The 57475-nt window shown below is 73.3% G+C and carries 47 protein-coding genes and 4 pseudogenes (2 of these 51 only partly in view); 27 read left to right on the top strand and 24 right to left on the bottom strand.

Annotation, left to right across the window (positions count from 1 at the left end):
- The 3 genes from R4Z62_RS07605 to R4Z62_RS07595 form a co-directional block, all read right to left on the bottom strand.
- A protein-coding gene (locus R4Z62_RS07605; protein ID WP_491521847.1) for a branched-chain amino acid ABC transporter substrate-binding protein crosses the window boundary here: on the bottom strand, positions 1–197 show its beginning. The gene continues 1018 nt to the left of window position 1, outside the view; 197 of the gene's 1215 nt are visible here — the first part of the coding sequence; it begins with the start codon at positions 195–197; the stop codon falls past the left edge of the window.
- A gap of 609 nt (positions 198–806) precedes the next feature.
- The gene (locus R4Z62_RS07600; RefSeq protein ID WP_064532401.1) at positions 807–1301 is read right to left on the bottom strand and encodes a PaaI family thioesterase; all 495 of its coding nucleotides are present in this window, start codon (positions 1299–1301) and stop codon (positions 807–809) included.
- Between the two features lie 73 nt (positions 1302–1374).
- Positions 1375–3654 carry an FdhF/YdeP family oxidoreductase gene (locus tag R4Z62_RS07595; protein ID WP_491519393.1) on the bottom strand — a complete coding sequence of 760 codons (2280 nt, stop codon included), beginning with the start codon at positions 3652–3654 and terminating at the stop codon, positions 1375–1377.
- Between the two features lie 275 nt (positions 3655–3929).
- Here R4Z62_RS07595 and polA point away from each other — a divergent pair, with 275 nt between their 5' ends.
- Positions 3930–6656, top strand: a complete 2727-nt coding sequence (gene polA / locus R4Z62_RS07590) for a DNA polymerase I (RefSeq protein WP_491519392.1) — start codon at positions 3930–3932, stop codon at positions 6654–6656.
- 199 nt (positions 6657–6855) lie between these two features.
- Positions 6856–7407, top strand: coding sequence for a hypothetical protein (locus R4Z62_RS07585; RefSeq protein ID WP_491519391.1), 552 nt, complete (start codon positions 6856–6858; stop codon positions 7405–7407).
- 219 nt (positions 7408–7626) lie between these two features.
- On the opposite strand, the pseudogene R4Z62_RS07580 reads toward R4Z62_RS07585, so the two are convergent.
- Positions 7627–8581 (bottom strand): annotated as a pseudogene (locus tag R4Z62_RS07580) (DUF4184 family protein).
- A gap of 297 nt (positions 8582–8878) precedes the next feature.
- Here R4Z62_RS07580 and R4Z62_RS07575 point away from each other — a divergent pair.
- Complete coding sequence (locus R4Z62_RS07575; protein ID WP_491519390.1) at positions 8879–10723, top strand: lytic transglycosylase domain-containing protein; 1845 nt, start codon at positions 8879–8881, stop codon at positions 10721–10723.
- Between the two features lie 99 nt (positions 10724–10822).
- On the opposite strand, the gene hrpB is transcribed toward R4Z62_RS07575, so the two are convergent.
- Positions 10823–13351 carry an ATP-dependent helicase HrpB gene (gene hrpB, locus R4Z62_RS07570; protein WP_491519389.1) on the bottom strand — a complete coding sequence of 843 codons (2529 nt, stop codon included), beginning with the start codon at positions 13349–13351 and terminating at the stop codon, positions 10823–10825.
- 85 nt (positions 13352–13436) lie between these two features.
- Positions 13437–14393 (bottom strand): class I SAM-dependent methyltransferase, encoded by a 957-nt coding sequence (locus tag R4Z62_RS07565; protein ID WP_491519388.1) that lies wholly within the window; start codon positions 14391–14393, stop codon positions 13437–13439.
- Between the two features lie 226 nt (positions 14394–14619).
- Here R4Z62_RS07565 and rpsA point away from each other — a divergent pair, with 226 nt between their 5' ends.
- Positions 14620–16122 carry a 30S ribosomal protein S1 gene (gene rpsA, locus R4Z62_RS07560; RefSeq protein WP_018567566.1) on the top strand — a complete coding sequence of 501 codons (1503 nt, stop codon included), beginning with the start codon at positions 14620–14622 and terminating at the stop codon, positions 16120–16122.
- 119 nt (positions 16123–16241) lie between these two features.
- Here rpsA and R4Z62_RS07555 read toward each other — a convergent pair whose 3' ends face one another.
- Positions 16242–17216 carry a right-handed parallel beta-helix repeat-containing protein gene (locus tag R4Z62_RS07555; RefSeq protein ID WP_491519387.1) on the bottom strand — a complete coding sequence of 325 codons (975 nt, stop codon included), beginning with the start codon at positions 17214–17216 and terminating at the stop codon, positions 16242–16244.
- A 238-nt stretch (positions 17217–17454) separates the two neighbouring features.
- Between R4Z62_RS07555 and R4Z62_RS07550 the strand changes: the two genes are divergently transcribed.
- The 3 genes from R4Z62_RS07550 to R4Z62_RS07540 all read left to right on the top strand — a co-directional run bounded on the left by R4Z62_RS07550 (position 17455) and on the right by R4Z62_RS07540 (position 19539).
- Entirely contained in the window at positions 17455–18393 is a 939-nt protein-coding gene (locus tag R4Z62_RS07550; protein ID WP_026252497.1) for a PAC2 family protein, read from the top strand.
- A gap of 56 nt (positions 18394–18449) precedes the next feature.
- Positions 18450–19070: a dephospho-CoA kinase gene (gene coaE, locus R4Z62_RS07545; RefSeq protein WP_491519386.1), complete on the top strand. Its 621-nt coding sequence runs from the start codon at positions 18450–18452 to the stop codon at positions 19068–19070.
- Positions 19071–19158: 88 nt separating this feature from the next.
- A complete protein-coding gene (locus R4Z62_RS07540) occupies positions 19159–19539 on the top strand; it encodes a tetratricopeptide repeat protein (RefSeq protein ID WP_064532384.1) in 381 nt (126 codons plus the stop codon).
- 32 nt (positions 19540–19571) lie between these two features.
- Here the strand turns inward: R4Z62_RS07540 and R4Z62_RS07535 are convergent, their stop codons facing one another.
- Positions 19572–19826, bottom strand: a complete 255-nt coding sequence (locus R4Z62_RS07535) for a DUF6343 family protein (RefSeq protein ID WP_385498475.1) — start codon at positions 19824–19826, stop codon at positions 19572–19574.
- A gap of 164 nt (positions 19827–19990) precedes the next feature.
- The gene (locus R4Z62_RS07530) at positions 19991–20581 is read right to left on the bottom strand and encodes an RNA-binding S4 domain-containing protein (RefSeq protein WP_355480841.1); all 591 of its coding nucleotides are present in this window, start codon (positions 20579–20581) and stop codon (positions 19991–19993) included.
- A 56-nt stretch (positions 20582–20637) separates the two neighbouring features.
- Here R4Z62_RS07530 and R4Z62_RS07525 point away from each other — a divergent pair, with 56 nt between their 5' ends.
- Positions 20638–21345, top strand: a complete 708-nt coding sequence (locus tag R4Z62_RS07525; RefSeq protein WP_064532378.1) for a uracil-DNA glycosylase — start codon at positions 20638–20640, stop codon at positions 21343–21345.
- A gap of 97 nt (positions 21346–21442) precedes the next feature.
- Positions 21443–22411 carry a prolyl aminopeptidase gene (gene pip, locus R4Z62_RS07520; RefSeq protein WP_382846051.1) on the top strand — a complete coding sequence of 323 codons (969 nt, stop codon included), beginning with the start codon at positions 21443–21445 and terminating at the stop codon, positions 22409–22411.
- A 63-nt stretch (positions 22412–22474) separates the two neighbouring features.
- On the opposite strand, the gene R4Z62_RS07515 is transcribed toward pip, so the two are convergent.
- Together R4Z62_RS07515 and R4Z62_RS07510 are read right to left on the bottom strand one after the other, a co-directional pair.
- Positions 22475–22978, bottom strand: coding sequence for a GNAT family N-acetyltransferase (locus R4Z62_RS07515; protein WP_064537300.1), 504 nt, complete (start codon positions 22976–22978; stop codon positions 22475–22477).
- 90 nt (positions 22979–23068) lie between these two features.
- Positions 23069–23557: pseudogene (locus R4Z62_RS07510) on the bottom strand (RidA family protein); the annotation flags it as partial.
- On the opposite strand from R4Z62_RS07510, the gene R4Z62_RS07505 reads away from it, so the two are divergent.
- A complete protein-coding gene (locus tag R4Z62_RS07505) occupies positions 23556–24377 on the top strand; it encodes a nucleotidyltransferase domain-containing protein (RefSeq protein WP_491519385.1) in 822 nt (273 codons plus the stop codon). The pseudogene R4Z62_RS07510 and the gene R4Z62_RS07505 sit on opposite strands and share 2 nt — an antisense overlap.
- Positions 24378–24554: 177 nt before the next feature.
- Positions 24555–24740 carry a DUF8839 family protein gene (locus R4Z62_RS07500; protein WP_491519384.1) on the top strand — a complete coding sequence of 62 codons (186 nt, stop codon included), beginning with the start codon at positions 24555–24557 and terminating at the stop codon, positions 24738–24740.
- A gap of 56 nt (positions 24741–24796) precedes the next feature.
- Here the strand turns inward: R4Z62_RS07500 and R4Z62_RS07495 are convergent, their stop codons facing one another.
- Both R4Z62_RS07495 and R4Z62_RS07490 read right to left on the bottom strand, forming a co-directional pair.
- Positions 24797–25285: a hypothetical protein gene (locus R4Z62_RS07495; protein WP_355480833.1), complete on the bottom strand. Its 489-nt coding sequence runs from the start codon at positions 25283–25285 to the stop codon at positions 24797–24799.
- Complete coding sequence (locus R4Z62_RS07490; protein ID WP_491519383.1) at positions 25276–26289, bottom strand: ATP-binding protein; 1014 nt, start codon at positions 26287–26289, stop codon at positions 25276–25278. Before R4Z62_RS07490 ends, R4Z62_RS07495 begins: the two co-directional genes overlap by 10 nt.
- Positions 26290–26498: 209 nt before the next feature.
- Here R4Z62_RS07490 and R4Z62_RS07485 point away from each other — a divergent pair, with 209 nt between their 5' ends.
- Together R4Z62_RS07485 and R4Z62_RS07480 are read left to right on the top strand one after the other, a co-directional pair.
- Entirely contained in the window at positions 26499–27359 is an 861-nt protein-coding gene (locus tag R4Z62_RS07485) for a Sco1979 family transcriptional regulator (protein ID WP_064532371.1), read from the top strand.
- Positions 27360–27650, top strand: coding sequence for a DUF397 domain-containing protein (locus tag R4Z62_RS07480; protein ID WP_018567581.1), 291 nt, complete (start codon positions 27360–27362; stop codon positions 27648–27650).
- Between the two features lie 302 nt (positions 27651–27952).
- Here R4Z62_RS07480 and R4Z62_RS07475 read toward each other — a convergent pair whose 3' ends face one another.
- Together R4Z62_RS07475 and R4Z62_RS07470 are read right to left on the bottom strand one after the other, a co-directional pair.
- Positions 27953–29440 (bottom strand): glutamate synthase subunit beta, encoded by a 1488-nt coding sequence (locus tag R4Z62_RS07475; RefSeq protein ID WP_355480830.1) that lies wholly within the window; start codon positions 29438–29440, stop codon positions 27953–27955.
- A gap of 319 nt (positions 29441–29759) precedes the next feature.
- A pseudogene (locus R4Z62_RS07470) lies at positions 29760–30431 on the bottom strand (DUF2293 domain-containing protein); the annotation flags it as partial.
- 67 nt (positions 30432–30498) lie between these two features.
- On the opposite strand from R4Z62_RS07470, the gene R4Z62_RS07465 reads away from it, so the two are divergent.
- Complete coding sequence (locus tag R4Z62_RS07465; protein WP_491519382.1) at positions 30499–31131, top strand: nucleoside/nucleotide kinase family protein; 633 nt, start codon at positions 30499–30501, stop codon at positions 31129–31131.
- Positions 31132–31713: 582 nt separating this feature from the next.
- Positions 31714–32508 (top strand): methyltransferase domain-containing protein, encoded by a 795-nt coding sequence (locus tag R4Z62_RS07460; protein ID WP_491519381.1) that lies wholly within the window; start codon positions 31714–31716, stop codon positions 32506–32508.
- A 35-nt stretch (positions 32509–32543) separates the two neighbouring features.
- Here the strand turns inward: R4Z62_RS07460 and R4Z62_RS07455 are convergent, their stop codons facing one another.
- Together R4Z62_RS07455 and R4Z62_RS07450 are read right to left on the bottom strand one after the other, a co-directional pair.
- Positions 32544–33524, bottom strand: coding sequence for a carbohydrate kinase family protein (locus R4Z62_RS07455; RefSeq protein WP_382846039.1), 981 nt, complete (start codon positions 33522–33524; stop codon positions 32544–32546).
- Positions 33521–34426, bottom strand: coding sequence for a pseudouridine-5'-phosphate glycosidase (locus tag R4Z62_RS07450; RefSeq protein ID WP_382846036.1), 906 nt, complete (start codon positions 34424–34426; stop codon positions 33521–33523). The genes R4Z62_RS07455 and R4Z62_RS07450 overlap by 4 nt, the downstream gene beginning before the upstream one ends.
- Positions 34427–34533: 107 nt before the next feature.
- Here R4Z62_RS07450 and R4Z62_RS07445 point away from each other — a divergent pair, with 107 nt between their 5' ends.
- Positions 34534–34962: a VOC family protein gene (locus R4Z62_RS07445; RefSeq protein ID WP_491519380.1), complete on the top strand. Its 429-nt coding sequence runs from the start codon at positions 34534–34536 to the stop codon at positions 34960–34962.
- A gap of 82 nt (positions 34963–35044) precedes the next feature.
- Here R4Z62_RS07445 and R4Z62_RS07440 read toward each other — a convergent pair whose 3' ends face one another.
- Together R4Z62_RS07440 and R4Z62_RS07435 are read right to left on the bottom strand one after the other, a co-directional pair.
- Positions 35045–35617 carry a methylated-DNA--[protein]-cysteine S-methyltransferase gene (locus R4Z62_RS07440; protein WP_355480822.1) on the bottom strand — a complete coding sequence of 191 codons (573 nt, stop codon included), beginning with the start codon at positions 35615–35617 and terminating at the stop codon, positions 35045–35047.
- 99 nt (positions 35618–35716) lie between these two features.
- The gene (locus tag R4Z62_RS07435) at positions 35717–36598 is read right to left on the bottom strand and encodes a glycerophosphodiester phosphodiesterase (RefSeq protein ID WP_064532354.1); all 882 of its coding nucleotides are present in this window, start codon (positions 36596–36598) and stop codon (positions 35717–35719) included.
- 281 nt (positions 36599–36879) lie between these two features.
- Between R4Z62_RS07435 and R4Z62_RS07430 the strand changes: the two genes are divergently transcribed.
- The 7 genes from R4Z62_RS07430 (at position 36880) to aroQ (ending at position 45983) form a co-directional block, all read left to right on the top strand.
- Complete coding sequence (locus R4Z62_RS07430; protein ID WP_064532352.1) at positions 36880–37773, top strand: MHYT domain-containing protein; 894 nt, start codon at positions 36880–36882, stop codon at positions 37771–37773.
- Positions 37774–37813: 40 nt separating this feature from the next.
- Positions 37814–39961, top strand: coding sequence for an excinuclease ABC subunit UvrB (gene uvrB, locus R4Z62_RS07425; RefSeq protein ID WP_064532350.1), 2148 nt, complete (start codon positions 37814–37816; stop codon positions 39959–39961).
- Positions 39962–40138: 177 nt separating this feature from the next.
- Complete coding sequence (locus tag R4Z62_RS07420; protein ID WP_018567593.1) at positions 40139–40717, top strand: TerD family protein; 579 nt, start codon at positions 40139–40141, stop codon at positions 40715–40717.
- Positions 40718–40775: 58 nt separating this feature from the next.
- Complete coding sequence (locus tag R4Z62_RS07415) at positions 40776–42884, top strand: TerD family protein (protein WP_491519379.1); 2109 nt, start codon at positions 40776–40778, stop codon at positions 42882–42884.
- A gap of 278 nt (positions 42885–43162) precedes the next feature.
- On the top strand, positions 43163–44170 hold the full coding sequence (locus R4Z62_RS07410; RefSeq protein ID WP_491519378.1) for a TerC family protein: 1008 nt from the start codon (positions 43163–43165) through the stop codon (positions 44168–44170).
- A gap of 127 nt (positions 44171–44297) precedes the next feature.
- Positions 44298–45398: a calcium:cation antiporter gene (locus tag R4Z62_RS07405; RefSeq protein ID WP_064532344.1), complete on the top strand. Its 1101-nt coding sequence runs from the start codon at positions 44298–44300 to the stop codon at positions 45396–45398.
- A gap of 123 nt (positions 45399–45521) precedes the next feature.
- On the top strand, positions 45522–45983 hold the full coding sequence (gene aroQ, locus R4Z62_RS07400) for a type II 3-dehydroquinate dehydratase (protein WP_491519377.1): 462 nt from the start codon (positions 45522–45524) through the stop codon (positions 45981–45983).
- Between the two features lie 40 nt (positions 45984–46023).
- Here the strand turns inward: aroQ and R4Z62_RS07395 are convergent, their stop codons facing one another.
- On the bottom strand, positions 46024–46680 hold the full coding sequence (locus tag R4Z62_RS07395; protein WP_491519376.1) for an MBL fold metallo-hydrolase: 657 nt from the start codon (positions 46678–46680) through the stop codon (positions 46024–46026).
- A gap of 63 nt (positions 46681–46743) precedes the next feature.
- Entirely contained in the window at positions 46744–47430 is a 687-nt protein-coding gene (locus R4Z62_RS07390) for a maleylpyruvate isomerase family mycothiol-dependent enzyme (protein WP_491519375.1), read from the bottom strand.
- Positions 47431–47666: 236 nt separating this feature from the next.
- Here R4Z62_RS07390 and uvrA point away from each other — a divergent pair, with 236 nt between their 5' ends.
- A complete protein-coding gene (gene uvrA, locus R4Z62_RS07385) occupies positions 47667–50675 on the top strand; it encodes an excinuclease ABC subunit UvrA (RefSeq protein WP_355480809.1) in 3009 nt (1002 codons plus the stop codon).
- Positions 50676–50765: 90 nt separating this feature from the next.
- On the opposite strand, the gene R4Z62_RS07380 is transcribed toward uvrA, so the two are convergent.
- Positions 50766–51677, bottom strand: a complete 912-nt coding sequence (locus tag R4Z62_RS07380; protein WP_382846021.1) for a carbohydrate kinase family protein — start codon at positions 51675–51677, stop codon at positions 50766–50768.
- Positions 51674–52726: a LacI family DNA-binding transcriptional regulator gene (locus tag R4Z62_RS07375; protein ID WP_491519374.1), complete on the bottom strand. Its 1053-nt coding sequence runs from the start codon at positions 52724–52726 to the stop codon at positions 51674–51676. Before R4Z62_RS07375 ends, R4Z62_RS07380 begins: the two co-directional genes overlap by 4 nt.
- Positions 52727–53023: 297 nt before the next feature.
- On the opposite strand from R4Z62_RS07375, the gene R4Z62_RS07370 reads away from it, so the two are divergent.
- Entirely contained in the window at positions 53024–53446 is a 423-nt protein-coding gene (locus tag R4Z62_RS07370; protein ID WP_382846019.1) for a Rieske (2Fe-2S) protein, read from the top strand.
- 28 nt (positions 53447–53474) lie between these two features.
- Here the strand turns inward: R4Z62_RS07370 and R4Z62_RS07365 are convergent, their stop codons facing one another.
- Positions 53475–54422 (bottom strand): hypothetical protein, encoded by a 948-nt coding sequence (locus R4Z62_RS07365; protein WP_064537298.1) that lies wholly within the window; start codon positions 54420–54422, stop codon positions 53475–53477.
- A gap of 384 nt (positions 54423–54806) precedes the next feature.
- Between R4Z62_RS07365 and uvrC the strand changes: the two are divergent.
- A pseudogene (gene uvrC / locus R4Z62_RS07360) lies at positions 54807–57012 on the top strand (excinuclease ABC subunit UvrC).
- Positions 57009–57475 carry the 5' portion of an RNase adapter RapZ gene (rapZ, locus tag R4Z62_RS07355; protein WP_064532322.1) on the top strand. 628 nt of this gene lie beyond the right edge of the window, so 467 of the gene's 1095 nt are visible here — the first part of the coding sequence; the start codon lies at positions 57009–57011; its stop codon lies off the right edge, out of view. Before uvrC ends, rapZ begins: the two are co-directional and overlap by 4 nt.

Below are 57475 nucleotides of genomic sequence, written 5' to 3'. Positions count from 1 at the left end.
GCGTCCTTGACCGCGATCTCGACGCCGGACTGGATGCCGAGGCCGGTGGCGGAGTTCTGTCCCGTCAGCGGGGCGTCGACACCGATGACGACCGTGGTGCCGCCCTTGTCGTCGCCGCCCTTGTCGTCGCCTCCGCGGGAGCCGCACGCGGTGAGGGCCAGAGCTCCGGTCGTGAGGACGGAGGTGAGTATCACCAGGGAACGCTGTCGCACAATCAGTCCTTTCCGCAGGCTTGTCCGCCCGGTGTGGGGGCGGCACAGGCCGCGCTGGTACCGAACTCCCGGTGGAGCGGTGACTGGCCGTGACTCTAAGCCTGGGTTGTGGCCATGGGCATGGTGGTGGACTGGCTTGTGACTTTCTTGTTATGCCGTTCCGGTTCAGGGGCTTCTCGGAAGGTCGCTCTCGGCCGGTTTGGTGGAATTCCGCTCCGGTCCGCATTCTGAGAATGCGCACTTCCGGTTGGCCGTCGGCGGGGCGGCGGCGGAGCGGGCCGCGAGCGCGCCGCGAGGCCCCGGAAAGATCACGCCGGGGGGTGTCCGAGAAGAGGAATCAGAGCCTTCGTATTGCTTCCGTGTTACGCAGTGTTACGCGAAAAAATGGAAGATCGCATTCAGCGACGGCCGGGAAGGCATGAATACGGATATCTGGAGTGGCGATACGCCGGGATGTCCCGCCCTGCGCGGTAAACGGCGCGTTGGGGCTGATGGGACCGGTGGTGTTCGTGATGCACGCGGTGCGTCATGGTGTCCAGGAACGCCGAAGGGGGCGGCCCGGCACGCGACCGGACCACCCCCTGCCCGCGCGGGTCAGTCCGTGGCTGCGGTCCGCGCGCCGTCCGCGTCCGCCGGCCGCGCCTCGCGCAGCAGACAGGTGAGCCGCGCGCTGCACACCCGCCGCCCCTGCTCGTCACTGATCACGATCTCGTACGTGGCCGTCGAGCGCCCCCGGTGCAGCGGCGTGGCCACACCGGTGACCGCGCCCGAACGCGCCCCGCGGTGATGCGTGCAGTTCAGGTCGACACCGACGGCGATCCTGGAACTGCCGCCGTGCAGCATGGCGCCCACCGAGCCCAGGGTCTCGGCGAGGACGGCGGAGGCGCCGCCGTGCAGCAGCCCGTACGGCTGGGTGTTGCCCTCCACCGGCATGGTGCCGACGACACGCTCGGCGGACGCCTCGGTGATCCGCACGCCCATACGGGTCCCGAGGTCGCCGGCGGAGAACAGGGCGGGCAGGTCGATGCCGAGGGCGGCGTACTCGTCGATGACCTCCTGAGGGAACTTCACATGCTGCTGCTCGCCCATGGGCCCGGCTCCGTTCGTCGTCGGTCGGCACTGCGCCTCGTCGTCGGTCGGCACCGCGCCGCTGAGCGGACGCTCAGTCGGTCGCCGATTGTTCCAGACGCACCACGACGGACTTGCTGGCCGGGGTGTTGCTGGTGTCCGCGGTGGCATCCAGGGGCACCAGGACGTTCGTCTCCGGGTAGTACGAGGCCGCGCAGCCGCGCGCGGTCGGGTAGTGCACCACCCGGAAGCCGCTCGCCCGCCGTTCCACACCGTCCTTCCACTCGCCGACCAGATCGACGTACGAGCCGTCGGCCACCCCGAGCCGCCGCGCGTCCTCGGGGTGGACGAGCACCACCCGCCGGCCGTTCCGGACGCCCCGGTAGCGGTCGTCCAGGCCGTAGATCGTGGTGTTGTACTGGTCGTGCGAGCGCAGCGTCTGGAGCAGCAGCCGCCCCTCGGGCAGCTCGGGGAACTCCACCGGGGCTGCTGTGAAGTTGGCCTTGCCGGTCGCGGTCGGGAAGCGGCGCTCGTCGCGCGGGGCGTGCGGCAGCGCGAAGCCGCCGGGGCGGGCCACGCGCGCGTTGAAGTCCTCGAAGCCGGGGACCACCCGTGCGATCCGGTCGCGGATCGCGCCGTAGTCCCGCTCGAACTCCTCCCACGGCACCACGCTGTCCTCGCCCAGCACCCGGCGGGCCAGCCGGGACACGATGGCCGGCTCCGACAGCAGCAGCGGGCTCGCGGGCGCCAGCCGGCCCCGGGAGGCGTGCACCATGCCCATCGAGTCCTCGACCGTGACGAACTGCTCGCCACCGCCCTGCACATCGCGCTCGGTGCGGCCGAGCGTGGGCAGGATCAGGGCGCGCGCGCCCGTGACGACGTGCGAGCGGTTGAGCTTGGTCGACACGTGCACGGTCAGCCGGGCCCGGCGCATGGCCGCCTCGGTGACCTCGGTGTCGGGCGAGGCGGAGACGAAGTTGCCGCCCATGGCGAAGAACACCTTCGCCTCGCCGTCGCGCAGGGCGCGGATCGCCCGGACGACGTCGTAGCCGTGCTCGCGCGGCGGGGCGAAGCCGAACTCCTTCTCCAGGGCGTCGAGGAAGGCCGGGGCGGGACGCTCGAAGATGCCCATCGTGCGGTCGCCCTGCACATTGGAGTGGCCGCGCACCGGGCACACGCCCGCGCCCGTGCGCCCGATGTTGCCGCGCAGCAGCAGGAAGTTGACCACCTCGCGGATGGTCGGCACCGAGTGCTTGTGCTGGGTCAGGCCCATCGCCCAGCACACGATGACGCGCCGGGAGGCGAGCACCATGTCCAGGGCGCGCTCGATCTCCGCGCGGGTGAGGCCGGTCGCGGCGAGCGTCCGGTCCCAGTCGGCGGCGCGGGCGGCGGCCGCGAACTCCTCGTAGCCGTGTGTGTGCTCGCGGACGAACAGCTCGTCCACGGCGCCCGGGGTCTGAAGGATCAGCCGGTTGAGGAGGCGGAAGAGGGCCTGGTCGCCGCCGATGCGGATCTGGAGGAACAGATCGGTGAGCGCGGCACCGGTGGCCAGGCCCTTCGGCGTCTGCGGGTTCTTGAAGCGCTCCAGGCCGGCCTCGGGCAGCGGATTGACGCTGATGATCTTCGCGCCGTTCGCCTTGGCCTTCTCCAGCGCGGAGAGCATCCGCGGGTGGTTCGTCCCCGGGTTCTGGCCGGCCACGATGATCAGATCGGCCTGGTGGAGGTCCTCCAGCAGGACGCTGCCCTTGCCGACGCCGATCGTCTCCGACAGGGCCGAACCGGACGACTCGTGGCACATGTTCGAGCAGTCGGGGAGATTGTTGGTGCCCAGCTCCCGCGCGAACAGCTGGTAGAGGAACGCGGCTTCGTTGCTGGTGCGGCCGGAGGTGTAGAAGACGGCCTCGTCGGGGGAGGAGAGCGCGGCGATCTCCTCGGCGACGATGCCGAAGGCGCGCTCCCAGGTGACCGGCTCGTAGTGGTCGGCGCCCTCCGGCAGATACATGGGGTGGGTCAGCCGCCCCTGCTGCCCCAGCCAGTAGCCGCTGCGGCCGGCCAGGTCCGACACGGGGTGCGCGGCGAAGAACTCCGGGGTGACCCGGCGCAGGGTCGCCTCCTCGGCGACCGCCTTCGCGCCGTTCTCGCAGAACTCCGCCGTGTGCCGGTGCTCCGGCTCGGGCCAGGCGCAGCCCGGACAGTCGAAGCCGTCCTTCTGGTTGACCCGCAGCAGGGTCAGCGCGGTGCGCTTGACCCCCATCTGCTGCCGGGCCATGCGCAGCGAGTGCCGGACGGCGGGCAGTCCCGCCGCCGCGTGCTCGGGCCCGTCCACCTGCGGCGCGTCCTGGACCGGATCACCCTTGGGCGGCTTGGTGGCCATCGGACGCTCTCCTTCGACTGGCGACTGCGTGGGTGCTGCCTGTGCTGCCTGTGCTGCCTTGCCCGGCCGGTACCGCGAGATGCGTATCCCGGGCCCCGCACCGGACCGTCTCCGATCCTCGCACGAGGCGGTGACAATGCCGCCTGCCGGGGAGGAGCGCGGACCGAGGGCCGGGGGCAGGCGCCCGGGGACGGTCCGGGGACGCCGGGGGCCTGGCGGCCGGGCACAGCGCGGGTGGCGTCCGGCTGTCAGTGGCACGTGGCAGGATCGGGGACGTGGCAGAGACAGCATCGAAGAAGACCGAGACCGACTCCGGCGGCACCCGTCCGCGGCTGATGCTCATGGACGGGCACTCGCTGGCCTACCGCGCGTTCTTCGCGCTGCCCGCGGAGAACTTCACCACCGCGACGGGCCAGCCGACGAACGCGATCTACGGCTTCGCGTCGATGCTGGCCAACACCCTGCGTGACGAGGCGCCCACGCACTTCGCGGTGGCGTTCGACGTCTCCCGCAAGACCTGGCGCTCCGAGGAGTTCACGGAGTACAAGGCGAACCGCTCCAAGACCCCCGACGAGTTCAAGGGGCAGGTGGAGCTGATCGGCGAGCTGCTCGACGCGATGCACGCCTCCCGCTTCGCCGTCGAGGGGTTCGAAGCGGACGACATCATCGCCACCCTCGCCACCCAGGCCGAGGCCGAGGGCTTCGACGTGCTGATCGTCACCGGCGACCGCGACTCCTTCCAACTGGTCTCCGAGCACACCACCGTGCTCTACCCCACCAAGGGCGTCTCCGAGCTGACCCGGTTCACCCCGGAGAAGGTCTTCGAGAAGTACGGGTTGACGCCCGCCCAGTACCCCGACTTCGCGGCGCTGCGCGGCGACCCGTCGGACAACCTGCCGGGCATCCCGGGCGTGGGCGAGAAGACGGCCGCGAAGTGGATCAACCAGTTCGGTTCGTTCGCCGAGCTGGTCGAGCGCGTCGAGGAGGTCAAGGGCAAGGCCGGGCAGAATCTGCGCGACCACCTGGAGGCCGTCAAGCTCAACCGCCGCCTCACCGAGCTGGAGCGCGGCGTCGAGCTGCCGAAGCGCGTCGCCGAGCTGGCCAGGGCCGCGTACGACCGCAAGGCCGTCGCGATGGTCCTGGACACCCTGGAGATCCGCAACCCGTCGCTGCGCGAGCGGCTCTTCGCCGTCGACCCCGGCGCCGAGGAGGCCGAGACCACGCCGGTCGCGACGGAGGGCGTGGAGCTGGACGGCGCGGTGCTGGGCACCGGCGAGCTGGCCGGCTGGCTCGCCGAGCACGGCGGCCGGACCCTGGGCGTCGCCACGGTCGACACCTGGGCGCTGGGCACCGGCTCGGTGGCCGAGGTCGCGCTGGCCGCCGGCGGCGGGGCCGCCGCCTGGTTCGACCCGACGCAGCTCGACGAGGCCGACGAGCAGGCGTTCGCCGGCTGGCTGGCCGACGCCGGCCGGACCAAGGTGTTCCACAACGCCAAGGGCGCCATGCGGGTCTTCGCCGAGCACGGCTGGAGCGTCGCGGGCGTCGCCATGGACACCGCGCTCGCCGCCTATCTGGTGAAGCCGGGACGCCGCTCCTTCGACCTGGACGCGCTGTCCCTGGAGTACCTGCACCGCGAGCTGGCACCGGCCGCGGCGGCCGACGGCCAGCTCGCCTTCGGCGCGGACGACGCCGCCGAGGCCGAGGCCCTGATGATCCAGGCGCGCGCCGTCCTCGACCTCGGCACCGCCTTCGGGGACCGCCTCCAGGAGGTCGGCGCCGCGGACCTGCTGCGCGACATGGAGCTGCCCACCTCCGCGCTGCTCGCCCGCATGGAGCGGCACGGCATCGCCGCCGACCGCACCCATCTGGAGGCGATGGAGCAGACCTTCGCCGGGGCGGTGCAGCAGGCCGTGAAGGAGGCGCACGCGGCGGCCGGGCACGAGTTCAACCTCGGCTCGCCCAAGCAGCTCCAGGAGGTCCTCTTCGGCGAGCTGGCCCTGCCGAAGACCAAGAAGACCAAGACGGGCTACACCACCGACGCCGACGCCCTGGCCTGGCTGGCCGGCCAGACGGACAACGAGCTGCCGGTGATCATGCTCCGCCACCGCGAGCAGGCCAAGCTCCGGGTGACCGTCGAGGGCCTGATCAAGACCATCGCCGCCGACGGCCGCATCCACACCACCTTCAACCAGACGGTCGCCGCGACCGGCCGCCTCTCCTCGACCGACCCGAACCTCCAGAACATCCCGGTGCGCACCGACGAGGGCCGGGCCATCCGCCGCGGCTTCGTGGTCGGCGAGGGCTTCGAGTCGCTGATGACCGCCGACTACAGCCAGATCGAGCTGCGCGTCATGGCCCATCTGTCCGAGGACGCGGGCCTGATCGAGGCGTTCACCTCCGGTGAGGACCTGCACACCACCGCGGCCTCGCAGGTCTTCGCCGTCGAGCGCTCGGCGGTGGACGCGGAGATGCGCCGCAAGATCAAGGCCATGTCCTACGGCCTGGCGTACGGCCTGTCGGCCTTCGGCCTCTCCCAGCAGCTGAACATCGAGGCGGGCGAGGCCCGCGCCCTGATGGACGCCTACTTCGAGCGGTTCGGCGGCGTGCGGGACTATCTGCACCGGGTGGTGGACGAGGCCCGCGCGACCGGCTACACCGAGACCCTGTTCGGCCGCCGCCGCTACCTCCCCGACCTCAACAGCGACAACCGCCAGCGCCGCGAGATGGCCGAGCGGATGGCCCTCAACGCGCCGATCCAGGGCACGGCGGCCGACATCGTCAAGATCGCCATGCTCAACGTGGACCGGGCGCTGGCCGAGGCCGAGCTGAGGTCCCGGATGCTTCTCCAGGTCCACGACGAGATCGTGCTGGAGATCGCCCCCGGCGAGCGCGCGGCCGTGGAGGAGATCGTCCGCCGCGAGATGGCCGGCGCGGTCCGGCTCAGGGCGCCCCTGGACGTCTCGGTGGGCGTGGGACCGGACTGGGAGTCGGCGGCGCACTGACGGCCGCCGGGCGCCGCGCACGGCCCGGCCGGGACGGGTCCGGCGCCCGGCTTCCTGTGCCGTCCGCCGGACCCGTCCGTGTGCACCACCGGGCCGCCGGCTCGACCGGAGGGGCCCGGACCTGCGGCGACTGCGTGTACATCACTCACGTGGCCCCCGCGAAGACGCAGCGGCACGCCCCGCCCGACAGGATCTGGGCATGGGTATACGCATGCTCAACCACCGGCCGGCGGTATCCCAGACAGCCGTCGGCGCGGCCCCGGCCGCGTCGCCCCCGCCGGTTCCGGCCCTCGCGTCGACCGCGAGCACCGCCCGCGTCCCGACCGACCTCGCGGTCACCCTCCGTCGGGCCGCGCGGGACGCGCGCCGCCGGTTCACCCCCGGCGCGCGGCTTCCCTGGCGGCTGTGGGCCGATCTGACGCGCGGCTACGCGGCGCTCCTGCTCGCCCGGGTGCCGCGCCCGGTCCCCACCCGCACCGTGACCGTCTTCGTCGCGGCCTCCCCGGCCGTGCCCCGCCGCCCGAGCGGCCCGGCACCACGCGAGACCCACCCGGAGCGTCCGGAGCGTCCGGAGCGCCCGGAGCGTCCGGAGCGTCCGGAACGATCCGACCGCCCCGACCGCCGGGACCGGAAGAACCGCAGGGACCGCCCGGACCGCCCGGCTCGCACGGACCGGCCCGATCGGACGGGCCACCCGTCCCCTCAGGATCACCAGGGCCGCCGCAACGGTCCGGGCCGCCGCGACCGGTAGTCCGCCCAGCGCGACCGGTGGTCCGGCCACCGCGACCGATAGCCGAACCGAACGGAACCGAACGGAACGGAACGGAACGGAACCGAACCGAACTGGTCCGGACCGGTCCGGGCCGGTCGTCGGTGGGCCGCGAGCGGCGGAGACCGCCGGGGACGGGACCCGGACCGGGACCGGAACCAGGGAGGGCCCGGCCCCCCCGGAGGCCGGAGGCCCGCCGCCTCACCGAACCCGTAGGCCGCCGTCCCGCCGACGCCCGTCGTCGCCTCCCGCACCCGGATCCGGCCGACCGGCGTCCCCACCCTCCTTGCTTCCGACGCCCCCGCTCCCGACGCCCCCGCTCCCGACACGCTCGCCCCCCGCGCCACCCCTGTGCCGGTGGCGCACCCGCACCACCACCGCGTACGCCGTCACCCCCACCACCAGCCCGGCGCCCGCGCCGAAGCACACGGTGGGGATCAGGTCGAACAGGCCCCCGCCCCCGCCCCTCCCGTCCGCGGCCCACGAGCGGGCGACCCGTTGCACCGTCCCGGCCGCCGCGCAGCCGCCGATCAGGGCCGGGCCCCACCACCGGTCCCGGGCCGGCAGCACCGGAACCCCGGCCCCGGCCGGCTCGACGGCCACCGCCCGCCGCAGCGCGTGGACGACGAAACCGGTGATCGCGACCGCCGCCACCACCGAGCCGCCGTACTGGAGGCAGCGGTAGCCCGGCGCGCCCCCGATCCGGTGGTCCAGCACCGGGAGCACCCGTACACCCCACCGGTCATGGTGGGTGAAGGCGTCCCAGACCACATGGGTCAGCGCGCCCGCGGCCGCGGAGAGGTACCAGCGCGCCACCGAGGAGGGCTCCACGCGCGCGCGTGGAGCACCGCACCGCAGCAGTGCCGCGGGCCGCCCCTGGACGCTCCGGGGGAGCAGCGCCACCAGGGGTTCGCGGGCCATGAGCCACAGCCAGGCCAGGAGCCAGGCCGTCGGCACGTCCACCGTCACGACGCCGGGCAGGGAGTGGGTGAAGGTGCCGAATCCCATCGCCGGGCAGCGCGTTCGCCGCGTAGAAGGTCGCGTCCGGTGCGAAGGAACCCGCGAAGAGCACCACCGGCACCAGCCGCCACCGGCCCGTGCCGTCCCCGCGCACGGCGGGCAGCACGGCGGCCGCGTGGCTCAGAGTGAACGGCAACGGAACCCCCCACAAGGCGTGTTGACCGGGCCGGACGACCCGGACGACCGATACGCCCAGTATGCGGGAGAGAGAACCGGACACCTCGGTTCCGCGTCCTCGTGCGGCCGAAGGTGGCCAACCGGAGCAAACCGGGCACGAACCGCTCCCGACACAAAGGAAGTTGTCGTAGGGTCACCTGGGTCGTGCATTCGGAAGGCTCCACAAGGGCAACCAGTACCGCGGGTCAACCGTCACAACAGGGCGAACACACAGGAACAGAGGGACGCTCGGGCGTTCACGGGAGGGGTTCACTCCATGGCGGCGCATTTCGGCAGGAGGCTGTACAAAGGGGCGGCGACCACGGCTGTGGCCGCGGTCGCGGTCGCGGCGCTCTCCGCTTCGGAGGCTCCCGGTGTGACGGCCGGCGACGACGGCAGACAGACGGCGGCCGGTGCGTCCTCCGCCCCCGACACCGCCGCGGGCGCCGGGGACACCGCGACCGGTGACACGCAGTACTACACGGACCTGCCGCCGCTGAAGAGCCCCGAGCCCGTCACCGGCACCGGCACGGGGAGCGGCACCCCCGCCGCCGGCGGCCCGGCCGAGGCGGGCATACCCGCCACCGTGCTCGACGCCTACAAGAAGGCCGAGTCCGAGCTGCGGACCGCCAAGCCGGGCTGCAACCTGCCCTGGCAACTGCTCGCCGCGATCGGCCGGGTCGAGTCCGGCCAGGCCCGCGGCGGCCAGGTGGACGCCCAGGGCACGACGCTCACCCCGATCCTCGGCCCCGTCCTCGACGGCAGCGGTTTCGCGCACATCAGCGACACCGACCACGGCGCCTACGACGGCGACAGCACCTATGACCGCGCGGTCGGCCCCATGCAGTTCATCCCCTCCACCTGGAAGTGGGCGGGCCGGGACGGCAACGGTGACGGCAAGAAGGACCCCAACAACATCTACGACGCCGCCCTGGCCACCGCGCACTACCTGTGCCGCAACGACTGGGACCTGTCGGACCAGGCGGACCTGAACAGCGCGATCCTCAGCTACAACCACTCGCAGGAGTACCTGAACACCGTCCTGTCCTGGCTGGAGTACTACCGCAAGGGCACCCACTCCGTGCCGGACGGCACCGGCCAGCTGCCGAGCCACAGCAGCGGCGGCGGCACCCCCGGGACGTCGCCCACGAACCCCTGGCAGCCGACCGTGCCGACGACCGGCCCCGGGAAGTCCGGCAAGCCGGGCACACCGGCCGAGCCGGGCAGGCCGAGCACCCCGGGCAAGCCTGCCAAGCCGAGCAAGCCGGGCAAGCCGGGCGGCGGCTCCCCGACCGAGCCGCCCACCAAGCCTCCGACGCCCCCCACCAAGCCCTCCACGCCCACCGACACCGTGGACCACCTGAAGGACGCGGGCACGGGCGAGCTGACGGCGAGGGCCGGCGACGCCTTCGCGCGGAGGATCAGCGCCCGCGCCGAGACCAAGGCCGGCAAGGCGGTCGCCAAGGTCAGGATCCGGTTCGTGATCGACGGTGACACCGACGCCGCCTTCGCGGGGGGCGAGAAGGTCGCCACCATCGTCACCGACGCCTCCGGTACGGCCGTCGCACCGGCGCTCCAGGCCGGTGAGAAGACGGGCTCCTTCACCGTGCAGGCCCTGCTCGTGGGCCGCACGGTCTCCGCCGTCCAGTACAAGGCCACGGTCACCGCGCGCGCCGCCGACAAGCTCGTCCGCACCGGCGACACGCCGCTGCTCTGCACGCCCGGCGGCACCTTCGCCGACCAGATCGAGGTCAAGGCCACCTACAAGGGCGCCGTCGCGGACCGGGTCGCGGCCACCGCCACCCTGGTCAAGTCCGCCGAGGACGGCACCGAGAACGACAAGGGCCCCTACTTCAAGGGCGACGACGACAAGCCCGTACGCACCCTGACGGACCTCAGGACCGACGACAAGGGCCTGCTCAAGCTGCCCGAGCTGTACGCGGACGACACCACCGGCACCTTCCTGCTCCGCATCACCACCACCGGTGGCGCGACCCTGACCGTGGAGCTGAAGGTCGCGGCGGACGGCACCGCCGAACCGTCACCGGACCCGTCCGGGTCCCCGTCCACGTCCCCGTCACCGTCCGGGTCCCCGTCGGCATCCCCGTCCACCGGCTCGTAGGCCGCGCGGCGGCACCGGCACATCACCGGGGCGCCCCCCTCCCGCACCGGCGCGGGAGCGGGGCGCCCCGGCGCGTGCGGCCCGGGACCGGCCGGCGGGTCAGCGCCGCAGCCGGGCGTTGGTGTGCCGGGTCGGCTCGGCGATCGCCGGGTCCTCGGGCCAGGGGTGCTTCGGGTACCGCCCGCGCAGCTGAGCCCGTACGCCCTTGTAGCCGTCCCGCCAGAAGGACGCGAGGTCGGCGGTGACGGCGACGGGACGGCCGGCGGGGGAGAGCAGGTGCACGAGGACCGGCATCCCGGCCACGGCGGGCGAGGTGTCCAGCCCGAACATCTCCTGGAGCTTCACCGCGAGCACCGGCCGCTCGGGATCGCCGTAGTCGACCCGGACGGCCGACCCGCTGGGCACGGTGATCCGCTCCGGGGCCAGTTCGTCGAGGCGGGCCGCCTCCCCCGAGGCCCACGGCAGCAGCCGGGACAGCCCCTGCCCGGCGTCGATCCGCGCGAGGTCCGCGCGGCGGCGGGCACGGCCGAGTTCCGGCTCCAGCCACTCCTCCACGCGCGCGTGCAGGGCGTCGTCGCCCACATCGGGCCAGGGCGCGCCGAGCCGCCGGTGCAGGAAGGCGAGCCGCCGCCGCAGCGCCTCGGCCCCCGGCGACCAGCGCAGCAGCCCCCAGCCCTCCTGACGCAGTCCCTGGAGCAGCGCCTCGCGCACGAGCGCGGGAGCGGGGTCGGTGAGGGGCCGTGCCCTCAGCTCCACCGCACCCAGCCGTTCGACCCGCCGCGCGACGACGTCCCCGCCGGCCCAGCCGACCTCCTCCCGCTCCTCGTGCAGCGCCCCGGCCGCACGCCGGGCGATGTCCTCGTCGACGGCCGCGGCGAGCTGCACGCGCGCGTGCCCCCGGCCCAGCGGCCGGTCGGCGACCGCGACGGCGAGCCACGGCGACCCGCGCAGCGCGGACCCCTCGGCCGGCTCCGCCCGGGTGCCGGAGACCATCAGGTACGAACCGCCGTCCAGCCGCGCCACCCGCTCGGGGAAGGCCAGCGCGGCGACCAGCCCGGCCACGTCCTCCTCCCGGCGCCCGCCGGAGGACTCCGCCGCGCGTCCTTCCGGGGCGGGCGCCGCGGACCCCTTCGCCGCGGCCCGCAGCCGCCGCACCTCCGTGCGCCACCGCCCCGCGTACGGGTCGCCGCCGCGCCGGGCGGCGCGCAGCGCGGCCGCGAGATCGTCGCCGTACTCCCGGGGCACCTCCTCGCTGAGCAGCGCGACCACCTCCGCGGCCCGCTCCGCCGCGTCACCGGCGCCCGCGTCGAGCAGGGCCCGTCCGAGCCGGGGATGCACGCCGAGCCGGGCCAGCCGCGCACCGCGCTCCGTGGCGCGCCCGTCCGGACCGACCGCGCCCACGGCGGCCAGCACCTCCCGCGCCGCCGCCATCGCCCCGGCGGGCGGCGGATCGAGCAGGGCGAGCCCGGAGGCGTCCGGGTCGCCCCAGCAGGCCGCCTGAAGGGCGAACGCGGTGAGGTCGGCCACCTTGATCTCCGGCGCCGGGAACCGCGGCAGGCGGCCGTCCTCGGCCTCGGTCCAGCACCGGTACACCGTGCCCGGCGCCTCCCGTCCGGCCCGGCCCGTCCGCTGCCGTCCGGCCGCCTGCGAGGCCCGTACGGTCGTCAGCGCGCTCAGCCCGCGCGCGTGGTCGACCCGAGGCTCCCGGGCGAGCCCCGCGTCCACCACGACCCTGACGCCGGGCACCGTCAGCGAGGACTCCGCGACCGACGTGGCGAGCACCACCCGGCGCCGCGTCCCGGGTGCCAGCACCGCGTCCTGCACGGCCGCCGGGGCCCGTCCGTGCACCTGGAGCACATCCGTGCCGTCCAGGTCCTTCAGCGCGCCCGCGACCCGGGCGAGCTCGCCCGCGCCCGGCAGGAAGCACAGCACGTCACCGGTCCGCTCGGCCAGCGCCCGCCGCACCACCGACCCCACGTGCGCGAGCAGCGCGGGATCCACCCGCATGCCGTGCGGCGGCCGCACCGGGCGCGCGGGCGGCGCCCACACCACCTCCACCGGGTACGACACACCGGCCGCCTCGACCACCGGCGCCCCGCCCAGCAGCCGCGCCCAGCCCTCGGCGTCCGTGGTCGCCGACGCGGCCACGAGCCGCAGCTCCGGCCGCAGCGCCTCCCGTACGTCGCACAGGAACGCCGCGGCCGTGTCCGCGTCCAGATGCCGCTCGTGGCACTCGTCGAGGACCACCGCGTCCACACCGGCCAGCTCCTGGTCGCGCTGGAGGCGCTGGAGCAGCACACCGGTGGTGACGACCTCCACGCGCGTGCGCGGCCCGACGACGCGTTCCCCGCGGACGGTGTGGCCGACGCTCCCGCCGGGCCGTTCGCCCAGCAGCCAGGCCATCCGCCGGGCCGCGGCGCGCGCCGCGATCCGCCGCGGCTCGGCCACGACCACCCGCCGGGCCGGACCCCCGCCGGTCAGCCCGGCCAGGGCGAGCGGCACCAGCGTGGTCTTGCCGGTGCCGGGCGGGGCCACCAGGACGGCACTGCCGTGCCCGTCGAGCGCGTCGTTCAGGGCGGGGAGGGCCGCGCGCACGGGGAGCGCGGCCAGGGCGTCGTCACGGATCACGCCCCCAGTGTCGTACGGGTACGGGAACGCCCTCCACGCGCGCGTGGAGGGCGGACGGGAATCGCGGTCCGTGTCCGGGCCGGCGTCAGTCCCGCTCGCAGACGAAGATCGCCGTCCCCGGGATGAGGTGTCCGCGCAGCGGAGACCAGCCGCCCCACTCGGAGGTGTTCCAGTCGGGCCACTCCGGTTCGACCAGGTCCACCAGGCGGAACCCGGACGCGACCACGTCGCGGACCCGGTCGCCCAGGGTGCGGTGGTGCTCGACGTAGACCGCGCCGCCCTCCTCGTCCTGCTCCACGTAGGGCGTGCGGTCGAAGTAGGAGGCGGACACCGACAGACCCTCCGGGCCGGGCTCGTCGGCGAACGCCCACCGGACGGGGTGCGTCACCGAGAAGACGAACCGCCCGCCCGGTCGCAGCACCCGGCGCACCTCCCGCAGCACCAGCCGCGGGTCGGCGACGAAGGGCAGCGCCCCGTACGCCGAGCAGGCCAGGTCGAACGAACCGTCCGCGAAGGGGAGCACGGCGGCGTCCGCGCACACCAGGGGGAACGGTCCGCCGATGCGCAGCGCGTGCTGGAGCTGGCGGTGGGAGAGGTCGAGGGCGACCGGACGCGCGCCCTGCCCGGCCAGCCAGCGCGAGCACTGGGCCGCGCCGGCGCCGATCTCCAGGACGTCCTTGCCCTTCAGGTCCTCGGGCGGACCGAGGAGTTCCGCCTCCACCTCGTCCAGGCCCTCGGGACACCACACGAAGCGCTCGTCGCCGAGGAACGTGCCGTGCTCGACCTGGTACTCGTCGGCGTTCCGGTCCCACCAGCCGCGGTTGGCGCGGGCGCTCTCGGCGACACCGGCCGCGCGTCGGGTGGCCTCGGGCTCGCACAGTTCGGACTCTTGGATGATCGGCTCCCTCGTACTAGTCTGCGGGCTCTTCCGTGCGCCCCCGTGGCGCGCGCCGCCGGGGGCGTTCCGGTGCCGGTAGGGCCCCGGAGGACGGTTCCTGCGCCGGGAATGCGGTGTTCGCCCCGGGTGTGCGGCTTCGCGCATTGACCCTGCCCGGCTGCCCCCGTATGCTACAAGTTGCGCTGCGGGCCTGCGCGCCTCAGACGGAGCAGGCTGCGCTCGCATCTGTTGTATGTCCCCTCGGTTCTCGAGGCGCCACCAGCGGTTTTGTGTGGCGCTTCCTTGGCTGTCCGGCTTCTGCAGAGCGAAACGGGCTCCCGGCGTAAGCAGTACCTACGACTTCAATGTCCGTACCGGAGCCCTTTCCCACATGACGAGCAGCACCGAGACCACCGCCACCACCCCGCAGGTAGCGGTCAACGACATCGGTAACGAGGAAGCATTCCTCGCCGCGATCGACGAGACGATCAAGTACTTCAACGACGGCGACATCGTCGACGGCGTCATCGTGAAGGTCGACCGGGACGAGGTCCTGCTCGACATCGGTTACAAGACCGAAGGTGTCATCCCGAGCCGCGAGCTCTCGATCAAGCACGACGTCGACCCGAACGAGGTCGTCGCCGTCGGTGACGAGATCGAGGCCCTTGTCCTTCAGAAGGAGGACAAGGAAGGCCGCCTGATCCTCTCGAAGAAGCGCGCCCAGTACGAGCGTGCCTGGGGCACCATCGAGAAGATCAAGGAAGAGGACGGCATCGTCACCGGTACCGTCATCGAGGTCGTCAAGGGTGGTCTCATCCTCGACATCGGCCTCCGCGGCTTCCTCCCGGCCTCCCTGGTCGAGATGCGCCGTGTCCGCGACCTCCAGCCCTACGTGGGCAAGGAGCTCGAGGCGAAGATCATCGAGCTGGACAAGAACCGCAACAACGTGGTCCTGTCCCGCCGTGCCTGGCTGGAGCAGACCCAGTCCGAGGTCCGCCAGACGTTCCTCACGACCCTCCAGAAGGGTCAGGTCCGCTCCGGCGTGGTCTCCTCGATCGTCAACTTCGGTGCCTTCGTGGACCTGGGTGGCGTCGACGGTCTGGTCCACGTCTCCGAGCTGTCCTGGAAGCACATCGACCACCCCTCCGAGGTCGTCGAGGTCGGCCAGGAGGTCACGGTCGAGGTCCTCGACGTCGACATGGACCGCGAGCGCGTCTCCCTGTCGCTGAAGGCGACCCAGGAAGACCCGTGGCAGCAGTTCGCCCGCACCCACCAGATCGGCCAGGTCGTGCCCGGCAAGGTCACGAAGCTGGTGCCGTTCGGTGCGTTCGTCCGCGTGGACGAGGGCATCGAGGGTCTGGTCCACATCTCCGAGCTGGCCGAGCGCCACGTGGAGATCCCGGAGCAGGTCGTCCAGGTCAACGACGAGATCTTCGTCAAGGTCATCGACATCGACCTCGAGCGCCGTCGCATCAGCCTCTCGCTGAAGCAGGCCAACGAGTCCTTCGGTGCCGACCCGTCGGCGGTCGAGTTCGACCCGACCCTGTACGGCATGGCCGCGTCCTACGACGACCAGGGCAACTACATCTACCCCGAGGGCTTCGACCCCGAGACCAACGACTGGCTCGAGGGCTACGAGAAGCAGCGCGAGGAGTGGGAGCGCCAGTACGCCGAGGCGCAGACGCGCTTCGAGCAGCACCAGGCGCAGGTCATCAAGTCCCGCGAGGCGGACGAGAAGGCCGCTGCCGAGGGTGGCGACACCGCGGGTGGGGCTCCGGCCGCGTCCGGTGGTGGCGGTTCGTACTCCTCCGAGGGCGGCGACACCTCCGGTGCGCTGGCTTCGGACGAGGCCCTGGCGGCCCTGCGCGAGAAGCTGGCCGGCGGCCAGAGCTGACCGCTCGCCGTCAGGCGCCCGCAGTAAGTGCACGACCGCGGCCCGTACCCCCTGTGTGGGGGTACGGGCCGCGGCCTTGTGTGCGCGCGGGACCGGCCGGTGCCCGGCGGTGCTCGTCCTCACGGCGTCGGCGTCACCTCGATGTTCGTCAGGCCCTTCCCGCCGGTCACCGTGTTGCTGTCGTAGACGGTGGTCGGACAGCTCGTGCTCCGGCCGGTCACGTCGACGGCCAGCCGGGTCGGGCCGGTCGCACCCGTCAGAGTCGACTTGTTGCCACGGAACACCGTGCCGCAGCCCCAGCCGGACTGCTGGGTGTGGGTCTGGTAGCCGTCGTTCGTGGTGCGGGTGCCGGTGTTGTCCTGGACCAGGACGCCGTTGCCCTTCACATCGACCCAGGAGTCGTCGTAGTTGGCTCCGGTGAGTCCGCTGCCGTCGAACGTGTTCCCGACGATCCGGGCGCCGGTGGTGCCCTCCTTGATGTCGACGTTCTCGCCTCCGACACCGGGCCCGATGGTGTTGCCCAGGATCTGGATGTTGTCGCTGCGGTCCGAGAGCGTGTTGGCGGTGCCGACGTAGACGCCCTCGCCCATGCCCCGGCCGTCGTGCCCGGTGTCGTAGATCCGGGAGTTCCGGATGACGCCGTCCGTGCTGGAGTCACGGAAGTGGACGCCCTCCATGTCGAGGTCGTGCACGGTCACACCGTCCACGATCACGCCCCGCGCGGCGTCGATCATGATTCCCTTCTGGCCGCCGGTGACGGTCAGCCCGCTGACCGTCCAGTACGACGCGCCGTTCAGGTGCAGTCCGTAGCCGCCGCCCGCGGTGAGCACGGCCCCGGCCGAGCCGGTCAGGGTGATGCGGGCGCCGGAGGTGGCCGCCCGGGTGGCCTTGAAGTTGCCGGTGTACGTGCCGTCGGCGAGGTGGATCGTGTCGCCCGGGGCCGCCGCGGACAGCGCCGCCTTGAGCTGGGCCGCGGTGGAGACCTCGACCACCGGGGCGGCCGCCCGCGCGTCCGGGGCGCCCAGGAGCGGGGCGGCGAGGGCCGCGGTGACGGTGAGCAGGGAGGTGAGCGACGTGCGGGAACGTCTGCGCATGGGGGAGCCTTCCTGTGGTCACGAAGACTGGCGGGTGCGGGCGGTGCGGGTTCGCGTACCTGAACCGAGGGCGGCCACATGAACCATGGGACCGCTCCGGGACCGTAAGAGAGAGGCATGAGCGCGTCAAGAGTGTCGGTGTGGCGGGCCGGGAGCCGCGCGACGGCACGCGGCAGCGGGGAATGCCCGCGCCCCGCTCCTCGTTGTGAACCGATGAACACGAGGAGGGGCGATCACAGTGCTTGATCCGCAGGGTTTGTACACATGGGAGCCGAAGGGCCTGGCGGTCGTCGACATGGCGCTCGCGCAGGAGTCGGCCGGCCTGGTCATGCTCTACCACTTCGACGGCTACATCGATGCGGGGGAGACCGGCGACCTGATCGCCGGCGGGCTGCTCGACTCCCTGCCCCACCAGGTCGTGGCCCGCTTCGACCACGACCGGCTCGTGGACTACCGCGCCCGCCGGCCGCTGCTGACCTTCAAGCGCGACCGCTGGAGCGCGTACGAGGAGCCCTCCATCGAGGTGCGCCTCGTCCAGGACGCCACCGGCGCGCCGTTCCTGCTGCTGTCCGGGCCCGAGCCGGACGTCGAGTGGGAGCGTTTCGCGGCGGCCGTACGGGAGATCGTGGAGCGGCTGGGCGTACGCCTCGCCGTGTCCTTCCACGGCATCCCCATGGGCGTCCCGCACACCCGCCCGGTCGGCCTGACCCCGCACGGCAACCGCAGCGACCTCGTCCCCGGCCACCGCAGCCCCTTCGAGGAGGCCGAGGTGCCCGGCAGCGCCGCCGCCCTGCTGGAGTACCGGCTCATGGAGGCCGGGCACGACGTCCTGGGCGTCGCCGCGCACGTACCGCACTACATCGCCCGCTCGCCGTACCCGGACGCGGCTCTGACCGTGCTGGAGGCCATCACGGCCGCCACCGGCCTGGTGCTGCCGGGCCTCGCCCACTCCCTGCGCAACGACGCCCACCGCACCCAGACCGAGATCGACCGGCAGATCCGCGAGGGCGACGAGGAGCTGACCTCCCTGGTTCAGGGCCTTGAGCACCAGTACGACGCGGCCGCCGGAGCGGAGACCCGCGGCAACATGCTCGCCGAGCCCGTGGAGATCCCCTCGGCGGACGAGATCGGCCGGGAGTTCGAACGGTTCCTGGCCGAACGGGAGGGCGAGAACTGACCGCCCCCGCCGGGCCCGGCGCCCGCGCCGCCCGCGCCAGGCCCTAAGCTGCCGCCATGCTGAAGGTGGGCCTGACCGGGGGCATCGGAGCCGGTAAGAGCGAGGTGTCACGGCTGCTCGTGGAGTGCGGGGCGGTGCTGATCGACGCCGACCGCATCGCGCGCGAGGTGGTCGCCCCGGGCACACCGGGACTGGCCGCCGTGGCCGACGCCTTCGGCCCCGAGGTGCTCGCCGCCGACGGCAGCCTGGACCGCCCCCGGCTGGGCGCCGTGGTCTTCGCCGACCCGGAGCGGCTCGCGGTCCTCAACGCGATCGTGCACCCCCTGGTGGGGGCCCGTTCACGCGAACTGGAGGAGGCCGCCGCCGAGGACGCCGTCGTCGTCCACGACGTCCCGCTCCTCACCGAGAACGGCCTGGCCCCCCTCTACGACCTCGTGATCGTCGTCGACGCCCGCCCCGAGACCCAGCTCGACCGGCTCGTACGGCTGCGTGGCATGACCGAGGAGGACGCACGCGCGCGCATGGCCGCGCAGGCGACGCGCGAACAGCGCCTGGAGATCGCCGACATCGTCATCGACAACGACGTACCGCTGGACCGGCTGCGCGAACGGGTGCGCGAGGTCTGGACGCGACTGGCCGGCAGGGCGCACACCGCACCGGCCGGCGACCGGGAGTAGCCCGCGCGCCCCGGCGCGGGCCGCGACCGCCGGAATACGGTTGCCCGGTCGGGGCGTTGGACCCTTCCAGCAAGGGAAGGACTCAGCCGTGCCCGAGACCAGCGGTTCCCCCGGACGTACTCCGGAGACGCATGTCATCGACTTCCGCGCCGCCGAACACCTGCTCGCCGCGCGGGACCCACAAGGCGCGGTGAAGCTGCTCGACGGCGTCATCGCCGCGCATCCCGAGAACACGGCCGCCCGGCTGCTGCGCGCCCGCGCCTTCTTCGCCGCCGCGCAACTGAGACCGGCCGAGCTGGAGTTCACCATCGTCCTGGAGCGGGAGCCGGACAACGCGTACGCGCACTTCGCGCTCGCCCGGACCTACGAGCGGCAGGGCCGGCCCGACCAGGCCAAGCGCCACTTCCGGCTGGCCGCCGCGCTGGACCCCAACCCGGAGTACCTGCAACGGGCCAAGTTCGACACCTGACCGGGCCGGTTGGTTCCGTGGGTGTGGCGCCCTCAGTCGGGCGGCCGGTACGGGGGGACGTCACGGCCCGGCTGGTAGTGCGGACCCTGACGCAGATGACGGACGATGACCGCGAAGTCGACCGCGATCACCAGCCACAGCACACCACAGGCCGCCGCCCACCCCGGCCGCCCGACCAGCACGAACACGGCCACGCCGAACATCGCCCAGGCCAGCCCCCACACGCTCAGCCAGAACCGCGCCCGCAGAGCACTGCGCGCGGTCGTCGGTTCACTGCCCGTACGCATCGCCGCTCACCACTTCTCCCTGCCAACGTACTCTCGGCGCGGCGGCGGCGCGGCGGCGCGAGGAGTACGGCGGGCGAGGAGTACGCCGGGTCGAGGCGCACGGCGGCTCCGGGAGCGTGACGGCCGTGACGGTGTGTCGGTGGGGTGGCGGGGCGGTGGGGTGGTCAGTGGCTCCGCGGACGGCCCTGCGGACCGCTCGGACCGTCCAGGGTGCCCATGTCGCGCAGCCGTTCCAGCTCCCGGCGGTCGCGCTTGGTCGGCCGCCCGGCCCCGCGGTCGCGCACCCCGGCGGGCGCGACGGCCTCCCGGGGCGGGGGCGGCGGGGAGTTGTCGACGTAGCACTGGACGGCCACGGGCGCGCCGACCCGCTTGCGGATCAGCCGGGTGACCACGACGATCCGCTCCCGGCCCTCGCCGCGCAGCCGCACCTCGTCACCGACGCGGACGGAGTGCGCGGGCTTGACCCGCTCGCCGTTCACCCGCACATGGCCGCCCCGGCAGGCGGTGGCGCCGACGGAGCGGGTCTTGACCAGGCGGACGGCCCAGATCCAGCTGTCGATCCGCACGGTCTCGCCCGCGCCCGGACCGGCCGCCGCAGCGGCGGCCACGGCGGCGGCGACCCGGGGATCGACGGCGGCCGTCCCCGCGGCGGCGCCGTCCTCGTGCCCCTGCCCGTCCGCGCCGCCCCGGCGCTCGCCGTCCCCGCCCGGGGCGCCCCTGTCCTGGTCGCGGTCCATGTCGTCTCCCGAAGCCATGGACCCGACCTTAGCCGCCCGGACCCGCCGGCTCCGGAGGTATTTACGGTGGAGGCATGGACAGCAGCAGTCTCGACGCTCTCGACCGGCGCATCACCCGCTGCCGGGCCTGCCCGCGCCTGGTGGCCTGGCGCGAGGAGGTGGCCGAGACCAAACGGGCCGCCTTCGCCGACTGGACGTACTGGGGCCGCCCCGTACCGGGCTTCGGCCCCCCGGACGCACGGCTGCTGATCGTCGGACTCGCCCCGGCCGCGCACGGCGCCAACCGCACCGGCCGCATGTTCACCGGGGACCGTTCCGGCGACGTCCTGTACCGGGCGCTGTACGACGTGGGCCTGGCCTCCCGGCCCACCGCCGTCCGTGCCGACGACGGCCTGGAACTGTACGGCGTGCGCATCACCTCGCCGGTGCACTGCGCCCCGCCCGCCAACAAGCCGACCCCCGGCGAGCGGGACACCTGCCGGCCCTGGCTGGTCCAGGAACTGCACCTGCTGCGGCCCACCCTGCGGGCGGTGGTGGTGCTCGGCGGGTTCGGCTGGCAGGCCGCGCTGCCCGCGTTCACCGAGGCGGGCTGGACGGTGCCCCGGCCCCGCCCCGCCTTCGCGCACGGCACCCGGGTGGCGCTCCCCGGCCTCGACCTCTTCGGCTGCTTCCACGTCAGCCAGCGCAACACCTTCACCGGCCGCCTCACCCCGGCGATGCTCCGTGACGTCCTGCGCACGGCGGCGGACGCGGCGGGGCTGGAGACGAAGCCGGAGGAATGACCGCGCGGGCGGCGAGGACGGGACAGCAGCCCCGGGCACGGGAGGCGCGGCGGAAAACCGGGGGACGGCGCCGCCACGCCCCGGCTAGGGTGCGCCGATGCCCCTCTATCCGGAGACCGAACCGTACGACCACGGCCTGCTCGACGTCGGCGACGGCAACCACGTCTACTGGGAGACCTGCGGCAACCCGGACGGCAAGCCCGCGCTGGTGCTGCACGGCGGCCCCGGCTCCGGCTGCACCCCCGGCCACCGGCGCTACTTCGATCCGGCCGTCTACCGGATCGTGCTCCTCGACCAGCGCGGCTGCGGGCGCTCCGTGCCGCACGCGAGCGCCCACGACACCGACATGAGCGTCAACACCACCCGGCACCTCCTGTCCGACCTGGAACTGCTGCGCCGGCACCTGGGCATCGAGCGGTGGCTGGTGTGGGGCGCCTCCTGGGGCTCGGTCCTGGGACTGCGGTACGCCCAGACCCACCCCGGGGTGGTCTCCGAGCTGGTGCTCACCGGGGTCGCCACCGGTTCGAACGCCGAGGTGGCCCTGCTGACCCACGGACTAGGCAGGTTCTTCCCCGACGCCTTCGCCCGCTTCCTCGCCGAACTGCCCGAGGACGCCGACCGCACCGGCAACCTCGCCGCCGCCTACAGCCGGCTGCTCGAATCGCCCGACCCGGCGGTGCGCGCGCGGGCGGCGCGGGCCTGGACCGACTGGGAGACGGCGATCGTCCCCGCCCCGCCGCGTTCCGTGCCCCGCTACGAGGACCCGGCGTTCCGCATGGCCTTCGCCCGCACCGTCACGCACTACTTCGGCAACGACCACTTCCTCGGCCCGGACAACGACGAGGGCGTGGTCCTGCGGGACGCCCCCCTGCTGGCGGGCATCCCCGGCACCCTCGTCCAGGGCGGCCTCGATTTCGGCAACCTCCTCGGCATCGTCTGGCGCCTGGAGCGGGCCTGGCCGGACAGCGAGCTGGTGCTCGTGGACCGGGCCGGGCACCACGCGGGCGCCCCCGGGGTGGTGGACGTCCTGGTCGCGGCCACGGACCGGTACGGCGCCCGTGGCTGACGCGGCCGCTCCGGCCCCGCGGCGGCTGCCCGCGGACGCCTGCCGGTGTGCCGCCGCCCGCCCTCAGGGGCGCCAGACGTACCGCACGTCCGGCTCGCGCTCCTCGTTGCCGCTGCCGTCGGTGTACTCGGCGGCGACGAAGCCGTGCCGCTCGTAGAAGCGGTGCGCGGGCGCGTTGACCTGGAACGTCCACAGCTCCAGCCCGCGCGGGCGGCGCTCCTTGGCCAGGGCGATGAAGCGGTCGCCCAGCCCGCGCCCCCGCCAGGCCGGATCGAGGTAGAGCTGGGACACCTCGTCGTCGTCGAGCACCATGACGCCGACGACGCCGTCCCCGCCGGTGTCGTCGGCCACCCACGTCTCCCGCGAGGGCACCACCACGTCCCGGAAGTACGCCCGCACCTCGTCGTCGGTGCGCGGCCGGACGACGGTGGGCAGCGCGGCGGCGAAGGACCGCAGCCAGACGTCGGCGACGGCAGCGGCGTCCGGTGCACCGGCCCGGCGCAGTACCACGGGCTCCGCCGCGCCCGGCGCCTCCTCCTGTGCGTTCTCCGGCGCCTCCTCCTGTATGTCCTCCTGTGCGTTCTCCGGCGCCTCCGGTACGACGGCCGTCGCCGTGATCTCCACCAGCTGGCCCGGATACCCCAGGCAGGCGACGCCGAGCAGCGTCGACGAGTGCGGGCCCGTGGCCAGTCCGGACGCCTCGACGACCTCCCATACGGTGCTCAGCACCGCCGGGTCGGCGCTGACGACGTACACATCGGTCACCAGGACATGGGCCAGGTCGCTGCCCACGTCCCGGAGCTGCCGGGACAGATTGGCGATCACCTGTTCGGCCTGGCGCACGGGATCGCCCGCCCCGACGAGTCCGCCCTCGGCGTCGAGGGGCACCGCCCCGGCGAGGAAGGCCAGCCTGGTGCCCGCCTCGACGACGGAGGCGTGGGAGTACGTCGGCGGCGGGAAGAGGGCGGAGGATGTGACGCGCTGTATCAACGGGACTCCTGGGACGGTGGACAACCCGCCGATGATGCGCGCCGCGCGCACACCGGCGCACCCGAATTTCCCGCCATGAGAGCCGAGCGCGACAACGAGCGAGACAACGAGACACGAGACAAAGCGAGACGCGAGACAAGGGGAGCACCACCGCATGGAACGCCCGGAACAGGCGGAAGATTCGGAACGGGCGGAAGACCCGGACCAGCTCTTCCTCGACACCGTCGCCGACCGGCTCGCCGCCCTCCCCGGCGTCCGGGCCGTCGCCCTCGGCGGCTCCCGCGCCCAGGGCACCCACCGGCCCGACAGCGACTGGGACCTCGCCGTCTACTACCGCGACGGCTTCGACCCCGCCGATCTGCGCGCCGTGGGCTGGCCGGGGCAGGTCTCCGGGATCGGCGAGTGGGGCGGCGGCGTCTTCAACGGCGGCGCCTGGCTGACCGTGGACGGCCGCCGTGTCGACGTCCACTACCGGGACCTCGCCGTCGTCGAACACGAGTGGGCCGAGGCCGAGGCGGGCCGGTTCCGGGTCGAGCCGCTGCTCTTCCACCTCGCCGGGATCCCGAGCTACCTGGTGGTGGCGGAACTCGCGGTGAACCGGGTGCTGCGCGGCGAGCTGCCCCGGCCCACGGCGTATCCGCACAGGCTGCGCCCGGCCGCGCGTGACCACTGGTACGGCATGGCCACCGCCACGCTCGCCTACGCGCGAACCGGACACGCGCCCAGGGGCGCCCTCACCCAGGTCGCCGGGGCGGTGGCCCTGGCCGCGACGCAGACGGCGCACGCGGTGCTGGCCGCGCGCGGGGAGTGGACGACCAACGACAAGGGGCTCCTGGCCCGCGCGGGGCTGGCGGACGTCGACGGCGTCCTCGGCGGACTGACGGCCTCCCCCGAGGAGCTGGAACGGGCCGTCGACACCGCCGGACAGCTCCTCGGCGAGGCGATGGCCGCCCTCCCGGACCACACGGACGAGTGAGCACGATCCGTGCGCGGGACGCCGCGCACGGTGCTCGGCTGCGCCGGAAGTGTGAGGTCGGACGCGGTTTCGGCGGTGAACTCGTGTCGACTGCGTCTCAGTACGGTCACCGCGCGAGGCGTTCACCCCATGCTTGGCGTTTAACTCTAGGAGTACAGCTCAACAGGGAGGTGCGGCGTGAACGGGCGAACAGTGCTCGAACGCTTTCCCGCCGGTGGTCCGCGCGGATCATGGCCCGCGGAGGAGTTCGCGCATGCGCGGCGTCTGGAGGGCCTGCCGGCCGAGGTCATCATGGACCTCGCCACGGACACCTTCCTGGTGATCGTCCGGGGCGGCGACGGCGGCGGTGACGTGAGCGCCTGAGCACCGGGCGTACGCCCAGCGCACCGCACTGCCGGGCGTACGCCGGCGCCGGAGGATCAGGCGCTGACGGACCGGGACCAGGCCGGGGTCGTCCCCGTCACCCGGCACAGAGCCAGATACAGCGGGATCGGCGGCGTGTAGGGGACCGCGCCGTCCGGGCGGTGGATGAGCGTGGGCAGCCGGTCGCGCGCCGTGCCGGGCAGGACCGCGCCGGTCGCGTAGTACGAGGGAGCGGGCCAGCGCAGGGCGTAGTCCGAGTCCGAGGGCACGATCCACCACCAGTGCGTCGCGTCGGCGAAGACGCAGCCCACGCGCGGCAGCCGGGGCATCAGCTCGGAGCCGAAACGGGCGGGCACCGCCACGGCGTCACAGCCCAGCGGGACCGTCATGCCCTCGGGGAGGGTGAGCCGGAGCGGTGGACCGGACGGTTCCGGGCTGCCCGGTGCGCCGGGCGTGCGCGGCGCGCGTCCCAGGCGTACGAGGGTGTCCAGGCTGCACACCTGGCCGGAGCCGTGATCGGAACCCTGAGTACCGCTCACAGCCATACAGACCCCGTTCCCTGAGCTTCGTGCGGTCGCGTGCCCTGCGGGATGTGCGGGGTGTGCGGTGGGTGGGACGACTGTGGCGCGTGCGTCCCGTGCGGTGCGGCATGCGGTCCGTGAACCGCCTGCGGTGTGTGCGATGCGTGCGGTGTGTGCGCCGCGTGGTGCGGCGGCGGGGTGTGCTGGGCGTGCGGGTGCCCGTGCGGCTCGCGTGCCGCCCGCGGGTCGTCCTCGCGGCCGGGGTGACGGGCGGGGGCCGGCTTCGGGCGCGCGCCCCAGCCGAGGTCGCCGCGCACCTCGCGGTCGTCCCGGGCACCCTCTTCGTGCGCCGGTGCCTGGACATCCGCGGACGCCTCCGCCTCCGCGTATTCCTCCGCCACCGCGGGCGCCTCCGCCACCGCGGGCGCCTCCGCCACCGCGGGCGGCTCTGCGTCCGCCGGTGCCGGTGCGTCCACGTGTGCCGGTACGTCCGCGGGACGCCGTACGTCCGTGGATGCCGTCACGTCGTCGGCGGGACCGTCCGCCGCGGCGGCCGTGCGGGGCAGCTCGGCCCACACCACGAGACCGTGGCCCAGCTCCTGCGCTCCCCAGGCGCGGCACAGGGCCTCGACCAGGAGGAGCCCTCTGCCGTGCTCCTCCTCGGGCCGCTGCGGCGAGGAGTGCGGCTCACCCGGGGCGCAGCCCTCGTCGCGCACGGATATGCGCACCAGGTCGTCGCCGTCGAGCAGCTCGCAGACGACCTGGTCGCTCGCCGTGTGCACGATGGCGTTGGTGACCAGCTCGGTGACGATCAGGGCCGCGGTGTCACAGGTGTCCTCGCAGACCGACCAGCCGGTGAGCCGTGACCTGGTCAGTCGTCTGGCCTGTGCGGGCGAACCCGGATGCGCGGCCAGTTCGAAACGGAACCGGCGCTCGGCAACGGCCCCGGTGGGGCCCGCTCCCGTGGCGGCGCCGGGGGCGAGAAGACCCGCGGCGGCGTCTGTTCCTAAGGGCGGGGACGGAATCACGCTTGCCACTATCTCCCCGCCGTGAACACTTGGCAAGTGTCACTATGAAAAATGCAGAGTGCTGTATGACGCGGTGAGGGGTCGTGGCACACTGCACGCAACAGCATGTCGCGCGGCGCCAGTTGAGATCGCCGGAGATCCGTCGGGTCTTCGAATGAATCTTCGAATGGCGCCGCAGGGCTGTCAGGACTTTCAACTGGAGGTGGAGGGTGAGCGAACCGCGGTCCGCGCCGACCGTCGGGCAGGTCGTGCTCGGTCGGCGCCTTCTCGACCTGCGGGAACGCGCGGGCCTCAAGCGCGAGGAAGCCGCCCGCATCCTCCGCGTCGCCCCCGCCACCGTCCGCCGGATGGAGATGGCCGAGGTCTCCCTCAAGATCCCGTACCTCCAGCTCCTGCTGAAGGCCTACGGCATCCCCGACGACGAGGCCGACGCCTTCGTGCAACTGGCCGAGGAGGCCAACCGGCCCGGCTGGTGGCAGCGGTTCCACGACATCCTGCCGGGCTGGTTCTCGATGTACGTCAGCCTGGAGGGCGCCGCCTCGCTCATCCGGTCCTACGAGCCGCACTTCGTGCCCGGACTCCTGCAGACCGAGGACTACGCGCGCGGAGTGCTCACCTCGGGCGCGATAGGCCAGACAAGCCCGGAGGACATCGAGCGCCACGTCGCGCTCCGTATGCAGCGCCAGGCCCTGCTCACCCGCTCCGACGCGCCCCGGTTCTGGGTCGTCCTGGACGAGACCGCGCTGCGCCGCCCGGTCGGCGGCCCGGAGGTGATGCGCGCCCAGATCGACAAGCTGCTCGACGCCGCGAAGCTGCCCAACGTGACGCTGCAGATCGCCCCGTTCTCCTCGGGGCCGCATCCCGGCACGTACGGGCCCTTCGTGCTGTTCCGATTCGCCATGCCCGAACTGCCGGACATGGTCTACAGCGAGTACCTGACCGGCGCCGTCTACCTGGACGCGCGCAGCGAGGTGGCGACCCACCTGGAGGTCATGGACCGCATGGCGGCGCAGGCCGCCACAGCACATCGCACGAAGGAGATCCTCCGGGATCTCCGCAAGGAGTTGTGAATGGATCACATCACGTCCCAGCCCTCGCCGAGCCGTCGCGGCCGGCGGGTCCGCGGCGAGCGGATCTACAACGGCATGCCGGCCAGGGAGCTGGGCAGCGAGGGCTGGCACAAGCCGTGGAGCGGCGGCAACGGGGGCAACTGCCTGGAGGCGATGAAGCTGGCCGACGGCCGCATCGCCGTACGCCAGTCGACCGATCCGGACGGTCCCGCCCTCATCTACACCACCGACGAGATGACCGCCTTCATCGAGGGCGCCAAGGCGGGGGTGGCCGACTTCCTGCTCTCCTGACCGGCTTCCGCTGATTTTCTTGCACGGCCCTTCTTGCACGGTTCTTCTTAACTTTTGGCACTGACTTGATCCCCACCGACATCGACTGCTTACCGTCCGCCCGTCCCTCTCGCGACCGCTTACATTCCGGCTTACATTCCGCCTGACCGCTGACCGCTGACCGCTGACCGCTGACCGCTGACCGCTGACCGGAGGCCGCAGACTGGGAGCCGCAGGCCGCAGTACACCGCCTCCGGGGCGGTCACATTGCTCCGTACGATGCCTCGTCCGGTCGGCGGGGCCGCCTTCCCGCCCCGGCGGGCCTACACCGCCATCGGGCGGTCGTACGGCCCGATCGGGGCGGGCAGCCGTGAACCGCCCGTCAGATAGCGGTCGACCGCCGCGGCCACCGCCCGGCCCTCCGCGATCGCCCACACGATCAGCGACTGCCCGCGACCGGCGTCCCCGGCGGCGAACACCCCGGGGACGCCCGTCTCGAAGTGCGGGCCGCGCACGAGCGTGCCGCGCGGCGCCAGTTCGAGCCCGAGTCCGTCGACGAGCCCGTCGCTCCGGTCCGGTCCGGAGAACCCGAGCGCCAGCAGCACCAGATCGGCCGGCAGCGTCCGCTCCCGGTCCGGCAGCGGGCTGCGGCGCGCGTCCACCTCGGTCAGACACAGCTCGCGCACATGCCCCTGCCCGTCACCGGTGAGACGCAGCGTCGACGCGGCGAACAGCCGGGCGTCCGCGTCCGCTGCGGGCGCCGTACGCAGCACCCCGGCCTCCTCGTGCGCGGCCGACATCCGGTAGATCTTCGGGTACGTGGGCCACGGCTCGCTGTCCTCGTCCCGCTCCGCGCCGGGCCGGCCGTAGATGTCCAGCTGGGTCACGGACGCGGCGCCCTGCCGTACCGCCGTGCCCAGGCAGTCGGCGCCGGTGTCGCCGCCGCCCACGATGACCACATGGCGTCCCGCGGCCGACATCGGCGAGACCTCGATGTCCCCCTCGCACACCCGGTTGGCCAGCGGCAGATACTCCATCGCCTGCCGCACCCCTGCCAACTCCCTTCCCGGCACGTCCAGTTCGCGCCAGGCCGTGGCGCCGGTCGCGATCACCACCGCGTCGTGCCGCGCCCGCAGCCGGTCCGCGCCGATGTCCCGCCCGACCGCCGTGTTCGTACGGAACCGGGTCCCCTCGGCCCGCATCTGCTCCAGCCGGCGCTCCAGATGGCGCTTCTCCATCTTGAACTCCGGGATGCCGTACCGCATCAGACCGCCGAGCCGGTCGTCCCGCTCGTACACGACGACCGTGTGCCCCGCGCGGGTCAGCTGCTGCGCCGCGGCGAGCCCGGCCGGCCCCGAGCCGATCACCGCCACCGTCCGCCCCGACAGCCGTTCCGGCGGGCGCGGCGGGGTGAACCCCTCCTCCCAGGCGCGGTCGGCCACGGCGCACTCGACGTTCTTGATGGTGACCGCCGGCTGGTTGATCGCCAGCACGCACCCCGCCTCGCAGGGCGCCGGGCACAACCGCCCGGTGAACTCGGGGAAGTTGTTGGTGGCGTGCAACCGGTCGCTCGCCGCCCGCCAGTCGTCCCGGGCGACCAGGTCGTTCCACTCGGGGATGAGATTGCCCAGCGGGCACGCCTCGTGGCAGAACGGAACCCCGCAGTCCATGCACCGGTCGGCCTGCTCACCGATGATCGGCAGCAGCGCACCCGGGACGTACACCTCGTCCCAGTCCCCGGCCCGCTCCGGGACCGGCCTGCGGGGCCACTCCCGGCGAGGCGTGTTCAGGAAACCCTTGGGATCGGCCATGGCCGTCTCCCTCGTGCTCGGGCGGCACTCTTCCGGCCACGGGGCGGGCGCGACTCTCCTGGTCACGATACGTCGCGCCGGGCGCGTGCGCAGAGCGGTGGGGCCCCTCGCCCGCGCGACCGATCCCGCCGAGTGGTTCGCCCTGCGCCTCGTGTGCCCCGTGCGCCCCGCATGCCCCGTGTGGCTCGTGTGGCTCGTGCGTGCCCGCTGCTTCGGTCGGCTCCGCCTCAGTCGGCGGTGCTTCGGTCGGCGGTGCCTCGGTCGTCTCCGCTTCGCTCGTCTCCGGTCCGCTCGTCTCCGGTCCGGTCGTCTCCCCGGCGCGCCACGTCCGCAGTACCGACTCCACGGTGTCCGCGATGCGCCGCCGCGCCTCAGGTCGCGGCATGCCGTCCATCAGCAGCCGGTCGTACGGTGTGTCCAGATGCCGTACGGACGCCCGCACCGCGCACACGACCGCGCCCTCGGACAGGGCCCGTCCCGCCGCGCTGCGCCCCACCCGTCCGCTGCCGCGCACCGAGGCGTGCGCCGCGACGGCCCCTGCGCGTCCGGCCGGGCAACCGGGAAACAGCCGCCGTATCTCCGCCGCGAACGCCTCCGTGAACCGTACGTCCTGCGCCGCCCGCCGCCGCGCGTCCCGGGCCCGGCGCCGCCGCCGCGCCTCGGCGTCGGCCAGACACCGCTGTTCGGCGCGGGCGATGGCCGCCTCCTCGACGAGGACGCCCTGCCGTTCGTACCGGCCGCGGCGCCGGGCGAACCGCACCACCGGGACCGACAGCGTGCTCTCCTCCCGTGACCTCCGGGTCAGCGCGGTGTCGCCGCGCGGCAGGAACACCAGGTGGGCGAGGTCCGCGCAGTCCAGGCAGCGGGGCCGCCCCTCTTCGAGGACGAGCAGCGCCAGCGGCCCGCGGCGGCACGCCGAGCAGCGCTTCCCGCGCAGGGGCTGGATCACGACGAGCCCCCGCGGAAGCGGGGGTGCGGGGCGCGGGGCCATGTGAGGTACCTGCCCGTACCGCCCTCGGCCCACCCGCGGGCGTCCCCGGCTGCCGCATCATGGCCCTGTGCGACTCGAAGCGATCACCTGGGAACGGCTCGGCGACCTCCTGGCCGAACGGCTGCTCGACGTGGAACCGGGTGACGGCGGCGCCTGGCCGCGCGTCGCCTTCGACGGCGCCCCCGCCGCCCACCCCGGCGACCTGGCCGCGCGCGTCTCGGAGGCGCTGCGCGTACGCGGCCGGCCGTCCCTGGTCGTCGGCACCGAGGGCTTCCTGCGACCCGCCTCCCTGCGGTTCGAACACGGCCGCCGGGACGTGGACACGTACTACGACGGCTGGTACGACACCGGTGCGCTCTGGCGCGAGGTCTTCGGGCCGCTCGAACCGGGCGCGGACGGCCGGGTCCTGCCCGACCTGTGGGACCCGGCCACCGACCGGGCGACCCGCAGGCCCCACGTCCGGCTGCCGCCCGGCGGACTGCTGCTGCTCCACGGCCCCCTCCTGCTGCGGCACTGGTTCCCCTTCGACCTCAGCGTCCATGTCCTCCTCTCCCCGGGCGCCCTGCGCCGCCGCACCCCCGAGGCCGACCACTGGACGCTGCCCGCCTTCGCACGCTACGAGGCCGAGACCGATCCGGCCGCCACGGCGGACGTACTGATCCGCGCCGACGACCCACGCCACCCGGCCTGGAACGGCTGACCCCTTGACGACAGCCGCCCCCGCCGAACCCGCACGCACCACGGTTCCCGGCGCCGGGGACCCCCGGAAGGCCGGACCCTCGGCTTTCCGGCCCTCGGCCTCGTGCCGCCCGGCTGCCTGGACTCCGTCCGTTCCGGTCCCTGGTCCCCGGATGCCTGCCGCCCGGCCGTCGGGCCCACGGTCCTCCTCCGGACCGGCCTACGGCCTGCAACTCCGGCCTCCGGTCTTCGCCTCCCCGGCCCCTGACCGCTTGGCTTCCGCTTCCGTCGTCTCCGGCCCCCGATCTCCGGTGCCCGGCTGCCCGGCCGCTCGGATTCCGGTCCTCTGTCTCAGACCCAGGCTGCGGCCGCCTGCCGCCTGCCGCCTGCCGCCTGCCGCCTGCCGCCTGCCGCCTGCCACCTGCCGCCCGCTCTCTGGTCACCGGTGCCGACCGACCGCTCGCCCGTCCTCCGGACCCCGGACCCCGGACCCCGAACCCCGGAACCGCGCCCCGGGCGTCCCACCCGTCCGCCCCGGGTGCCCCCGCCTGCCCCGGGCGTCCCCTCCGCCGCCGCCCGCGTCCCGCCGCGAGATGATCGGGGCATGACGCACGGCGACGGATATCTGCTCGACAACCGGCAGGCCGAGGCGGGCGAGCGTTTCGACGCCTTCGCGCACCTCTTCGACCCCACCACCTTCCGGCATCTGGACGCGCTCGGCGTGGCCCCCGGCTGGCGGTGCTGGGAGGTCGGCGCGGGCGGGACGTCCGTCGTCTCCTGGCTGGCGGACCGGGTCGGCCCCACCGGGCGGGTCGTCGCGACCGACATCGACACGACCCGGCTCGCCGCCACCGCCCGCCCGCCGGTCGAGGTGCGCACGCACGACGTGGGCGCCGAGGAACCGCCGGGGGAGGGCTTCGACCTGGTGCACGCCCGGCTCGTCCTGGTGCACGTCCCCGACCGGGAGCGGGCGCTGCGGTCCATGATCGCGGCGCTGCGGCCCGGCGGACGGCTGCTCCTGGAGGACGCCGATCCGGCGCTGCAACCGCTGACCTGCCCGGACGAGCACGGCCCCGCCGAGGAACTGGCCAACCGGCTGCGGCGCGGCTTCCGCCGGCTGCTCGCCGGCCGGGGGGCCGATCTGGCGTACGGGCGCACGCTGCCCCGGCTGCTGCGGGAGGCCGGGCTGCGCCGGGTCGAGGCCGAAGCCTTCTTCCCGGTCGCGTCGCCGGCCTGCACCGCCCTGGAGTCGGCCACCGTCCGGCAGATCCGCGGCCGGCTCGTCGCCGCGGGCCTGGCCACCGACGAGGAGATCGACCGCCACCTGGCCAACGTCACCACCGGCACCATGGACCTCGCCACCGCCCCGATGTTCTCGGCCTGGGGGCACAAGGAGTAGCGCCGCACCCGAGGAGCCACGGCGCGTCCCGCGGCTCACGAGGGAACCGCTCCCCGCGCCCGCCGAGGGGGTCTTGCGCCCACCCGCGCCACCGCGAGCGCGCCCGCCCGGCAGCCGTCCGCCGCGGCGGTCTCGGGCCCGGCGCCGTCGGCGAGCGCGGCGAGGAACGCACCCGTGAACGCGTCACCGGCGCCGGTGGTGTCCAGTGGCACCACCGGCCGGGCGGGCACGCGGGCGCACACGGCGCCCGAGCGGGCCACCAGCGCACCGTCCCGGCCGCCCTTGGCCACCACCAGCGGGAAGCGCCGGCTCAGCGTGGCCGCCGCGTCCGCCGGATCGTCCGCGCCGGTCAGCAGGCGCGCCTCGGCGCGGCTGGGCAGCAGGACGTCCACGCCTTCGATGAGCGCCAGGAACCGCTTCGCACCCAGTGTCGCGAGGAAACCCGCCGAAGCGGGATCCAGGCTCACCGGCACCCCACGCGCGCGTGCCGACACGACGGCCGCCGTCACCAGCGCCCGGCCCGTCCCGGAGAACAGCAGATAACCCGACAGATGCAGCCGCGCGACCCCGTCGAGCAGCGCCGGGGACCAGTCGGCGGGCTCCAGACGCAGCGACGCCCCGCTGTCCGTGAGGAACGTGCGCTCGGCCCCGGCCGCCCCGTCGACCAGGCAGACCACCGTGCCGGTCGGCGCCTCGGGGTCCACGACGAGCCGGGCCCGCACCCCCGAAGCGGTCAGCTCCCGTTCGTGCCAGGCCGCCGTGTCCGCGCCCACCCGGCCGAGCAGCCGCACCTCGGGGCCTCCCCGGTACGCGGCCCAGCAGGCCACGTTCGCCCCCGCGCCGCCGGGCAGCAGCCGGATCGCGGCGACGGTGTCGGTGCCGGGCGCGAGCGGCCCCGGGTGCCGGGCCACGACATCGGTGACCACGTCCCCGACCACCAGCAGCGCGCCCGCCCCGGCGCGTGAGGTCCCGGCGTCCCCGTCGCCGCCTGCCGCCGTCGCCCGCCCGGTGCTCACATCCGGGCCCAGGCGGCGGCGATGCGCCCGGCCAGCCGGACATTGCCGCGGACGGCCGCCAGATTCGCCCGGAGCGAGGCGCCGTCCGTGTGCCGGACGAGGAAGTCCAGCAGGAACGGCGTCACCGCCTGGCCCGTGACCCCCTCCGCCTCGCACGCGCGCAGCGCGTCGGCCAGCACCCGCGCGTGCAGCCCGGGGTCGAGCTGCTCCTGCGGAGGGACCGGGTTGGCGACGACCAGCGCGGACTCGGGCGCCCGCAGCGTGTTCTGCGCCCGCATGACCTCGGCCACCTCCTCGGGCGTGCGCAGCGTCCAGTCCACCGGATGTCCCGAGTCCGACAGATAGAAGCCGGGGAAGCGGTCCGTGCCGTAGCCCGCGACCGCCACGCCCAGCGTCTCCAGCCGTTGCAGGGTCGCCGGCACGTCCAGGATCGACTTCACCCCGGCGCACACCACCGTGATCCGGGTGCGCGCCAGCAGCCCCAGGTCGGCCGACTCGTCCTGGGTCACCGTCCACTGCCGGTGCACCCCGCCGAGCCCGCCGGTCGCGAAGACACGGATCCCCGCCAGCGAGGCCAGCAGGGCGGTCGCCGACACCGTGGTCGCCCCGCTCGCCCCCGCCGCCACGGCGAGCGGCAGGTCCCGGTGGCCCAGCTTGCGGATTCCCTCCTCGTTCGCCACCCGCTCCAGCCGGTCCTTGTCCAGACCGATGTGCGGCCGCCCGTCCAGCACGGCGATCGTCGCCGGTACGGCGCCCTCCTGCCGCGCCGCGTCCTCCAGCTCCAGCGCCACCTGGAGATTGCGCGGGCGCGGCAGCCCGTGCGCGATGATCGTCGACTCCAGGGCCACCACGGGACGCCGCTCCGCGAGCGCCTCCCGCACCTCTTCGGACACCACCAGCACGTGCCTGCCTCCCGTCCGCCACGGCTCTCCCTCCCCTCATCTCTGGCGGGCCCCGGCCCCGGCCAAACCCCTTGCGGCCCAGGCGGTACGGCACCAGCCTGGAATCCATGACGGACAACACGACACGTCTCGACCACGTCGTCCTGTGGGTGCGCGACCCGCTCGCGGCGGCCGGCTTCTACGAGAAGACGCTCGGCTTCGAGCCGCTGAGAACCGCGGAGTTCAGCGCGGGCGAGGCGTCCTTCCCCTCCGTGCGCGTCAACGAGGAGACGATCCTCGACCTCGTGCCGCTGGACCTGGTGCAGGGCATGAACATGCTTCCCGGGGCGGCCGGCAGCGCGGGCCACCCGGTGAACCACGTCTGCCTGTCCCTGCCCGCCGACGCCTTCGACGCCCTGCGCGCCCGCCTGGAGGAGGGCGACGTCCCCGTGTCACGCCTCTCCCACGACTCCTACGGGGCCCGCGGGGCGGCCCGGCGCAGCTTCTACTTCCGCGACCCGGACGGCAACGTCTTCGAGGCCAGGCACTACGACTGAGCCCGCCCGCAGACGAAGCCCCGCGCGCCGTCGCCCCGGAACACCCGCGCGCCGGGAACGTGGAACACTCGCGTGCCGTGGCTCAGAACAGGGGCTCGGGCAGGACGCCCTCCAGCGCGAGCAGCGCGCGCTTGGTCTCCAGACCGCCGCCGAAGCCGCCTATGCCGCCGTCCCGCTCGACGACCCGGTGGCAGGGCACCACGACCGGCAGCGGATTGGAGCCCATCGCCACGCCCACCGCCTGAGCCGCGCCGGGCTGGCCGACCCGTCCGGCCAGATCGCCGTAGCCGACGACCGAGCCGAACGGCACGTCCGCCGCCAGCGCGCGCAGCACCTGCCCGTTGAACCCCGAGTCCCCCGGGAGCATGGACCAGTCCAGCGGCAGCTCGAAGTCCCGCCGCTCGCCCGCGAAGTAGGCGTCCAGCTGGCGTATCGCCTCCGCGAGCAGCGGGGAGCCGGGCGCCTCGACGGGCGTGGCGCCCAGCCGGGAGGCGAGCCGGGCGAGCGCCCGGTCGCGCACCGCCTCGGTGGCGTGGAACACGACGTTGACCAGTCCTTCGCCGGTCGCCGCCAGCAGCAGGGGGCCGATGCCGCTGTCGGCCACGGCCCACACGACCTGCCGCCCGCTGTGCTCGTCCTGCTCGTGCTTGTCCATGCCGACCACCGTACGGGCCCCCACTGACAGACCCCTCCGACCTGCGGTTTCCCTGCCCGCAGGGGTGGATCGGCACGGCCGGGGCCGCGTCAGGCAGCGTCAGGCAGCGTTCAGGGCCTCGCGCACCACGTCCGGCTTGTCGGTGATGATGCCGTCGACGCCGTACCCGGCGACGGTCCGGGCGCGGGCCGCGTCGTCGACCGTCCAGGCGAACACCCGCATCGGCCTGCCGTGCGGCCCGGCGACCGCGTGGACACGGGAGACGTAGTCCGCCGACAGCGTCCCGTACGACGGGTTGACCAGGTCGGCGAAGCCCGCGTACCGCGGCAGGTCCGCCGGGTCCGGCCGGCCGAGGAGGGCGGTCGTGACCCCGGGCGCCAGGCCGTGCACGGCGCGGACGCTGTCGGCGCTGAAGCTCTGCACGATCAGCCGGTCCGCCAGATGCCGCCGGTCGAGCCAGCCCTCGTCGCCGAGCAGCTTCAGCGTCTGGCGCTCGATGCCGGGGTACAGCTCCGGGTTCTTGACCTCCAGGAGCAGCTTCTCGTGGTTGTGCTCGACGCGGCGCATGTACTGCGCGAGCGTCGGCACGCGCGTGCCCGCGTAGGCGGGGGAGAACCAGCTGCCCGCGTCCAGGCGCGCGATCTCGGCGGCGGTGAAGTCCTTCACCTGCCACGGTGAGCGGCCCGGAAAGACCTCCTCGACGTTCGTGGTGCGGCGCAGGCTGTCGTCGTGCAGGACGACGAGTTCGCCGTCCTTGGTGCGCTGGACGTCGTTCTCCACCCAGCGGAAGCCGAGGGCCGCCGCCTTGTCGATCGAGGCCAGCGTGTTCTCCGGGGCGTAGGCGTCGGCGCCCCGGTGGGCGACGACCAGGGGCCGTTCCCGGGCGTCCGGGGCGCCCGCCGCCCGGACCTCGGCGGCGGGCGACAGCACCAGGGCTCCCAGGAGCGCGGTGGTCATGGCGGCAACTGCGCGCGCGTGCATGAGGACTCCTCGTTTCGTGTGATCACCGACAGTGCAAGAGTGACAGCGAGGAGTCATTCATCGGGGATGACGGCGCAGCAGACACGCGGACGAGGGAGTCGTGCCGGTCCCGTCACCGGGGCCGCACATCTGCGGAAGGGTCGTGCTTCTTTGCCGGAAAATCGTTCGACCGTTCCGGCGGGGGTCATACTCTCTGCGTCAACCCTGGCCGCGGGGGCGGTCATGGGGCGGGGGCGACTCCCTCACATTCCGGGGCTCGACAGGGCGGAAGGGAACCTCGCATGCACGGCACGGTCGACGGATTCGGCTACGGGCTCGTCACTCCACTGGTGGCCTGTCTCATGGCCTGCCTCGGCGGGGCGCTCGGCCTGCGCTGCACCACCCGCGCCCTGCTCGTCGCCCACTGCTGGCGCCCCGGCTGGCTCGCCCTCGGCTCGGCCGCCATCGGCTCGGGCATCTGGACCACGCACTTCGTGGCGATGATGGGGTTCACCGTCCAGGGGGCGCCGATCCACTACGACCGGCCGACGACGTACGCGAGCCTGGCCGTGGCGATCGTCATGGTCGGCGTCGGGGTCTTCATCGTCGGCTACAAGGGCGCCACCGGCTCGGCGCTGTTCACCGGGGGCACCGTCACCGGTCTTGGCGTCGCCTCCATGCACTACCTGGGCATGGCCGGGATGCAGTTCGACGGCACCTTCGAGTACAACACCCTCACCGTCGCCGCCTCGGTCGTCGTCGCCGTCGTCGCGGCGACCGCCGCCCTGTGGGCGGCCGGGCAGGTCAGGGGGTTCCTGTGGAGCGTCGGCGCGAGCCTCGTCATGGGCCTTGCCGTCAGCGGCATGCACTACACCGGCATGGCCGCGCTCAGCGTGCACCTGCACGGTACCGGCGGCGGCCCCGCCACCGGCGAGTCACCGGCCGCGCTGCTCGCCCCCATGCTGATCGGCCCGCTCGCCTTCCTGGTCCTGGCCGGGGCCGTCGTACTGCTCGACCCGCTGATGGTCATGGGCCACAAGGACTGGGTCCCCGTGGTGCACGAGCCGGGGGTCCCGGCCCGCGCCCCGGCCGCCCGGCCCGCCCGCCGCCCCGCGCCCGGTCCCGGCCACGCCGCGACCGGCCCCGGCCGCCGGTCCCCGGCCTCGCGCAGCCCGCGCACCCCGCAGAACCGCTGATCGCGGCCGGTTGTCAGTGGGGGGTCGTACGGTGGATGGCATGCGGCCCGTTTCCCAGATCGAACGCACGGTGGCGCCCTTCGAGGTCGTCAGCCCCTACCAGCCCAGCGGCGACCAGCCGCAGGCCATCGCCGAGCTCGCCCGGCGCATCGAGGCGGGCGAGAAGGACGTCGTCCTGCTCGGCGCGACCGGCACCGGCAAGTCCGCCACGGCCGCCTGGATGATCGAGAAGCTCCAGCGTCCCACGCTCGTCATGGCCCCGAACAAGACATTGGCCGCCCAGCTGGCCAACGAGTTCCGCGAGCTGCTGCCCGACAACGCCGTCGAGTACTTCGTCTCGTACTACGACTACTACCAGCCCGAGGCGTACGTCCCGCAGTCGGACACGTACATCGAGAAGGACTCCTCGATCAACGAGGAGGTGGAGCGGCTGCGGCACTCCGCGACCAACTCGCTGCTCACCCGCCGCGACGTCGTCGTGGTCGCCTCCGTCTCCTGCATCTACGGCCTCGGCACCCCGCAGGAGTACGTCGACCGCATGGTCCCCCTCCGGGTCGGCGACGAGATGGACCGCGACGAGATGCTGCGCCGTTTCGTCGACATCCAGTACACCCGCAACGACCTGGCCTTCACCCGGGGCACCTTCCGCGTCCGCGGCGACACCATCGAGATCTTCCCGGTCTACGAGGAGCTGGCCGTCCGCATCGAGATGTTCGGCGACGAGATCGAGGCGCTGTCCACGCTGCACCCGGTCACCGGCGAGATCATCAGCGACGACCAGCAGCTCTACGTCTTCCCGGCCTCCCACTACGTCGCCGGGCCCGAGCGCATGGAGCGTGCCGTCCGGGGCATCGAGGAGGAGCTCAAGGAGCGCCTGGCCGAGCTGGAGACACAGGGCAAGCTGCTGGAGGCCCAGCGGCTGCGGATGCGCACCACGTACGACATCGAGATGCTCCGCCAGATCGGCACCTGCTCGGGCGTGGAGAACTACTCGATGCACTTCGACGACCGCGGCCCCGGCACCCCGCCCAACACGCTGCTGGACTACTTCCCGGACGACTTCCTCCTCGTCATCGACGAGTCGCATGTGACCGTCCCGCAGATCGGCGCGATGTACGAGGGCGACGCCTCCCGCAAGCGCACCCTGGTCGAGCACGGCTTCCGGCTGCCCTCCGCCCTGGACAACCGCCCGCTGAAGTGGGAGGAGTTCCAGGAGCGCATCGGCCAGACGGTGTACCTGTCGGCGACCCCGGGCCAGTACGAGATGTCCCGCTCCGACGGCCAGGTCGAGCAGATCATCCGCCCCACCGGACTCGTCGACCCGGAGGTCGTCGTCAAGCCCACCGAGGGCCAGATCGACGACCTGGTGCACGAGATCCGCGCGCGCACCGAGAAGGACGAGCGCGTCCTGGTCACCACGCTCACCAAGAAGATGGCCGAGGACCTCACGGACTACTTCCTGGAGCTGGGCATCCAGGTGCGCTATCTGCACAGCGACGTCGACACCCTGCGCCGGATCGAGCTGCTGCGGGAGCTGCGTTCCGGCGAGTACGACGTCCTGGTCGGCATCAACCTCCTGCGCGAGGGCCTGGACCTGCCCGAGGTCTCCCTGGTGGCGATCCTCGACGCCGACAAGGAGGGCTTCCTGCGCTCGGGCACCTCGCTCATCCAGACCATCGGCCGCGCGGCGCGCAACGTCTCCGGCCAGGTCCACATGTACGCCGACAAGATCACCCCGGCGATGGAGAAGGCCATCGACGAGACCAACCGCCGCCGGGAGAAGCAGATCGCCTACAACAAGGCGAACGGCATCGACCCGCAGCCCCTGCGCAAGAAGATCAACGACATCGTCGCGCAGATCGCCCGCGAGGAGGTCGACACCGAGCGGCTGCTCGGCACCGGCTACCGCCAGGGCAAGGACGGCAAGGGAGCCAAGACCCCGGTCCCGGCGCTCGGCGACCCGGCGGCCAAGGGCGGCAAGTCCCAGAAGGCCGCCAAGGGCAAGGCGAAGGAGACGGTGCCGACCGACCGTCCCGCCGCCCAGCTCGCCGAACAGATCGAGCAGATGACCGACCGGATGCGCGCCGCCGCCGCGGAGCTCCAGTTCGAGGTCGCGGCCCGGCTGCGCGACGAGGTCTCCGAGATGAAGAAGGAACTGCGCCAGATGCGGGAGGCCGGCCTGGCCTGACCGGAGGCGCGGGTGCCCGGGGGAGAGCCGCCCCGCGGGCACCCGCGTTCGCGCAGTGTTGCAAGACCGACACAAAGTGCGGACCGGAGTGCGGCGATGTCAGTGCCTCTGCATAGGGTGCTGATCAACCGCGCGAACCCGCGGCAACAGGGGAGCAGTCCGAGAGGGGAATCAGCCGTGACCGTCAACATGACCAAGGGTCAGGCCATCAGCCTGCAGAAGAACGACGGCGGCAGCCTGACCGCGGTCCGTATGGGTCTCGGCTGGCAGGCAGCCCCCCGGCGCGGCCTGTTCGGTTCGCGCACGCGCGAGATCGATCTCGACGCCTCCGCCGTGCTGTTCGCCGACAAGCAGCCGGTCGACGTCGTCTTCTTCCGCCACCTGGTGAGCGACGACGGCTCCGTGCGCCACACCGGCGACAACCTGGTCGGCGGTGTCGGCCAGGGCGGCGACGACGAGGCGATCCTCGTCGACCTCCAGCGCGTCCCGGTCCACATCGACCAGATCGTCTTCACCGTGAACTCCTTCACGGGCCAGACCTTCCAGGAGGTGCAGAACGCCTTCTGCCGCCTGGTGGACGAGACCAACGGCCAGGAGCTGGCCCGCTACACCCTCGCCGGCGGCGGCAACTACACCGCGCAGGTCATGGCGAAGGTGCACCGCGCGGGGAGCGGCTGGACGATGACGGCCCTCGGCACCGCGGCCAACGGCCGTACGTTCCAGGACCTGATGCCGGCCATCCTGCCGCACCTGTAGGACGGCACCGGCGGGCGGGCACGACACGAGCAGCGGCACGGCACAGGGGGAGAAGGCGATGACGGCCGAGCTGGTGCGGGGGCAGAACCACCCGCTCCCCGAGACGCGCCTGGAGATCCGGGTCTCCGCCGGGACACCGGTGGTGGCCCTGGCCACCACCGGCGACGAGCAGGGCACGGTCCCGGGCACCGCCGGGGTGGCACATCCCGGCGCCCCGGTGCTGCCCGGCATCGAGGTCTCCCGCCAGGCGGCCGCCGACCACCGGCTTGCCGTCGACCTGGACGCGGTACCGGAGACGGTGCACCGGGTGGACGTGCTCCTCGCCCTGCCCGGCGGCGGTCACGGCCCGGCCCGGTTCGGCGCGGTCGCCGCCCCCTTCGTGGCCGTCACCGGCCTGGACGGCGGCGAACTCGCCAGCTACACCCTCACCGGCCTGGACGCCGAGTCGGCCGTGATCGCGCTGGAGCTCTACCGCCGGCAGGGCGCCTGGAAGGTACGCGCCGTCGGCCAGGGATACGCCGACGGTCTCGCCGAGCTGCTGGCCGACCAGGGGCTCGCCCAGGCCCGCGAGCTGGCGGGCACCGTCGAGGAGGCGGTCGCCAGTGGACTGGCCCGCTCGGTGGCTGCCCCGCCGCCGCGCACGGCGGACGGCGAGCGCTCCCGGCGGACCACCGCGTCCGCCCCGGGCACAGGACCGGGCGACCCCACGGCCGCCCCGACCGCCACGGGAACCGCCCCCGCGACCCCGGCCCCCGGTTACGCGGGCCGGACCACCGGCACCCCCGCGCCCCCGGCCGCGCAACCGCCGCGCCCGGGTACCGGCCCGGCACCGACGTCCCCGTCCCGGGCCGACGCACCCCCGTCCGCCCCCACGCCTCCGGCGGGCCCCACGGCCCCGACAGGCCCCACCGCCCCCACGGCTCCCACCGCCTCCACGACAGGGGGCCCCATCGACTACAGCCACCCGCGACGGCAGACGACGGCCCCGCCCCCGCCCGCACCCGCCGCGCCCCCGGCGGAGCCGGGACAGCCCGCGCGGCCCGTGGCCGGCGACGCGACCGGCTGGTCCATGGAGGAGCGCCTCTACAACCAGGTCTGGGGCATGTTCGAGGACCTGGCCCGCACCACGGCCGCCTACCGCAGCGCCGTCGACTTCGCCGACGCGCGCCGGGACAAGGAACTGGACCAGGCCCTGTCCGACCCGCGCAGCCGCATCGGCGGCCAGGCCGACGCCGTACGGCAGGCGGCACGCGCCCGGCACGAGGAACTGGTCGACCGGGCCAGGGCCGCCCTCGACCGCGACCTCGCCCAGCTCACCGCCGAGTCCGAGGTGGTCGAGCCCGCGCTGCCGCCCGCCTACGCGGGCTGGGACAACCCGGTCTGGCACGGATACCGCGTGCCGATGGAGATCCCGATGGCCGTGCGGCTCGGCGACCTCCATCTGCCGGAGGAACCCGGCCTGCGCATCCCCCTGCTGGTCCGCCTGCCGCTGGAGCGCGGCCTGTGGATCGACAGCGGCCGCTCCGGGCTGTCCGGCGAGACGGCGGCCGACGCCGAGCAGTCACGACGCCTGGCGATGGAGACGGCCGTCGCGCTCACGGCCCGCCTGCTCGCCGTGTACCCGCCGGGAGAGTTCGGCGTCCACGTCGTCGACGCGGCCGGATCCGCAGCCGGACCCCTCGCGCCCCTGGTGCGCTCGGGCGTGCTCGCGGCGCCCCCCGCGGCCGGTGCCGCCGGGGTCGCGGACGTGCTGGGCCGGCTCACCCGGCGGGTGGACCTGGTGCAGATGGCGGTGCGCGCCGGTGCGCCCGACTCGCTGCCGCCGGACCTCGACACCGCCGAGCAGCTGCTGATCGTCCACGACTTCCCGCACGGCTTCGACGACCGCGCCGTGACCCAGTTGCGCTATCTGGCGGACGAGGGCCCGGCCGTGGGCGTCCATCTGATGCTGGTCGCGGACCGGGAGGACGCCGCCGCCTACGGCCCGCTGCTCGACCCGCTGTGGCGTTCGCTGATGCGCCTCACCCCCGTGCCCGACGACCATCTGGCCGACCCGTGGGTCGGGCACGCCTGGACGTACGAGCCGCCGCTCGTGCCGCCGGGGAGCCGGGTGGTCGAGCAGGTGCTCGCGCGGGTCGCCGCGGCGCGCCGCGACTGGGGCCGGTGAGCCGGCCGCCGGGCGGCCGCCCCGGCTGCGCCACCTGCGTCAAGCACAGGTAAAGCTAAGGTGATCAGGGCTTTTGATCTTTTCTTTGCCTTCCTCTTTACCTTTCCTTGGTGATTCGGGTACTGTTTTCCGTACGGAGGGGAGTACTCCCTATCTGCTGCGGCGTGCCCGTCAATACGGATCGGACCAGATCCCGGGGCGCCGGCCCGTCCCGGGTGGAAGAGACCTCCGGCAGCGATGACGCTGACTCATCTGCCCGTGCAACAGCCGGAGGCGCAGTGGAAGTTTCCATCAACCTGTGGGTCCTGACCAGCGTCGGTCTGGCCGCGCTGATCGCGGTCGACTTCTTCATCGGCCGCAAGCCCCATGACGTGTCCGTCAAGGAAGCGGGCATCTGGACCGTCGTCTGGATCGCCCTGGCCGGCCTCTTCGGGCTCGGTCTGTTCCTCTTCGGCGGCGGGCAGCCGGCGGGCGAGTTCTTCGCGGGCTTCATCACCGAGAAGTCGCTCAGCGTGGACAACCTCTTCGTCTTCGTCCTGATCATGGCGAAGTTCGCCGTCCCGTCGCAGTACCAGCAGCGCGTGCTGCTGGTCGGCGTCCTGATAGCCCTGGTGCTGCGGGCCGTCTTCATCGCCGCCGGCGCCGCGATCCTCGCCAGCTTCTCGTGGGTCTTCTTCCTCTTCGGTGCCTTCCTCATCTGGACCGCCTGGAAGCTGATCCAGGAGGCCCGCTCCGGCGGCGACGAGGAGGAGTTCGAGGAGAACAAGCTGCTCAGGGCCGCCGAGCGCCGCTTCGGAGTGGCCGACCGCTACCACGGCACCAAGCTCTGGATCCGGCAGAACGGCAAGCGCGTCATGACGCCGATGCTGGTCGTGATGCTCGCCATCGGCACCACCGACGTCCTGTTCGCCCTCGACTCGATCCCCGCGATCTTCGGCCTCACCCAGGACCCGTACATCGTCTTCACCGCCAACGCCTTCGCGCTGATGGGGCTCAGGCAGCTGTACTTCCTGATAGGCGGCCTGCTGAAGAAGCTGGTCCACCTCTCGTACGGCCTGTCGGTCATCCTCGGCTTCATCGGCGTCAAGCTCGTGCTCCACGCCCTGCACGAGAGCGGGGTGCACGTCCCGGAGATCAGCATCCCGGTCTCCCTCGGCGTGATCTGCGCGGTGCTGGTCGTCACCACCGTCACCAGCCTGCTGGCCACCCGGAAGCAGGCCGCGACCGAGGAGGTGCGAGAAGGACAGGGCGAGGACGCCGCGCACAAGGACCGCGCCGATGTCTGAGCGCCGCAGGGAAGCGTCCCCCCGTCCCGCGACCGGGTCCGGATCCCCGCGCCCCGAGGATGCGGGGGCCGCCGTCCCGGGCGCCCACCGGAATGCGAACCCGGCCGGCCTCTGCGACGATCGCAGCATGATCACGCGGTTCAGGGCGCTCGGCAAGGCGTGGACCACGGTCGTGCCGGTACTCGCGGTCGTCCTGCTGGTCTTCACCTGGGGGCGGGGGCTGCCCGGAGCGGTCGTCGTCCTGGTCACGGTGGTGCTGGCCGGCGCGGTCCTCGCCGCGGTCCACCACGCCGAGGTGGTCGCCCACCGGGTCGGCGAACCCTTCGGGTCGCTGGTCCTCGCCATCGCCGTGACCGTCATCGAGGTCGCCCTGATCGTGACCCTGATGCTGGACGGCGGTGACAAGAGCGCCACCCTGGCCAGGGACACGGTGTTCGCCGCCGTCATGATCACCTGCAACGGCGTGGTCGGGCTCTGCCTGCTCGTCGGCTCGCTGCGGCACGGCACGGCCGTCTTCAACGCCGAGGGCACCGGCGCTGCACTCGCCACCGTGGCGACCCTGGCCACGCTCAGCCTGGTGCTGCCCACGTTCACCACCAGCAAGCCGGGACCGGAGTTCTCCGGTGTGCAGCTCACCTTCGCCGCCGTGTCCTCACTGATCCTGTACGGGCTGTTCGTGGCCACCCAGACGGTCCGGCACCGCGACTACTTCCTGCCCATCACCCGGCAGGGCGACGTCATCACCGCCGACGACCACGCGGAGCGCCCCTCCACGCGTATGGCCTGGACCAGCGTCGGACTGCTGGCCCTCGCCCTGATCGGCGTGGTCGGGCTGGCGAAGGGCGTCTCGCCGACCATCGAGTCCGCGGTGGAGTCCGCGGGACTGCACCACGCGGTCGTCGGTGTGATCATCGCCCTGCTGGTGCTGCTGCCCGAGACCATCGCCGCCCTCCGCTCCGCCCGCCGCGACCGGGTGCAGACCAGCCTGAACCTCGCGCTGGGCTCCGCGATGGCCAGCATCGGCCTGACCATCCCGGCCGTCGCCCTGGCCTCCGTATGGCTCTCCGGGCCGCTCGTGCTCGGCCTCGGCTCCACCCATATGCTGCTGCTCCTGCTCACGGTGGTGGTCAGCTCGCTGACCGTCGTGCCGGGCCGGGCCACCCCGCTCCAGGGCGGCGTCCATCTGGTGATCTTCGCGGCGTACCTGGAACTGGCCATCAACCCCTGACGGCGAGGGGGGCGAGGAGGGCGGCCCGGGGCGGGGCGTCCGGGGCCCCGTGATAGACCGGGTCCGGCGGCGGTCACAGCGGACCGCGGCCGATCGCCGTGCCCCGACGGACCCGGAGGAACCGTGCCCCGCACCCTGGCCAACGCCCCGATCATGATCCTCAACGGCCCCAACCTGAACCTGCTCGGGCAGCGGCAGCCGGAGATCTACGGCTCCGACACCCTCGCCGACATCCAGGCCCTGTGCGAGAGGACGGCGGCCGCGTGCGGCGGCACGATGGACTTCCGGCAGTCCAACCACGAGGGAGAGCTGATCGACTGGATCCACGAGGCCCGGCTCGGCCACTGCGGCATCGTGATCAACCCCGCCGCCTACTCGCACACCTCCGTGGCGATCCTGGACGCGCTCAACGCCTGCGACGGGATGCCCGTCGTGGAGGTCCACCTCTCCAACGTCCACCGCCGTGAGTCGTTCCGGCACCACTCCTACGTATCGCTGCGCGCCGACGGAGTCATCGCAGGCTGCGGGGTGCAGGGGTACGCCTTCGCGGTGGAGCGGATCGCGGCCCTGGCGGCCGGTGTGTGAGGGCTTCGCACGGGGTGCGGAGCCCTCACCGGGCGGGAGGTCACCACCCGCGCGCGTGCCACTCCGGCAGATGCGGCCGCTCCGCGCCCAGCGTGGTGTCGTTGCCGTGCCCGGGGTAGATCCAGGTCTCGTCCGGCAGCGGCTCGAAGATCTTCGCCTCGACGTCGTGGATCAGGCTCTCGAACGCCTGCTTGTCGTGGTGCGTGTTGCCCACGCCGCCGGGGAAGAGGCAGTCGCCGGTGAACACGTGCGGGTGTCCGTGCGGGTCGTCGTACACCAGCGCGATGGAGCCCGGGGTGTGCCCGACCAGATGGCGGGCGGTGAGCCGCACATGCCCGACGCTGATCGTGTCCCCGTCCCCGACCGGGAAGTCCGTCGGCACGGGAATGCCCTCGGCGTCGTCCCGGCCCGCGTACGTACGCGCGCGCGTGGCCGCCACCACCTCGGCCAGCGCCTGCCAGTGGTCCGCGTGCCGGTGGGTGGTGACGACGGAGGCGATGCCGTCGTCACCGATCGTGCCGAGCAGCGTGTGCGCGTCGGCCGCCGCGTCGATCAGCAGTTGTTCGTCGGTGGCCCGGCAGCGCAGCAGATAGGCGTTGTTGTCCATCGGACCGACCGCGATCTTGGTGATCATCAGGTCCTTCAGCTCGTGCACGTCCGCCGGGCCGCCGACCCGCACCTCTCCGCTGTACGTCATGGCCGTCAGCCTATGCCGTGCGGGCCGGGCCCGCGGACCCGCGGGCGCCGGTCAGGGCACCGGTCACAGCGGCGGAAGCTTCGGGAGGGCGCCGCCCGCCACGGTGAGCGCGGCGCCGTCCCGCCGCCCGGCGAGCCAGCCGAGCAGGTCGGCCGGGGCTCCCGTGACGGTGATCTCCGGCGCGTCGGTCTCCCGGCCCGTGCTCCACGCGCGCGTGCCGTCCGTCAGTCGCGTCGCCGGTACGTCGGAACGGCCCGTGAACCGCCGGGCGAGGAAGTCGGTCTCCCGCTCCGTGAACTCGTCCCCCAGGTCCTCCAGCTCGTAGCCGATGCCGAGGTCGACGTGGTGCAGCCCGACCTCCGCCCAGCGCCGGAAGGGCACCCGAAAGGCGCTGTCGGTGACGCCGTTGCGCAGCTCCACCGTGCGCGACCAGTCAGCGGGCGCGGCCGCCACCCGCCCGAAGCGGGCCGCGCTCTCGCGCACGTCGGCGAGGTGCGCGTCCAGCGGGCGCGGGGCGTCGCGCTCGATGTCCGCGTCGCGCGCCTCGCCGGAGACGTACATGGGACGCCCCTCCAGGACATTGACGAGTGCGTCCGCGTTGCGGGCGAGGTGGGCGAGGACATGGCCGCGGGTCCAGCCGGGCAGCCGTGACTCGTCGGTCACAGCCGCGTTGTCCAGTGCGCCGGCCGCGCTGAGCAGTCGTTCGGTGGCTTCCTGTACAGACGCCAGGTCACGCGCGTGATCCATCATGCGCCCGACCCTAGCGGCGTCACACCTTCGGGTGAAGGAGGCGGACCACGGCCGCAAATCGAAAGCGCGTGCGATATCGTCGGCGGCGGCGTCGGGCATGCTGGAGAGCCGGGGATTGTTGGACCCTCCGGGCGGATCCGGGAATCCCACCCGGCGTTGTCAGTGGCTCCCCCTAGGCTGAAGAAGCACGGGGGCCCCGCCCCTGTCACTTCTCCCAAAGAAAGGTGCGGACCGGCGTGGCCGACCGTCTCATCGTCCGTGGCGCGCGCGAGCACAACCTGAAGAACGTGTCGCTCGACCTGCCTCGGGACTCGCTCATCGTCTTCACGGGCCTGTCCGGTTCGGGCAAGTCCTCCCTCGCCTTCGACACCATCTTCGCCGAGGGCCAGCGGCGCTACGTGGAGTCGCTCTCCTCGTACGCCCGCCAGTTCCTCGGCCAGATGGACAAGCCGGACGTCGACTTCATCGAGGGCCTCTCCCCGGCGGTCTCCATCGACCAGAAGTCGACCTCGCGCAACCCGCGCTCCACGGTCGGCACCATCACCGAGGTCTACGACTACCTGCGTCTGCTGTTCGCCCGCATCGGCAAGCCGCACTGCCCCGAGTGCGGCCGGCCGATCTCCCGGCAGTCGCCCCAGGCCATCGTCGACAGGGTCCTGGAGCTGCCGGAGGGCAGCCGCTTCCAGGTGCTCTCGCCGCTGGTGCGCGAGCGCAAGGGCGAGTTCGTCGACCTGTTCGCCGACCTCCAGACCAAGGGCTACTCCCGCGCGCGCGTGGACGGCGAGACGGTCCAGCTCTCCAGCCCGCCCACGCTGAAGAAGCAGGAGAAGCACACCATCGAGGTGGTCGTCGACCGCCTCACCGTCAAGGACTCCGCCAAGCGCCGTCTGACCGACTCCGTGGAGACCGCCCTCGGTCTGTCCGGCGGCATGGTCGTCCTCGACTTCGTCGACCTCCCCGAGGACGACCCCGAGCGCGAGCGCATGTACTCCGAGCACCTGTACTGCGCCCACGACGACCTGTCCTTCGAGGAGTTGGAGCCCCGCTCCTTCTCCTTCAACTCGCCCTTCGGCGCCTGCCCCGAGTGCACCGGCATCGGCACGCGCATGGAGGTCGACCCGGAGCTGATCGTCCCCGACCAGGACAAGTCGCTCGACGAGGGCGCCATCCACCCCTGGTCGCACGGTCACACCAAGGACTACTTCGGCCGGCTCATCGGCGCCCTCGCCGACGCCCTGGGCTTCCGCACCGACATCCCCTTCGCGGGGCTGCCGCAGCGCGCCAAGAAGGCCCTGCTGTACGGCCACAAGACACAGATCGAGGTCCGCTACCGCAACCGGTACGGCCGCGAGCGCGTCTACACCACGCCCTTCGAGGGCGCCGTGCCCTTCGTCAAGCGCCGGCACAGCGAGGCCGAGAGCGACGCCAGCCGCGAGCGCTTCGAGGGCTATATGCGCGAGGTGCCCTGCCCCACCTGCGAGGGCACCCGGCTCAAGCCGGTCGTCCTCGCGGTCACGCTCATGGGCCGCTCGATCGCCGAGATCTCCGCGATGTCCATCAGCGACTGCGCGGACTTCCTGGGCGAGCTGAAGCTGACCGCCCGCGACAAGAAGATCGCCGAGCGCGTCCTCAAGGAGGTCAACGAGCGGCTGCGCTTCCTGGTCGACGTCGGCCTGGACTACCTGTCGCTGAACCGCGCAGCGGGCACCCTCTCCGGCGGCGAGGCCCAGCGCATCCGCCTGGCCACCCAGATCGGCTCCGGCCTCGTCGGCGTCCTCTACGTCCTGGACGAGCCGTCCATCGGCCTGCACCAGCGCGACAACCACCGGCTGATCGAGACCCTGGTGCGGCTGCGCGACATGGGCAACACGCTCATCGTCGTCGAGCACGACGAGGACACCATCAAGGTCGCCGACTGGGTCGTGGACATCGGCCCCGGCGCGGGCGAGCACGGCGGCAAGGTCGTGCACAGCGGTTCCCTGAAGGAACTGCTCGCCAACGAGGAGTCGCAGACCGGCCAGTACCTGTCGGGCCGCAAGGCGATCCCGCTGCCCGACATCCGCCGCCCGCTCGACCCGTCCCGGCGGCTCACGGTGCGCGGCGCCCGGGAGAACAACCTCCAGGACATCGACGTGTCCTTCCCGCTGGGCGTCTTCACCGCCGTCACCGGCGTCTCCGGTTCCGGCAAGTCGACCCTGGTCAACGACATCCTCTACACCCACCTGGCCCGCGAGCTGAACGGCGCGCGCAACGTCCCCGGGCGGCACACGCGCGTGGACGGCGACGACCTCGTCGACAAGGTGGTGCACGTCGACCAGTCGCCCATCGGCCGTACGCCGCGGTCCAACCCGGCGACGTACACCGGCGTCTTCGACCACGTCCGCAAGCTGTTCGCCGAGACCACGGAGGCGAAGGTCCGCGGCTACCAGCCCGGCCGCTTCTCCTTCAACGTCAAGGGCGGCCGCTGCGAGAACTGCGCGGGCGACGGCACCATCAAGATCGAGATGAATTTCCTCCCGGACGTCTACGTCCCGTGCGAGGTCTGCCACGGCGCCCGGTACAACCGGGAGACCCTGGAGGTCCACTACAAGGGCAAGTCCATCGCCGATGTGCTGAACATGCCCATCGAGGAGGCCACCGACTTCTTCGAGGCGGTCCCGGCGATCGCCCGGCACCTGAACACCCTCAAGGACGTCGGCCTCGGCTACGTCCGGCTCGGCCAGTCCGCGACCACCCTGTCCGGCGGTGAGGCCCAGCGCGTCAAGCTCGCCAGCGAGCTCCAGCGCCGCTCCACCGGACGCACGGTGTACGTCCTGGACGAGCCGACCACCGGTCTGCACTTCGAGGACATCAGCAAGCTGCTGAAGGTCCTGTCCGGCCTGGTCGACAAGGGCAACTCGGTCATCGTCATCGAGCACAACCTCGATGTGATCAAGACCGCCGACTGGGTCATCGACATGGGCCCGGAGGGCGGCGCGGGCGGCGGTCTGGTCGTCGCCGAGGGCACGCCCGAGCAGGTCGCCGGGGTGCCGGCCAGCCACACCGGCAAGTTCCTGCGGGAGATCCTCGGTGCCGACCGCGTCAGCGACGCGGAACCGGTCAAGGCCCCGCGCAAGTCCGCCGCCAAGAAGGCGGTGGCGGCCGCTGCCGCCCCGCGCAAGACGGCCACGGCCAGGACGAAGACCGCCGCTGCGGGCAAGAAGGCCGCCCCCGCGAAGAAGACCGCGCGGGCCCGCAAGGCCTGAGCCGCCGCACAGCCACCGCGGGCGCCTCGTGGGACCTTCCTCCCACGGGGCGCCCGCATGTGCGTGGGCGCGCCCGTGTCCGCTGCTCCGCTACTCCTCGCCGAGCTCCGAGGCGTACGGCGGCTCCGCGCCCGCACGGGAGCAGGTGACGGCCGCCGCCCGCGCCGCGAACCGCAGCAGCGCCGTCCAGCCCGCCGCGCCGAGACCGGCGAGCCCTTCCGGGGAGAGCGCGTCGCGGGCGGCCAGACCGTGCAGCAGCGCGGCGTTCACGGTGTCGCCCGCGCCGATCGTGTCGACGACCGCGACCTTCTCGCCGGGCACCGTGTGCACGGCGCCGTCCCGTGTGTGCGCGGTGAGCCCGTCGCCGCCATGGGTGACCACGACGGCCGACGGCCCGGCGGCCAGCCACTCGCGCGGTGAGCCGCCCAGCCACCGCGCGTCCTCCTCGGAGAGCTTCAGCAGGGTCACCGACGGCAGCCAGCCGCGAAAGCGCGCCCGGTAGGCGTCGGCGTCCGGGATCAGCCCGGCGCGGATGTTCGGGTCCAGCGCCGTGAACACGCCCGCGCCGGCCGCCGTCCGCAGCAGCTCCTCGTAGGCGCTCGCACCCGGCTCCAGCACCAGCGAGCAGGTCCCGAACGACACCGCGCGGGTCCCGGCGGGCAGCGCGGCCGGCGCGCTGAACAGGCGGTCCGCGGTGCCGTCGACGTAGAAGGAGTACGCGGCCGAGCCGTCGGCGCCGACCGTCGCGACCGCCAGGGTGGTCGGCTCGCCGCCGCGCTGCACACCGCTGACGTCGACCCCGGCCCGCCGCAGCCCGTCCAGCAGGGCCTCGCCGAAGGCGTCGCGCGAGGTGCGGGAGCAGAAGGCGGCGGGGGAGCCGAGGCGGCCGAGGGCGACCGCCGTGTTGTAGGGGCCGCCGCCGAGCGCCGGCTTGAGGTCGGCGAGGGCACCCACGCCCTGCGGTACCAGGTCGATCAGGGCCTCACCGGCGACGACGATCACGAGTCGGTTCCTTCCTCGGGCTGTGCGGGGCATCCGCAGGACGTGCGGTGGACGAAGGCGCAGGGCAGCCGCACCGTGCGGGCGGGTGCCTCCGGGGCGGCCAGGCGGTCCAGCAGCACCTGGACGGTGCGCGCGCCCAGCTCCCGGCCGGGCTGGGCGATCGCCGTCAGCCCGGGGGAGAACAGATCGGCCCAGTCGAAGTCGTCGAAGCAGCACAGCGCCAGGTCCCCGGGGACGGACAGGCCCCGCTCGCGCAGCGCCCGCAGCGCTCCGATGGTCATCGCGTTGTTGGCCGTGACGAGCGCGGTGGGCGGTGCGGCCAGGGACAGCAGGGCGGCGGTGGCCCGTCGTCCACCGTCCGCCGCCGAGTCGCCGTGCACGACGAGCCGTTCGTCGTGGGGGAGTCCGGCGGCGGCGAGACCGTGCCGGTAGCCGGTGATCCGCTCCCGGGTGGTGCTCAGTCCGGGCAGCCCCGCGACCAGGCCGATCCGGCGGTGGCCGAGCCCGGCGAGGTGGGTGACCAGGAGCGCGGTCGGCTCGGCGCTGTCGGCGCAGACCTGGTCGAAGCCCGGCGCGTCCGGCGTCCCGGTGCCCGGTGCCGCGTCGATCAGGCGGTCCAGGAACACGGTCGGTACGGCGTGCCGCGCGAGGTAGGCGACGAGGGCGCCCGGCCGGGCCGAAGGGGCGACGATCATGCCGTCCACGCGGCGCTCGTGCAGGAGCTGGACCACCTTGCGCTCGTGCACCGGGTCGTCGTGCGGATCGGCGATGAGCAGGCTGTAGCCGTGCTCCAGCGCGTGCGCCTCGACCCCCTGGAGGATCTCCGTGAAGTACGGGTTGCTGATGGCGGAGACGGCCAGACCGATGGACCGGGTACGGGCGGTGACCAGGGAGCGGGCGAGGCCGTTGGGCGTGTAGCCGAGCTGCTCCACGGCGTCGAGCACCGCCTGGCGGGTGTGGGGCAGCACCGGGCGGGTGCCGTTCAGCACGTGGGAGACGGTCGCCACGGAGACTCCCGCGCTCCGTGCGACGTCGGCCATGGTCGGCATCGCGCGTCCCCTCCCGAGTGGCCTGAGTGGCCTGCCGGTGTCCGTGGCGGGGACCGTACCGCATCCGGAAGGCCGCGTAAACGCTTGCGCAAGCGTTTACGTGGCTCACTCCGACAGGCCCGCGACCACGCTCCGGCAGCCCTCGGGCCCGCCCCGGCGGCCGCCGGGCGCGTCCCGGCGACCCCCGGCCGCCCACCGCCCACCGCCGTCCCCGACCCGCCCCCCGCCCGGCCCTCGGCGGTGGGTATCGTCGGCGGTGCCCCGAATCCGCGAGCAGTAGCGACCAGTGGAGTCCCCATGCCAGGCCGTCCCCGCGCGAGCCGCCGTACGATCCTGCGCACGGCGGCCGTCACACCCGTCGCCGGGCTCGGGCTCGCCGCCTGCGGGCCGGAGGGCGGCGGTGCCGCCTCGGCCCCGACGGCACCGGTCGACCTCGGCGCCGAGAGCGAGATCCCCAAGGGCGGCGCCAAGCTGTTCACGGACCACAACGTGGTCGTCAGCCGGTCGGGGAACGGCACGCTGAAGGCGTTCAGCACCGTCTGCACGCACGCGGGGTGCGCGATCACCAAGCTGGAGGGGACGACGCTGACCTGCCCGTGCCACGGCAGTCAGTTCGACGCGACCACCGGCCAGGTGCTGCGGTCCCCGGCCACGGCGCCGCTGGACACGCTCCCGGTCCACGCGAACGGCGGCAAGATCGTCGCGGGGCCCGGCGCCTGATCCCCGGGCCGCCGCGCGGCCCGGCCGGTCACTCCCAGTCCCAGCCGATCCCCACCACCCCCGGCCGCACCCGCGGCTCGACCAGGTGGACCGAACGGTGCCGCTCGCTCACCTCCAGTTCCTGGCGGCCCCCGCGCGGCGCCGCCGCCGACTGCTGGGCGAACCGGTGGCAGCGCACCGGGAGCGCACTCGCGTCGAACCGCACCTGGAGGGCGTACTGCCCGCCCGCCGCGTCGAAGGCGCGCAGATACTCGCCGGACACCCCGGCCGTGCCGTCCTCCACGGCGTAGCGGAACAGGAAGGTGTCCCCGGACCGCAGCCGGGTGTCGAAGAGGAACTCGGCCACGAGCACCCCCGTCCCGTGGTCCCGGCGCACCCGCCCGGCACGGCAGTTCTCCAGCGCGTGCACGCGCATCCGCTCCGGCACGCACTCCGGGTCGCCCTGGTGCACGGCCAGGAACCGGTCCACGCCGTCCCGGTGGGCGCGCACGATGTGCTGCGACTCGCGCCAGGCCAGTTCCCGGCGGGCGCCGAGCCCCACCCGCTCGTGGTGCCCCAGGCACTGCAAGCCGCCGTCGACCGGGGCGTCCAGCTCGGCCAGGAGACCGCGCAGGACGTCCGACGCCTCGACCAGGGAGCGGTAGGAGCGGGCGCCGGACCGCCGGGCGACCGGACGCTCCCCGGTCTCGGCCAGCAGCCGGATCAGTGACTCGTCGGGCAGCTGCAGGATCTCCTCGAGGGCCCGCACGGCCCGCAGCGACTCGGGGCGCTGCGGGCGCCGGGCGCCCTGCTGCCAGTAACTCAGACTGGTCACCCCGACCTTGACGCCGTACCGCGACAGATGGTGCTGCACGCGTTGCAGCGGCAGCCCGCGGGCGGCGATCGCGGCGCGCAGCGCCACATGGAACGGACCGCCCCGCAGGGCCGTGTCCAGTTCCGCGGTGGCGACGTCCTCCTGCTGGGGGGCGTGCGACAGCATGCACGGGCCTCTCTGTGTGAGACGGGCGACGGCTGGTCGGACCGTCCGCGCGGATCGCCGGGGCCGCCCGCGGGCAGGGACGTGGGAGCCGCCGGCGTGCGCGCACGTCCGTCGACCGTCGTCCGCGGGCCCCGACTTCCCCCGCATTGAAGCGTGTTGACCAAGTCCCGACAACACCTGCGGCCCGGCCGGAGGCACTCCTGGCCGAGTCCGCACCCCGCCGCCGGACCCGGGCCTCACTCACGGACCGGTCCTGGCACCGTGCGAAGGAGCCTGGTCACAGCCGGTAGTCGCACATTTGTCCGGTGGGTGGCCGGGCGGCTGCGCGGGGTTGTCCACAGGCTCATCGCCCTGTCACCGCTCGCCAGTAGGGTGTGAGACATGGCCGACCCCTCCAGCTACCGCCCCAGGCCGGGAGACATCCCGGACACCCCCGGGGTGTACAGGTTCCGCGACGAGCACCGCCGGGTGATCTACGTCGGAAAGGCGAAGAGCCTGCGCCAGCGCCTGGCGAACTACTTCCAGGACCTGGCGAACCTCCACCCGCGCACGCGCACGATGGTGACCACCGCCGCGTCCGTGGAGTGGACCGTGGTGTCCACCGAGGTCGAGGCCCTCCAGCTGGAGTACTCCTGGATCAAGGAGTTCGACCCCCGGTTCAACGTCAAGTACCGGGACGACAAGAGCTACCCCTACCTCGCCGTGACGATGAACGAGGAGTTCCCGCGCGTGCAGGTCATGCGCGGCCACAAGAAGAAGGGCGTGCGCTACTTCGGCCCGTACGGGCACGCGTGGGCCATCCGCGACACGGTCGACCTGCTGCTGCGCGTCTTCCCGGTGCGCACCTGCTCGGCCGGCGTCTTCAGGAACGCCGCCCGCACCGGCCGTCCCTGCCTCCTCGGCTACATCGGCAAGTGCTCGGCGCCCTGCGTCGACCGGATCTCCGCCGAGGACCACCGGGAACTGGCCGAGGAGTTCTGCGACTTCATGGCCGGCCGCACCGGCACCTATCTGCGCCGCCTGGAGCAGCGCATGACAGAGGCGGCCGAGGAGATGGAGTACGAGCGGGCCGCCCGCCTGCGCGACGACATCGGTGCTCTGAGGAAGGCCATGGAGAAGAGCGCGGTCGTGCTCGCCGACGCGACCGACGCGGACCTCATCGCCGTCGCCGAGGACGAGCTGGAGGCCGCCGTGCAGATCTTCCACGTGCGCGGCGGCCGGGTGCGCGGCCAGCGCGGCTGGGTGACCGACAAGGTGGAGGAGGTCACCACCGGCGCCCTGGTCGAGCACGCCCTCCAGCAGCTGTACGGCGAGGAGACCGGCGACGCCGTCCCCAAGGAGGTCCTCGTCCCCGCCCTGCCCGACCCTCTGGAGCCGGTCCAGCAGTGGCTCACCGGCCGCCGCGGCGCGGGCGTGTCCCTGCGCATCCCGCAGCGCGGCGACAAGAAGGCCCTCATGGAGACCGTGCAGCGCAACGCCCTCCAGGCGCTCGCCCTGCACAAGACCAAGCGCGCCTCCGACCTGACCACCCGCTCGCGGGCCCTGGAGGAGATCGCCGACGCCCTCGGCCTGGACAGCGCCCCGCTGCGGATCGAGTGCTACGACATCTCCCACCTCCAGGGCGATGACGTGGTGGCCTCCATGGTCGTCTTCGAGGACGGACTCCAGCGCAAGGGCGAGTACCGGCGCTTCCAGATCAAGGGCTTCGAGGGTCAGGACGACGTGCGCTCCATGCACGAGGTGATCACCCGCCGCTTCCGCCGGTATCTGGCGGAGAAGGAGCGGACCGGCGAGTGGGCCGACGGCGAGAGCGCGGGCGCGCCCGACAGTGAGACCGCAGTGCCCGCCCTCGCGCCCACGGAGACGGCCGCCCCGGCGGCCGGCGTCGCCGTCGGCGCGCCCGGCGAAGGCCCCCGACGACACGCCCGACGGCCCGGTCGGAGCCCTCACCGAGGACGACGGACGCCCCAAGCGGTTCGCCTACCCGCCGCAGCTCGTCGTCGTCGACGGCGGCCGGCCTCAGGTCGCCGCCGCCCGCCGCGCCCTGGACGAGCTGGGCATCGACGACATCGCCGTGTGCGGCCTGGCCAAGCGCCTGGAGGAGGTGTGGCTGCCCGGCGAGGACGACCCGGTGGTCCTGCCCCGCACCAGCGAGGGGCTGTACCTGCTCCAGCGTGTCCGCGACGAGGCCCACCGCTTCGCCATCACCTACCAGCGCACCCGGCGCGCCAAGCGCTTCCGGGCCGGCCCGCTGGACGAGGTGCCCGGCCTCGGCGAGACACGCAAGCGGGCGCTGCTCAAGCATTTCGGCTCGGTGAGGAGACTGCGGTCCGCCACAATCGACCAGATCTGCGAGGTGCCCGGCATAGGCCGCAAGACGGCCGAGACCATCGCCGTGGCCCTCGCCCAGGCGGCCCCGGCCGCACCCGCCGTGAACACGGCGACCGGAGAGATCGTGGAAGACGCAGGATCCCCAGAAGACGCAGAAGACGCGCAGAAGACGGAGCCCGGAGCGACGACGCCGGGCACCGCACAGCAGCCGGTGCCCACGGGCGGTCCGGCCGAACGACGGGGGCAGGAGACATGACGGAGCACGAGAAGCAGCCCGCCGCGCCACGAGAACAGGCGCGGACGGAGCAACCCGAACAGACCCGCACGGCGTCACGGGTACCGGCGCACGACGCCGCACAGGACACCGCGCACGGCGCGCCGCACGACGGCACGCACGACGCGGCGCAGGAGGACCGGCAGCAGCCGGACCAGGACCACGGAGCACAGGTGAGTACGGGCATCGACACGGCAGGCGTCCCCGAGGCGGCCATCCCCGAACTGGTGATCATCTCCGGCATGTCGGGGGCCGGCCGGTCCACGGCGGCCAAATGCCTGGAGGACCTCGGCTGGTTCGTCGTGGACAACCTGCCGCCCGCGCTCATCCCCACCATGGTGGAGCTGGGCGCCCGCTCGCAGGGCAACGTCGCGCGCATCGCCGTCGTCGTCGACGTCCGCGGCCGCCGCTTCTTCGACAACCTCCGCGAGTCCCTCGCGGACCT

It is taken from the genome of Streptomyces sp. PL-25, from assembly GCF_058344915.1.
Note: the sequence above shows the minus strand (reverse complement) of the source record. Positions and strands in the feature narration are given on the sequence as shown.

Excerpts from the sequence above, each read along its gene's own strand:
- R4Z62_RS07460 (WP_491519381.1), top strand. The coding sequence starts at position 31,714 with ATGACGCACGGCGACGGATATCTGCTCGACAACCGGCAGGCCGAGGCG.
- R4Z62_RS07555 (WP_491519387.1), bottom strand. The coding sequence starts at position 17,216 with ATGCGCAGACGTTCCCGCACGTCGCTCACCTCCCTGCTCACCGTCACC.
- R4Z62_RS07415 (WP_491519379.1), top strand. The coding sequence starts at position 40,776 with ATGACGGCCGAGCTGGTGCGGGGGCAGAACCACCCGCTCCCCGAGACG.
- R4Z62_RS07405 (WP_064532344.1), top strand. The coding sequence starts at position 44,298 with ATGATCACGCGGTTCAGGGCGCTCGGCAAGGCGTGGACCACGGTCGTG.
- R4Z62_RS07430 (WP_064532352.1), top strand. The coding sequence starts at position 36,880 with ATGCACGGCACGGTCGACGGATTCGGCTACGGGCTCGTCACTCCACTG.
- uvrB (WP_064532350.1), top strand. The coding sequence starts at position 37,814 with ATGCGGCCCGTTTCCCAGATCGAACGCACGGTGGCGCCCTTCGAGGTC.
- R4Z62_RS07600 (WP_064532401.1), bottom strand. The coding sequence starts at position 1,301 with ATGGGCGAGCAGCAGCATGTGAAGTTCCCTCAGGAGGTCATCGACGAG.
- R4Z62_RS07395 (WP_491519376.1), bottom strand. The coding sequence starts at position 46,680 with ATGACGTACAGCGGAGAGGTGCGGGTCGGCGGCCCGGCGGACGTGCAC.
- R4Z62_RS07525 (WP_064532378.1), top strand. The coding sequence starts at position 20,638 with ATGGACAGCAGCAGTCTCGACGCTCTCGACCGGCGCATCACCCGCTGC.
- R4Z62_RS07505 (WP_491519385.1), top strand. The coding sequence starts at position 23,556 with ATGGAACGCCCGGAACAGGCGGAAGATTCGGAACGGGCGGAAGACCCG.
- R4Z62_RS07480 (WP_018567581.1), top strand. The coding sequence starts at position 27,360 with ATGGATCACATCACGTCCCAGCCCTCGCCGAGCCGTCGCGGCCGGCGG.
- R4Z62_RS07595 (WP_491519393.1), bottom strand. The coding sequence starts at position 3,654 with ATGGCCACCAAGCCGCCCAAGGGTGATCCGGTCCAGGACGCGCCGCAG.
- R4Z62_RS07565 (WP_491519388.1), bottom strand. The coding sequence starts at position 14,393 with ATGCGCGAAGCCGCACACCCGGGGCGAACACCGCATTCCCGGCGCAGG.
- R4Z62_RS07475 (WP_355480830.1), bottom strand. The coding sequence starts at position 29,440 with ATGGCCGATCCCAAGGGTTTCCTGAACACGCCTCGCCGGGAGTGGCCC.
- pip (WP_382846051.1), top strand. The coding sequence starts at position 21,443 with ATGCCCCTCTATCCGGAGACCGAACCGTACGACCACGGCCTGCTCGAC.
- R4Z62_RS07530 (WP_355480841.1), bottom strand. The coding sequence starts at position 20,581 with ATGGCTTCGGGAGACGACATGGACCGCGACCAGGACAGGGGCGCCCCG.
- R4Z62_RS07535 (WP_385498475.1), bottom strand. The coding sequence starts at position 19,826 with ATGCGTACGGGCAGTGAACCGACGACCGCGCGCAGTGCTCTGCGGGCG.
- R4Z62_RS07370 (WP_382846019.1), top strand. The coding sequence starts at position 53,024 with ATGCCAGGCCGTCCCCGCGCGAGCCGCCGTACGATCCTGCGCACGGCG.
- R4Z62_RS07575 (WP_491519390.1), top strand. The coding sequence starts at position 8,879 with ATGGCGGCGCATTTCGGCAGGAGGCTGTACAAAGGGGCGGCGACCACG.
- R4Z62_RS07435 (WP_064532354.1), bottom strand. The coding sequence starts at position 36,598 with ATGCACGCGCGCGCAGTTGCCGCCATGACCACCGCGCTCCTGGGAGCC.
- R4Z62_RS07375 (WP_491519374.1), bottom strand. The coding sequence starts at position 52,726 with ATGCCGACCATGGCCGACGTCGCACGGAGCGCGGGAGTCTCCGTGGCG.
- R4Z62_RS07390 (WP_491519375.1), bottom strand. The coding sequence starts at position 47,430 with ATGATGGATCACGCGCGTGACCTGGCGTCTGTACAGGAAGCCACCGAA.
- rpsA (WP_018567566.1), top strand. The coding sequence starts at position 14,620 with ATGACGAGCAGCACCGAGACCACCGCCACCACCCCGCAGGTAGCGGTC.
- R4Z62_RS07495 (WP_355480833.1), bottom strand. The coding sequence starts at position 25,285 with ATGGCTGTGAGCGGTACTCAGGGTTCCGATCACGGCTCCGGCCAGGTG.
- R4Z62_RS07445 (WP_491519380.1), top strand. The coding sequence starts at position 34,534 with ATGACGGACAACACGACACGTCTCGACCACGTCGTCCTGTGGGTGCGC.
- R4Z62_RS07585 (WP_491519391.1), top strand. The coding sequence starts at position 6,856 with ATGGGTATACGCATGCTCAACCACCGGCCGGCGGTATCCCAGACAGCC.
- R4Z62_RS07440 (WP_355480822.1), bottom strand. The coding sequence starts at position 35,617 with ATGGACAAGCACGAGCAGGACGAGCACAGCGGGCGGCAGGTCGTGTGG.
- coaE (WP_491519386.1), top strand. The coding sequence starts at position 18,450 with ATGCTGAAGGTGGGCCTGACCGGGGGCATCGGAGCCGGTAAGAGCGAG.